This is a genomic window from Anaerobacillus alkaliphilus (genome assembly GCF_004116265.1).
In the GTDB taxonomy this organism is placed as follows: domain Bacteria; phylum Bacillota; class Bacilli; order Bacillales; family Anaerobacillaceae; genus Anaerobacillus; species Anaerobacillus alkaliphilus.
This window is the reverse complement of the sequence record NZ_QOUX01000039.1, coordinates 173015-228724: the sequence shown is the minus strand read 5'-3', so window position 1 is coordinate 228724 and position 55710 is coordinate 173015. Positions and strand designations below refer to the sequence as shown.

At 37.0% G+C, this 55710-nt stretch carries 59 protein-coding genes, 1 rRNA gene, 2 pseudogenes and 1 riboswitch (1 of these 63 running past the window's edge); of the genes and pseudogenes, 28 read left to right on the top strand and 34 right to left on the bottom strand.

Translation table 11 applies throughout. The annotated features are described in order from the left end of the window. Both DS745_RS12845 and DS745_RS12840 read right to left on the bottom strand, forming a co-directional pair. Positions 1-101: ribosomal RNA gene (locus DS745_RS12845) — 16S ribosomal RNA — on the bottom strand; the annotation flags it as partial. 334 nt (positions 102-435) lie between these two features. Then, entirely contained in the window at positions 436-1281 is an 846-nt protein-coding gene (locus DS745_RS12840; protein ID WP_161568257.1) for a nucleotidyltransferase-like protein, read from the bottom strand. Between the two features lie 208 nt (positions 1282-1489). On the opposite strand from DS745_RS12840, the gene DS745_RS12835 reads away from it, so the two are divergent. Continuing rightward, entirely contained in the window at positions 1490-1837 is a 348-nt protein-coding gene (locus tag DS745_RS12835) for a YgzB family protein (protein ID WP_129078643.1), read from the top strand. A 50-nt stretch (positions 1838-1887) separates the two neighbouring features. Here the strand turns inward: DS745_RS12835 and perR are convergent, their stop codons facing one another. The 8 genes and pseudogenes from perR to DS745_RS12800 all read right to left on the bottom strand — a co-directional run. Next, the gene (gene perR / locus DS745_RS12830) at positions 1888-2322 is read right to left on the bottom strand and encodes a peroxide-responsive transcriptional repressor PerR (RefSeq protein ID WP_129078642.1); all 435 of its coding nucleotides are present in this window, start codon (positions 2320-2322) and stop codon (positions 1888-1890) included. 135 nt (positions 2323-2457) lie between these two features. After that, the gene (locus DS745_RS12825) at positions 2458-3408 is read right to left on the bottom strand and encodes a D-2-hydroxyacid dehydrogenase (RefSeq protein ID WP_129078641.1); all 951 of its coding nucleotides are present in this window, start codon (positions 3406-3408) and stop codon (positions 2458-2460) included. 149 nt (positions 3409-3557) lie between these two features. Then, positions 3558-4028: a thioredoxin-dependent thiol peroxidase gene (gene bcp, locus DS745_RS12820; protein ID WP_129078640.1), complete on the bottom strand. Its 471-nt coding sequence runs from the start codon at positions 4026-4028 to the stop codon at positions 3558-3560. A 148-nt stretch (positions 4029-4176) separates the two neighbouring features. Continuing rightward, complete coding sequence (locus DS745_RS12815; protein ID WP_129078639.1) at positions 4177-4608, bottom strand: potassium channel family protein; 432 nt, start codon at positions 4606-4608, stop codon at positions 4177-4179. 61 nt (positions 4609-4669) lie between these two features. Continuing rightward, positions 4670-5455 (bottom strand): ABC transporter permease, encoded by a 786-nt coding sequence (locus DS745_RS12810; RefSeq protein ID WP_129078638.1) that lies wholly within the window; start codon positions 5453-5455, stop codon positions 4670-4672. A gap of 4 nt (positions 5456-5459) precedes the next feature. After that, positions 5460-6251, bottom strand: coding sequence for an ABC transporter permease (locus DS745_RS12805; protein WP_129078637.1), 792 nt, complete (start codon positions 6249-6251; stop codon positions 5460-5462). Continuing rightward, positions 6248-6376: pseudogene (locus tag DS745_RS25520) on the bottom strand (daunorubicin ABC transporter ATP-binding protein); the annotation flags it as partial. The gene DS745_RS12805 and the pseudogene DS745_RS25520, both read right to left, overlap by 4 nt. A 137-nt stretch (positions 6377-6513) precedes the next feature. Then, a pseudogene (locus DS745_RS12800) lies at positions 6514-7249 on the bottom strand (ABC transporter ATP-binding protein); the annotation flags it as partial. A gap of 124 nt (positions 7250-7373) precedes the next feature. Between DS745_RS12800 and DS745_RS12795 the strand changes: the two are divergent. From DS745_RS12795 to DS745_RS12780, 4 genes are all read left to right on the top strand, one after another. Next, positions 7374-8360, top strand: a complete 987-nt coding sequence (locus DS745_RS12795) for an LCP family protein (RefSeq protein ID WP_129078635.1) — start codon at positions 7374-7376, stop codon at positions 8358-8360. A 122-nt stretch (positions 8361-8482) separates the two neighbouring features. Continuing rightward, entirely contained in the window at positions 8483-9778 is a 1296-nt protein-coding gene (locus DS745_RS12790) for a glutamate-1-semialdehyde 2,1-aminomutase (protein WP_129078634.1), read from the top strand. A 358-nt stretch (positions 9779-10136) separates the two neighbouring features. Then, the gene (locus DS745_RS12785; protein WP_129078633.1) at positions 10137-14609 is read left to right on the top strand and encodes a glutamate synthase-related protein; all 4473 of its coding nucleotides are present in this window, start codon (positions 10137-10139) and stop codon (positions 14607-14609) included. A gap of 350 nt (positions 14610-14959) precedes the next feature. Next, entirely contained in the window at positions 14960-16039 is a 1080-nt protein-coding gene (locus DS745_RS12780; protein ID WP_129078632.1) for an FUSC family protein, read from the top strand. Positions 16040-16323: 284 nt separating this feature from the next. Here the strand turns inward: DS745_RS12780 and DS745_RS12775 are convergent, their stop codons facing one another. The 6 genes from DS745_RS12775 to fabL form a co-directional block, all read right to left on the bottom strand. Beyond that, the gene (locus DS745_RS12775; RefSeq protein ID WP_129078631.1) at positions 16324-18066 is read right to left on the bottom strand and encodes an ABC transporter ATP-binding protein; all 1743 of its coding nucleotides are present in this window, start codon (positions 18064-18066) and stop codon (positions 16324-16326) included. A 118-nt stretch (positions 18067-18184) separates the two neighbouring features. After that, positions 18185-18715 carry a nucleoside tri-diphosphate phosphatase gene (gene ntdP / locus DS745_RS12770; RefSeq protein WP_129078630.1) on the bottom strand — a complete coding sequence of 177 codons (531 nt, stop codon included), beginning with the start codon at positions 18713-18715 and terminating at the stop codon, positions 18185-18187. A gap of 18 nt (positions 18716-18733) precedes the next feature. Beyond that, entirely contained in the window at positions 18734-19183 is a 450-nt protein-coding gene (locus DS745_RS12765; RefSeq protein WP_129078629.1) for a DUF3939 domain-containing protein, read from the bottom strand. 163 nt (positions 19184-19346) lie between these two features. After that, positions 19347-19640 carry a hypothetical protein gene (locus tag DS745_RS12760; protein WP_129078628.1) on the bottom strand — a complete coding sequence of 98 codons (294 nt, stop codon included), beginning with the start codon at positions 19638-19640 and terminating at the stop codon, positions 19347-19349. A gap of 173 nt (positions 19641-19813) precedes the next feature. Then, on the bottom strand, positions 19814-19972 hold the full coding sequence (locus DS745_RS12755) for a gamma-type small acid-soluble spore protein (RefSeq protein WP_129078627.1): 159 nt from the start codon (positions 19970-19972) through the stop codon (positions 19814-19816). A 90-nt stretch (positions 19973-20062) separates the two neighbouring features. Then, entirely contained in the window at positions 20063-20812 is a 750-nt protein-coding gene (gene fabL / locus DS745_RS12750) for an enoyl-[acyl-carrier-protein] reductase FabL (RefSeq protein ID WP_129078626.1), read from the bottom strand. A 120-nt stretch (positions 20813-20932) separates the two neighbouring features. Between fabL and DS745_RS12745 the strand changes: the two genes are divergently transcribed. The 3 genes from DS745_RS12745 (at position 20933) to DS745_RS12735 (ending at position 22783) form a co-directional block, all read left to right on the top strand. After that, the gene (locus tag DS745_RS12745) at positions 20933-21157 is read left to right on the top strand and encodes a hypothetical protein (protein WP_129078625.1); all 225 of its coding nucleotides are present in this window, start codon (positions 20933-20935) and stop codon (positions 21155-21157) included. Positions 21158-21276: 119 nt separating this feature from the next. Next, a complete protein-coding gene (locus DS745_RS12740) occupies positions 21277-21798 on the top strand; it encodes a hypothetical protein (protein WP_129078624.1) in 522 nt (173 codons plus the stop codon). Between the two features lie 22 nt (positions 21799-21820). Further along, a complete protein-coding gene (locus tag DS745_RS12735; RefSeq protein ID WP_129078623.1) occupies positions 21821-22783 on the top strand; it encodes an NADPH:quinone reductase in 963 nt (320 codons plus the stop codon). Positions 22784-22818: 35 nt separating this feature from the next. Here the strand turns inward: DS745_RS12735 and DS745_RS12730 are convergent, their stop codons facing one another. Continuing rightward, the gene (locus DS745_RS12730; RefSeq protein WP_129078622.1) at positions 22819-23289 is read right to left on the bottom strand and encodes an RDD family protein; all 471 of its coding nucleotides are present in this window, start codon (positions 23287-23289) and stop codon (positions 22819-22821) included. Positions 23290-23432: 143 nt separating this feature from the next. Here DS745_RS12730 and DS745_RS12725 point away from each other — a divergent pair, with 143 nt between their 5' ends. From DS745_RS12725 to DS745_RS25170, 3 genes are read left to right on the top strand one after another with little or no spacing between them, the layout of a single operon-like run. Next, on the top strand, positions 23433-24389 hold the full coding sequence (locus DS745_RS12725; RefSeq protein WP_129078621.1) for a DoxX family membrane protein: 957 nt from the start codon (positions 23433-23435) through the stop codon (positions 24387-24389). An 11-nt stretch (positions 24390-24400) separates the two neighbouring features. Continuing rightward, on the top strand, positions 24401-24556 hold the full coding sequence (locus DS745_RS25175) for an AAA family ATPase (protein WP_241657808.1): 156 nt from the start codon (positions 24401-24403) through the stop codon (positions 24554-24556). Beyond that, positions 24546-24836: a hypothetical protein gene (locus tag DS745_RS25170; RefSeq protein ID WP_241657807.1), complete on the top strand. Its 291-nt coding sequence runs from the start codon at positions 24546-24548 to the stop codon at positions 24834-24836. The genes DS745_RS25175 and DS745_RS25170 overlap by 11 nt, the downstream gene beginning before the upstream one ends. A 384-nt stretch (positions 24837-25220) precedes the next feature. Here the strand turns inward: DS745_RS25170 and DS745_RS12715 are convergent, their stop codons facing one another. The 6 genes from DS745_RS12715 to DS745_RS12690 all read right to left on the bottom strand — a co-directional run bounded on the left by DS745_RS12715 (position 25221) and on the right by DS745_RS12690 (position 30228). After that, positions 25221-25751, bottom strand: a complete 531-nt coding sequence (locus tag DS745_RS12715; protein WP_129078620.1) for a chromate transporter — start codon at positions 25749-25751, stop codon at positions 25221-25223. Further along, positions 25748-26320: a chromate transporter gene (locus DS745_RS12710; RefSeq protein WP_129078619.1), complete on the bottom strand. Its 573-nt coding sequence runs from the start codon at positions 26318-26320 to the stop codon at positions 25748-25750. Before DS745_RS12710 ends, DS745_RS12715 begins: the two co-directional genes overlap by 4 nt. A 28-nt stretch (positions 26321-26348) precedes the next feature. Next, positions 26349-27962 carry a gamma-glutamyltransferase gene (gene ggt / locus DS745_RS12705; RefSeq protein ID WP_129078618.1) on the bottom strand — a complete coding sequence of 538 codons (1614 nt, stop codon included), beginning with the start codon at positions 27960-27962 and terminating at the stop codon, positions 26349-26351. Positions 27963-28047: 85 nt separating this feature from the next. Beyond that, positions 28048-28806 (bottom strand): SDR family NAD(P)-dependent oxidoreductase, encoded by a 759-nt coding sequence (locus DS745_RS12700; RefSeq protein ID WP_129078617.1) that lies wholly within the window; start codon positions 28804-28806, stop codon positions 28048-28050. A gap of 5 nt (positions 28807-28811) precedes the next feature. Next, complete coding sequence (gene mutY, locus DS745_RS12695; protein ID WP_129078616.1) at positions 28812-29897, bottom strand: A/G-specific adenine glycosylase; 1086 nt, start codon at positions 29895-29897, stop codon at positions 28812-28814. Between the two features lie 10 nt (positions 29898-29907). Next, positions 29908-30228, bottom strand: a complete 321-nt coding sequence (locus DS745_RS12690) for an MFS transporter (RefSeq protein ID WP_129078615.1) — start codon at positions 30226-30228, stop codon at positions 29908-29910. Positions 30229-30338: 110 nt separating this feature from the next. On the opposite strand from DS745_RS12690, the gene DS745_RS12685 reads away from it, so the two are divergent. Beyond that, positions 30339-31319, top strand: a complete 981-nt coding sequence (locus tag DS745_RS12685) for a metal-dependent hydrolase (RefSeq protein ID WP_129078614.1) — start codon at positions 30339-30341, stop codon at positions 31317-31319. 69 nt (positions 31320-31388) lie between these two features. Here the strand turns inward: DS745_RS12685 and DS745_RS12680 are convergent, their stop codons facing one another. After that, positions 31389-31637, bottom strand: coding sequence for a YfhJ family protein (locus DS745_RS12680; RefSeq protein ID WP_129078613.1), 249 nt, complete (start codon positions 31635-31637; stop codon positions 31389-31391). 93 nt (positions 31638-31730) lie between these two features. Between DS745_RS12680 and DS745_RS12675 the strand changes: the two genes are divergently transcribed. Together DS745_RS12675 and DS745_RS12670 are read left to right on the top strand one after the other, a co-directional pair. Further along, positions 31731-31880 carry a small, acid-soluble spore protein K gene (locus DS745_RS12675; RefSeq protein WP_129078612.1) on the top strand — a complete coding sequence of 50 codons (150 nt, stop codon included), beginning with the start codon at positions 31731-31733 and terminating at the stop codon, positions 31878-31880. 56 nt (positions 31881-31936) lie between these two features. Beyond that, entirely contained in the window at positions 31937-32104 is a 168-nt protein-coding gene (locus tag DS745_RS12670; protein ID WP_129078611.1) for a YpzG family protein, read from the top strand. Between the two features lie 203 nt (positions 32105-32307). On the opposite strand, the gene DS745_RS12665 is transcribed toward DS745_RS12670, so the two are convergent. The 3 genes from DS745_RS12665 to recX form a co-directional block, all read right to left on the bottom strand. Then, the gene (locus DS745_RS12665; protein WP_196121247.1) at positions 32308-32625 is read right to left on the bottom strand and encodes a YfhH family protein; all 318 of its coding nucleotides are present in this window, start codon (positions 32623-32625) and stop codon (positions 32308-32310) included. A gap of 144 nt (positions 32626-32769) precedes the next feature. After that, positions 32770-34452: an L-lactate permease gene (locus DS745_RS12660; RefSeq protein ID WP_129078610.1), complete on the bottom strand. Its 1683-nt coding sequence runs from the start codon at positions 34450-34452 to the stop codon at positions 32770-32772. A 68-nt stretch (positions 34453-34520) separates the two neighbouring features. After that, the gene (gene recX / locus DS745_RS12655; protein WP_129078609.1) at positions 34521-35327 is read right to left on the bottom strand and encodes a recombination regulator RecX; all 807 of its coding nucleotides are present in this window, start codon (positions 35325-35327) and stop codon (positions 34521-34523) included. Between the two features lie 85 nt (positions 35328-35412). Here recX and DS745_RS12650 point away from each other — a divergent pair, with 85 nt between their 5' ends. The 9 genes from DS745_RS12650 (at position 35413) to DS745_RS12610 (ending at position 41834) form a co-directional block, all read left to right on the top strand. Beyond that, positions 35413-36315, top strand: a complete 903-nt coding sequence (locus tag DS745_RS12650; protein ID WP_129078608.1) for a TIGR01777 family oxidoreductase — start codon at positions 35413-35415, stop codon at positions 36313-36315. A 56-nt stretch (positions 36316-36371) separates the two neighbouring features. Then, positions 36372-37493, top strand: coding sequence for an amidohydrolase (locus DS745_RS12645; RefSeq protein ID WP_129078607.1), 1122 nt, complete (start codon positions 36372-36374; stop codon positions 37491-37493). A 362-nt stretch (positions 37494-37855) separates the two neighbouring features. Continuing rightward, the gene (locus DS745_RS12640; protein WP_129078606.1) at positions 37856-38410 is read left to right on the top strand and encodes a GNAT family N-acetyltransferase; all 555 of its coding nucleotides are present in this window, start codon (positions 37856-37858) and stop codon (positions 38408-38410) included. A gap of 128 nt (positions 38411-38538) precedes the next feature. Then, on the top strand, positions 38539-38664 hold the full coding sequence (locus DS745_RS12635) for a YfhE family protein (protein ID WP_129078605.1): 126 nt from the start codon (positions 38539-38541) through the stop codon (positions 38662-38664). A gap of 17 nt (positions 38665-38681) precedes the next feature. Continuing rightward, complete coding sequence (locus DS745_RS12630; RefSeq protein WP_129078604.1) at positions 38682-38837, top strand: YfhD family protein; 156 nt, start codon at positions 38682-38684, stop codon at positions 38835-38837. 203 nt (positions 38838-39040) lie between these two features. Beyond that, positions 39041-39259: a DUF5654 family protein gene (locus DS745_RS12625; RefSeq protein WP_129078603.1), complete on the top strand. Its 219-nt coding sequence runs from the start codon at positions 39041-39043 to the stop codon at positions 39257-39259. A gap of 283 nt (positions 39260-39542) precedes the next feature. After that, a complete protein-coding gene (gene ectA, locus DS745_RS12620) occupies positions 39543-40049 on the top strand; it encodes a diaminobutyrate acetyltransferase (RefSeq protein ID WP_129078602.1) in 507 nt (168 codons plus the stop codon). 60 nt (positions 40050-40109) lie between these two features. Continuing rightward, the gene (gene ectB / locus DS745_RS12615; RefSeq protein WP_129078601.1) at positions 40110-41393 is read left to right on the top strand and encodes a diaminobutyrate--2-oxoglutarate transaminase; all 1284 of its coding nucleotides are present in this window, start codon (positions 40110-40112) and stop codon (positions 41391-41393) included. A 45-nt stretch (positions 41394-41438) separates the two neighbouring features. Then, positions 41439-41834 (top strand): ectoine synthase, encoded by a 396-nt coding sequence (locus tag DS745_RS12610; protein ID WP_129078600.1) that lies wholly within the window; start codon positions 41439-41441, stop codon positions 41832-41834. A gap of 61 nt (positions 41835-41895) precedes the next feature. Here the strand turns inward: DS745_RS12610 and DS745_RS12605 are convergent, their stop codons facing one another. Further along, on the bottom strand, positions 41896-43359 hold the full coding sequence (locus tag DS745_RS12605) for a hypothetical protein (RefSeq protein ID WP_129078599.1): 1464 nt from the start codon (positions 43357-43359) through the stop codon (positions 41896-41898). A gap of 12 nt (positions 43360-43371) precedes the next feature. Then, positions 43372-44460, bottom strand: a complete 1089-nt coding sequence (locus DS745_RS12600; RefSeq protein WP_129078598.1) for a nitric oxide synthase oxygenase — start codon at positions 44458-44460, stop codon at positions 43372-43374. Between the two features lie 107 nt (positions 44461-44567). Here DS745_RS12600 and DS745_RS12595 point away from each other — a divergent pair, with 107 nt between their 5' ends. The 4 genes from DS745_RS12595 (at position 44568) to DS745_RS12580 (ending at position 48523) form a co-directional block, all read left to right on the top strand. Then, the gene (locus tag DS745_RS12595; protein ID WP_129078652.1) at positions 44568-45308 is read left to right on the top strand and encodes a TspO/MBR family protein; all 741 of its coding nucleotides are present in this window, start codon (positions 44568-44570) and stop codon (positions 45306-45308) included. A gap of 30 nt (positions 45309-45338) precedes the next feature. Then, a complete protein-coding gene (locus tag DS745_RS12590; RefSeq protein ID WP_129078597.1) occupies positions 45339-46061 on the top strand; it encodes an endonuclease/exonuclease/phosphatase family protein in 723 nt (240 codons plus the stop codon). Between the two features lie 342 nt (positions 46062-46403). Then, positions 46404-47966 carry a catalase gene (locus DS745_RS12585; RefSeq protein WP_129078596.1) on the top strand — a complete coding sequence of 521 codons (1563 nt, stop codon included), beginning with the start codon at positions 46404-46406 and terminating at the stop codon, positions 47964-47966. 95 nt (positions 47967-48061) lie between these two features. After that, on the top strand, positions 48062-48523 hold the full coding sequence (locus DS745_RS12580) for a BsuPI-related putative proteinase inhibitor (RefSeq protein WP_129078595.1): 462 nt from the start codon (positions 48062-48064) through the stop codon (positions 48521-48523). Positions 48524-48574: 51 nt separating this feature from the next. Here DS745_RS12580 and DS745_RS12575 read toward each other — a convergent pair whose 3' ends face one another. After that, positions 48575-49114 carry an NADPH-dependent FMN reductase gene (locus DS745_RS12575; protein WP_129078594.1) on the bottom strand — a complete coding sequence of 180 codons (540 nt, stop codon included), beginning with the start codon at positions 49112-49114 and terminating at the stop codon, positions 48575-48577. A gap of 100 nt (positions 49115-49214) precedes the next feature. Beyond that, positions 49215-50927, bottom strand: coding sequence for a WG repeat-containing protein (locus tag DS745_RS12570; protein WP_129078593.1), 1713 nt, complete (start codon positions 50925-50927; stop codon positions 49215-49217). A 353-nt stretch (positions 50928-51280) separates the two neighbouring features. On the opposite strand from DS745_RS12570, the gene DS745_RS12565 reads away from it, so the two are divergent. Then, on the top strand, positions 51281-52057 hold the full coding sequence (locus tag DS745_RS12565) for a DUF4397 domain-containing protein (RefSeq protein WP_129078592.1): 777 nt from the start codon (positions 51281-51283) through the stop codon (positions 52055-52057). 45 nt (positions 52058-52102) lie between these two features. Here DS745_RS12565 and DS745_RS12560 read toward each other — a convergent pair whose 3' ends face one another. From DS745_RS12560 to DS745_RS12550, 3 genes are all read right to left on the bottom strand, one after another. Then, positions 52103-52972 (bottom strand): amidase, encoded by an 870-nt coding sequence (locus tag DS745_RS12560; protein WP_129078591.1) that lies wholly within the window; start codon positions 52970-52972, stop codon positions 52103-52105. A 42-nt stretch (positions 52973-53014) separates the two neighbouring features. After that, a riboswitch (cyclic di-GMP riboswitch) is annotated at positions 53015-53102 on the bottom strand. Positions 53103-53157: 55 nt separating this feature from the next. Beyond that, complete coding sequence (locus tag DS745_RS12555) at positions 53158-53919, bottom strand: response regulator transcription factor (RefSeq protein WP_129078590.1); 762 nt, start codon at positions 53917-53919, stop codon at positions 53158-53160. Next, positions 53900-55710, bottom strand: the 3' portion of a protein-coding gene (locus tag DS745_RS12550; protein ID WP_161568256.1) for a sensor histidine kinase. Its footprint extends 10 nt past the window's final position; 1811 of the gene's 1821 nt are visible here — the last part of the coding sequence; its start codon lies beyond the right edge, outside the window — the gene reads right to left on this strand; its stop codon occupies positions 53900-53902. Before DS745_RS12550 ends, DS745_RS12555 begins: the two co-directional genes overlap by 20 nt.

Sequence of the window (55710 nt, the reverse complement as noted above, 5' to 3'; positions counted from 1 at the left end):
CCGCTAAGATTGAAAAGCAAGCTTTTCATTCTCCGCTCGACTTGCATGTATTAGGCACGCCGCCAGCGTTCGTCCTGAGCCAGGATCAAACTCTCCATAAAAGTGTTTGATATAGCTCAAAAATAATAATTCATTGACGAGATATTTACTATCTCTTTAATTCGCTTGGCTGTGTGTTCAGTTTTCAAAGAACGATTTTTTTCACTTGCCGTTTTTCGACGACAGGAATTTTATTATACCACGATAACATTACCGTGTCAACAACTTAAGAAAGTTTGTTGAGCGCTTCTCAAATCAGCGACTTTATTACTATAACATTTCTTCTGATTCGAGTCAATACCTTTTTAAAAGGTATTTGACGGCAAAGCTCATATCGTTTTTAGCGACAAAATTTATTATATCACCTCAAACAATAAAGTCAACCACATTTTTGTTTTACTTTATATAATAATGTCGAAAGTACACACCCTCTAGCTCTGTTTCATACTTTACAAAGTCAATGATCCCTTTTTGAACTAAGTATTCAAGCAATACAACAAGGTCATCACCATACTCCTTCAAAGAATGATGACCAGACAAAGCTTCTATACTCCAAGGGCGATCACTTTCCTTCATAACTTCAATTAGATGGCTCGATCCAGTTTTTGTTTTGGAAGTAATAGCGAAATGGAGCGCAATTAATAAGAGATCAATTCTTTTCTCAATACTTTCTTCTCCTGTGACCATTTCATCATAAAGTTTATATATCTCCGGCTCTAACTTTTTTACTTGTTGCCAAACTGTTACTTCTGGGTAAATCCCATGTTCAATTACAGAAATTCTGGCTAAATGGTGCAAAGAGTACAAGATTGAATTAAAAGCATCTAAAAAATGACCTTTGTCAAACAGACGTTTCGCTTCTGTATATTTTCGAACTAACCGAGAAAACTCAACTGCTATCTTATATCTTTTATTTTTATCAAGGATTTCTTTTCTAAGAGTAGAGATAGATTCTTCTTTCTCAGAAACAATTTTCCCATTAATCAACCACTCAACTAAACGGCGGTCCTGTCCATTGACCAAGATACGTGAGATACGCTCCAATTCAACGATTCTATATTCAACAGATTTTGTTGCATTGTTGTAATGCAAAAGAGTATCATGCTCTGGTGTCTTTACAATTCTAATTAAAACAGCATCCAATTCAGTATCATCACTTGTTTCTTTATCAACATATAGCAAACCTACCGTATTATCGTCATTTATCGTTTGGCGTATTGTGACTTCTAATAAATGCTCCAAGTATTTTCCTCCTAATCGAACCATTCTACAAATACATGTTCGACAATCGTTTCCTTATACCTTCAAGAGCACGAGATTTACTTCATGTAAAATTATGAGCTTTTTACTATAGAAAAATATCAACGTTATTAGTTATTGTAATTTAAATCTTTATGCTATACTTTATAATTGTATATAACTATAGAAACTTACTACGGAGGTCAGTACATTGGCATTTAAATATAGTAGCAAAATCAATAAGTTCCGTACGATCGCACTAGCACTTGTTTTTATCGGAATTATTATTATGTATGGTGGTATATTCTTTCAAGCCTCACCATTTTTAATGACCTTGTTTATGGTTCTTGGCTTTCTTTGTATTATCTTAAGTACAATTGTTTATTTTTGGGTTGGGATGATTTCAACAAAAACTGTCCAAGTCATTTGCCCAAGTTGTGGGAAGCCAACGAAGATGTTAGGGAGAGTTGATGCTTGTATGTACTGTAACGAACCACTAACTCTAGATAAAGAACTTGAAGGTAAAGATTTTGATCTAAAATATAATCGAAAACAGTAATTAAAAAGAAAAGAAAAAGAAGTGCCTTCTATATTAAAGGCGCTTCTTTTTTAATGTTGTTCTTTTCTTTGGCATTCTGGACAGACACCATAAATCTCCATACGGTGGCTTTTAACTTTAAAACCGGTAACATGTTCTGCCAATGTTTCTACTTCATCTAAGCCTGGATAGTGAAAGTCTACGATTTTTCCACAGTTCTCACAAATCACATGATAATGATCAGACGTAATGCAGTCAAACCTACTTGAAGAGTCACCATATGTTAATTCTTTTACTAGGCCAACATCTTTAAAAACACGTAAGTTATTGTAAACAGTAGCTACACTCATATTAGGAAACTTACCTTCTAAAGCTTTATATATTTCATCCGCTGTAGGGTGAGTATGTGCATTATACAAATACTCTAATATGGCATGACGTTGAGGTGTCATACGAACTTTCGTACTTTTTAAAGAGTCAAGTGCTTCTTGTAGACGATGTGCCATATAACAACACCTCTCCTTAAATATGAATTCTTACATTGTAATATTTATAATTAGTATATTATACACCTACAAAATCTGTCAACGTAAACAACAAACACATGATGAAAAACTATTATACCAAGGTTTCATTCAATTCTAGTATCCCTTAGTTACATCAATTACATTACAAAAATCTTCACTTCCTTTTAGATAAGCTTGGAGGTTTTTCTCAAATATCTCAATTGCCCTAAACTGATATTGTGGCGATATACCTGAGATATGCGGGGTGACCGTCACATTATCCATTTTCCAAAAAGGATGATCACTAGGTAGTGGTTCGCGCTCAAATACATCCAATACCGCATGAGCAATTTTTTGTTCACGTAACGCTTCAAGCAAATCTTTTTCAACAACTGTTTTTCCTCGACCAATGTTCATAAATACAGCGTGGGGTAACATTCTATCAAAGAACCCCTTATCAATTAGTCCATCTGTTCGAGGCGTACTAGGTAATACCGAGACAACAAAATCACTCTTGGAAAGAAGCTCATCAATGTTCTTCATCGTTACCATCTGATCGAAGCTTTCCACGGGCTTACCACTACTATTAAGACCCACCGTTTTCATCTGAAAAACTTTTGCAAAAGTTGCTATTTCCTTTCCAATAGCCCCCGCCCCTAAAATCCCTAACGTTTTTCCATGTAATTCAGTCATCTGTATTCTACGATCCCAATTCCGTTTCTGTTCACTTTCTAATAACCGTCTTGTTTGCTTCACGACCTGGAGAATCATCGCCATCGTATATTCAGCCATTGGTATTTTATGAATGCCTCTTGCATTAGTCACTAGAATTTTTTTCTCCTTGATTGCTTCAAAAGGCAACCTGTCCACCCCTGCCGAAATAACCATGATCCATTGTAAGTTCTTCATTTTTTCTATTATCTCTCCAGTAAGATCCTCACCGTAGGTTATTAGGATATCACTATCTACCAAATCATCGATCGCATCGTTTATGTTTTTAAAAAAACAAAACTTTATATGCTCAAATGTAGTAATCAACCTTTCTTTAATCTCTGTTTTTAGTTTTGCAGTAGAAACTACCTTCATTATAACTACCTCCATAAAATCATAAAAAAAGAGCGAGAATAACGTATATTCTCGCAAAGATTGTTTGAGTAGGGAAAAACATTTACGTAATGTATCTTTATTCCAAAGAAAAATTGCTGTATAGACAAACGTCATGTTTTTATTAAATTTTACTGAAGATTATCTTTAATAAACTGCAAGGCTTCTGTCACGTGATCTTTCACTTTCACTTTCCGCCATTCCTTTACAATTTTTCCTTCACCATCAATAATAAAGGTAGAGCGTTCAATTCCCATGTACTCTTTCCCAAAATTCTTCTTTAATTTCCAAACATCATAAGCTTCGGCTAGCTGGTGATCCACGTCAGCTAGTAATAGAAATGGTAAGCCGTGCTTTTCAATGAACTTGTCATGACGATCTAAGGGATCAGGACTAACTCCAAGGATTACCGCATTCACCTCCTCGAAATTTTGATGGTAGTCTCGAAAATCACACGCTTGCGTCGTACATCCTGGTGTCATATCTTTCGGATAAAAATATAGAACCACATTCTTACCTCGAAAATCTGATAATTTCACCTTCTCACCATTACTAGCATCACACGAAAACTCAGGTGCCAACTGGCCAATTTCCAATGTCATTTAATTACCCCTCCATTTAAATAGTAAATTATGAATGTTTTCACGAAATCTTCGAAGCATTCCTAGCAGTTCTTTCTCAATTCATAATTCATAATTCATAATTCACAATTCTCCCTCTAAGGGTAACCAATCTTATCCATTTATACAACTAGTTAGCTTTGACTCTATCTTTTAATTGAATAACAGTTGAAACAACAAATGCTGTCGGCAGCAAATAGCCAAAAAACGCTTCAAGCATCGCCACCCATCTACCAATTCCTAAAGGTGTTATATCTCCATAACCGACCGAAAGAATTGTGACCACACTAAAATACATTGCGTCCTCCAGTAAATGAAAAAATGATCCACCAACCTCATAATTTCCTTCAGTCAATACAGAAATTCCCATTAACTGTAAGGATATATAAATACAGCCAAATCCCATTGCAACCGTCATATAAACAATTAATAATACAAAGAAATTACGAATTGATATTTGCTTCCCTCGAAGAATTGGCTTATTTTTCAGTAATAACAAGACACTCATCATGATTCCAGCAATCGCTACGAGGATAACCAAAGATAGAATGAAATTCTCCATAATTAAAACCACCTCTCCAAATTGTATGAAGAGGTGGTTAAAAATAGGACAGGCAAAGTAGTTAGTTCCCTGCTCCACGATACTTTTTTACCCCAGCGTTCCATAGGAACACAGCAATACTTAAAAATATTAAACCCATAACAGGCGTTAAAAATGCGTAATGATACCACTCTTCTCTATTTAAAAAGTAGGCTGCAGGATAGACCCCCACAAATGCGAAAGGTAATATCCATGTTAAAATATAACGAATTACCCGATGATAAATATCCACTGGATACCTTCCATAGTTACCGATATTGTACATCATCGGCATAATGTCCGTACGACTGTCTGACCAAAAGCCAATACTCGCCAACGAAATAAAAATACCAGCATATATGAAAGCTCCACCAATAACCATAGCAATAAAGATAAACAGATCATACCATGCAGGTGTAAGTCCTAAATTCATACCTGCGTAATACATAATCGCTAGACCTGTAATAACACCGAAAAGCGATTCCAATTCCATGCGCTCCATGATGATTTGAAAAAGGCTATGGATCGGTCGAGTGAGCACTCGGTCCATTTCCCCTTTTACAATATAACGATCGTTAAAATCCCATATATTAAAAAAGGCCGAAAATAACGCATATGGTACTAAGAAGAACCCATAAATGAAAATTATTTCATCTCGACTCCAGCCACTTAAAAAAGCCGTATGTCCAAATACAACTAAAATAAAAATCAAGTTTACCGCTTGAAACAACAAATCTGAAAAGATTTCAACTACTGTGTCAACCCGATATGTGAGTCTTGTCTTTAAATATTGCGAGGCATATTGAAAGAATATATCGATATAAAACATAACATTAGCCTCCCTGCACAATCAGTTGTTTTCTTGCAACGATCCACAATAATTGGATTGGCACGATGAGAATAAGTGCCCAAAATGCTTGCAACATAACAGCCGTATAGATTTCATTACCAACAAAGCCCTCTGTAAAAATCATACTAGGAATATAACTAATTGCTTGAAAGGGTAAATACATCATTACTGACTGTGCCCAGAGCGGATAAAAAGAGATTGGTAACAATAGACCTGAAAACAAATCAATAACCACTCTTTTGGCTCTAATTAAGCCAGAATTATTAAATAGGAAGAATGTCATAATTCCTGTGAGCAAATTTATCTGGGTATTAACAATAAAACTAAAGATTAACGAAACGAAAAACATCATCCATGTAGAGAAATTGGCCGAGAAACTGATCGGAAAAAGCAATGCCACAATAAACATTCCTGGAACTGAGAAGAACAATAAGCGAAACAGCCCTTCCCCGAGACCTTGCATCGTTTTCATTCCGAGGTAATTATACGGTCGAATCATTTCAATCGCTACTTTACCATCTTTTATTTCATTGGCAATTTCACGGTCAATATTATTAAAATAAAATGCACGAGCCATCCAGGCTACAGCTACATAGGTTGTCATTTGTATTACCGACAATCCTTGAATTTCTTCTTTTCCACCATAAATTGCTGTCCAAAGAAAATAATAAGCACCAATGTTAATACTATAAATTAAAATTCCACTATAATAGTTTGTACGATAAGCCAGCATCATTAGGAAGCGGACCCGAATCATTTCCATGTACTTACTCATGAAGTTGCCATTCCTTCTTCGTAAATTTTCCTAATAATCTCTTCGGTCGAAATTTCATTAATCCGAACATTTTTTATTGGATTTTTCTGAACCACAACACTAATTAATTCAGAGATGACTCGTTCATCACCATCAACATTAGCTTTCCATGTAGTCGCATCCTTTTGCTCCCAATGAACTTTTGCATTTCCCGGAAGATCATCGCCACTCACTTCTAATAAAAACTCAAATTCGACCTGTTTCCCTTCGACCGCACTAGCCTGTAGTTTATCAAGTCTACCATCATACACAATTTTCCCTTCATCTAATAAGACGACTCTTTCACAAAGAGCTTCAATGTCTGTAATGTCATGAGTTGTAAGAATAATCGTTGTTTTATAATTTTCATTAATTTCTTTTAAGAACTTACGAATTTTTAATTTCACTAATACATCTAACCCAATAGTAGGTTCATCTAAAAACAACAGTGGTGGATTGTGAATGAGAGCTGCTGCAAGCTCACAACGCATTCGTTGTCCCAACGAAAGCTTCCTTACCGGCTTATCTAATAAAGGGCCGATTTCTAACGTTTCAATAACATGACCCATATGGTTTTCATAGTCTTCATCTGAAACACGGTAAACCTTCTTTAATAGACGAAACGACTCTTGGACAGCTATATCCCACCAAAGCTGGGAGCGTTGACCAAATACAACACCAATTGTTTGCACAAATTCTTCACGCTGTTTATGAGGGTCCATGCCATTAACCCTAATCGTCCCTGAGGTTGGAGTTAAAATTCCCGTTAGCATTTTAATTGTTGTAGACTTACCTGCACCGTTTTCACCAATGTACCCAACCATTTCTCCTTGTTTTACGGTTAAGGTGATATTATCGACCGCTGCCAAGACCTTATAATTTCTCGTAAACAAATCTCGAAACGCCCCCGACAACCCCGAACGACTTGAATACGACTTGAATTCTTTCCGTAACTGTTGAACTTCAATAACATTCATTATTTAATCATTCCCTCTGATTTTTTCAGCTAATCTAGTTTAACTCGTTGTCGCTATTCCATCAAGTAGTTCGCCGTGTAACCCAACTAAATTTGGGAATGCTAAGTAAAAATCTTGTTTCAGTGGGGTGATACCAATTAAAAAGGTTATTATTTGTTGCGTAGTTCTCTTTGGTTTTCTTGCAGCCTACTCAGCTTTTCAGCCGATTGATTTATCCCAACAAAATCAATCACATATGGTGGAGCTTGAGCCTCTAGAAGCAGATGACGTTCAAGCATTCGAAGAACGAGTACCAAGAATTTCCAAAACCGAAAACAAACGACCTCAAAGTCCTTTTTCCATAAAAAAAACACCAAAACCTCTAACAATGCTACTGTTTGGTGTTGATAAAACAACTGACGAAAAGTATGGTCGTTCAGATTCAATTATGCTTGCCCTCGCGCAGCCAAAAACAAAAGAAATCATGCTAATGTCCATTCCCCGAGATACTTATATCGAGATCCCAGGTCATGGGTATCATAAGCTAAATCGCTCTTTCCAACTAGGTGGACCAGAGTTAACAAGAAAGACAGTTTCAAATTGGCTAAATATAGACATCCAAGAAACTGCTTCTATTGATTACACTAACTTCGAAAAAATGATTGATTTAATCGGTGGAATTGAAATGAATGTGGATCGACGGATGGCTCACGATGAGTTTGTTATTGAAGAGGGCCTACAAAGATTAACCGGTAGACAAGCCCTATATTTTGTTCGTTTTCGAAAAAGCTTGGATGGCAACCACGACAGCGATTATAAACGAACAGAACGTCAGCGGCAATTATTAACGAAGTTATCACATGAATTGTTAAAGAAACGAACATTCAGAGAATCCTTTGCTTTATTAAGATCCATGTTTAAAACCGTTGATACGACATTGTCATTACAACAGATCATTACCTACGGCCACCATTACTCTGATTTTTCATCAGAAAACATCACAACCCTATCAATAACAGGTGAAGGTGATCGCCGAAACGGACTATGGTTTGAAATTATTCCGGAAGAGGAACTCCAAGATAAAAAAACACTTATTAAGGATTTTTTAAAATCAGACGAAGATACTACTCTATAACTGTATATTCAGAATTTTGAATGTAAAAATATACAAGCAACTTCATTCATTCTCCATTTACATCTTGTGATTATTTTCGATACAATACAGGTATCTTTGTAAGTAGTAGGGAGAGAGTTTTTATGGAACGCAAACAATCAGATATATTATATGAAGAAGCTCAACAACATATCGTCGGTGGAGTAAATAGTCCATCCAGATCATATAAAGGCATCGGTGGCGGAACTCCGATCTTTATGGAAAAAGCAAAAGGTGCTTACTTTTGGGATGTAGATGGTAATAAGTACATTGATTATCTAGCAGCTTATGGGCCAATTATTACTGGACACGCCCACCCTCATATAACAGAGGCTATTACGACCGCTGCTGAAAATGGGGTTCTATACGGAACGCCAACAGCCCTAGAAGTAAGATTTGCTAAAATGCTAAAAGAAGCAATTCCTTCTATGGAAAAAATTCGTTTTGTCAATTCAGGGACAGAAGCTGTAATGACAACAATCCGGGTTGCAAGAGCCTACACAGGAAGAGACAAGATTATCAAGTTTGCCGGTTGCTATCACGGCCATTCTGATCTAGTATTAGTCGCGGCCGGATCAGGACCTTCAACCCTCGGCACGCCTGACTCAGCAGGTGTTCCTCAAAGTATTGCAAAAGAAGTAATTACCGTTCCATTTAATGACATTGAAGCTTATGAACAAGCGCTCGACAAATGGGGCACAGAAATTGCTGCTGTACTTGTAGAGCCAATCGTCGGGAATTTCGGTATTGTTGAACCTTTTCCTGGCTTTTTAGAAAAAGTCAATGAGCTGACGCACAAGGCTGGGGCACTAGTGATCTATGATGAAGTTATTACCGCTTTCCGTTTTATGTACGGTGGCGCTCAGAACTTATTAGGAGTTGAACCTGACATCACCGCACTCGGAAAAATCATTGGTGGAGGCTTACCAATTGGTGCTTACGGTGGAAGAAAAGAAATCATGGAGCAAGTAGCACCTTTAGGCCCAGCCTATCAAGCAGGAACAATGGCAGGAAATCCAGCATCCATAAGTGCCGGCATTGCGTGCTTAGAAGTACTCAGTCAACCGGGTGTATACGAACAATTAGACAAGCTAGGCGAAAAACTAGAGCAAGGCATTTCCGCACTAGCAAAAACATATGATATACCAATTACGATCAATCGCCTAAAAGGTGCATTAACTGTCTATTTTACAACCGAGACAGTAACCAATTACGATTTAGCCGAACAAACTGATGGAGAAATGTTTGCGAAATTTTTTAAACTAATCATTAATGAGGGAATAAATTTAGCTCCTTCAAAGTACGAAGCATGGTTTTTAACTACCCAGCACACTGAAGAAGATATTACCTATACATTAAACGCTGTTGAAAATACATTTAAATCTTTAAAAAATGCATAAATATACAATGACAACCTCTGGTGATCAATCGATTTCCAGAGGTTGTCTTATTTAACCGTTGGAAACGTTTACATTTGTTGTAGCCAGTGGACAAAACCTTCCTTTTTCCACAAATAATTCTTGAATACTCTATCCAAAAAAATGAATATATTGATTGATTTATTTTTGAACTCATTGTATACTTGTTTTATAATTCTGACAATTTTTGCGATTGATTTGGACTAAATCAATGCCAAAAAGAGATTGATTATGAAATTGTTGTATCAAAATGGACCTTAGCTTCTTTGAGTAACGATTATGAGCGAGGCTGTTTACTTTTACTTAGGAGGTGAAGGTCAGCATATTCTGACCAAGACGAATGAAAAAGAAATGGACCCCTGAAAATTTTACTGGCTTTAAAAATCAGGAACACGATGCCTGTGGAATTGTTTCTGCAATTGAAAAAAAACGTATTCCTACAAAAAAAAATATTGATGACGTTATTGATGCCCTAGTAAAAATGAACCATCGCGCTGGATTTATCAACGAAGAAGGCGATGGTGTTGGGATCCATATCGATATCCCACGGACACTCTGGAAAGAAAAGTTACAACAAACTAATCAAAACCCTGAACTTGCAACAAACCCTAATTTTGTTGTCGGCCATTTATTTATTAGAAAACAAGCAAATGTAGAAAATGTGAAGGAAACTATTCGCTCCCATTTTTCTGATGCCAATTTTGAAATTGTTTTTGAGTCTGACCAAGTCACAAATACTTTAGCCCTTGGTCCAATGGGTCGCCGAGAAGAACCTTGTTTTTGGCAGGTTGCCTTACTTTCAAAGAATAATGTCGAAAAACTTTCTAGTAAATTATTTGACCTAACTGTTGAAATCGAGAAAGATTTAACGGTTCATGTGGTATCACTAAGCCAATACCATGCTGTCTATAAAGTGCTAGGTGCAGGTGATATCCTACCTAAATTTTACTCTGATTTAGCTAATCCGCTTGTCGCTTCAACAATGACGCTTGGACACAATCGTTATTCAACAAATACCCTTTCAAATTTCTTCCGCGTTCAGCCATTTAGTGTGATTGGTCATAACGGGGAGATTAATACAATTGCAAAACTCCGGGACGAAGCTACTATGCTTGGTGTTCCACTTGTAGATGGAGCTAGTGATTCCCAAGATTTAAGCCGTACTCTTGAGACGTTTATTTGCAAACATAATTATTCGTTATTTGAAGCATTAGAGATCATGTTCCCGCCAATTATTAATGAAATGAAAGCTTTCCCAGAACATTTACAAGATTTATATACTTACATTCGGGAAGCATGGGGACATTTTGCTCAAGGCCCAGCAGGAATTATCTCTCGTTTCGGTGACGAAGCTGCATTTTCTCTAGACTCTTTAGGCTTACGTCCACTCTGGATGCTCGAAAACGATAGCTCTTATTACTTCTCATCAGAACAAGGGATCCTGCCTTCAAGTGAGTTTGTTGCTGAACCAAAGCCACTTGCTCCTGGTGAAAAAGTAGGCATGAAATGGAACGAAGACGACACAATCCATGTCTTTTTCCATGAAGAAGTTCAAGAAGAAGTTTATAATCGTATGAAAAAACGTCTGAATGTTACAGATAGTCGTTCGAGATTAGTTGCAACAATTGAAAAAGTGGATACTCCACTTAAAATGAAATTAAAAGTCACAAATAACTATTACTCTGCATTTGGGTGGGAGCGTGAACACATTCAGATGGTAGAACAAATGGCTGAAAAAGGTGTAGAACCAATACGCTCTTTAGGTCACGATGCTCCTTTAGCTGCCATTGATCCAGGCCGTAAGAATTTGGCTGATTTTATCAAAGAAAGTGTTGCCGTTGTTACAAATCCAGCGATTGACCGCGACCGTGAAATGGAGCATTTCTCTACTCGTGTAATCGTCGGTAAACGACCGTCACCATTTCAGGAAGCACCTTTCAACGTCATTGAGGTTGTATCACCTTTAGTAGTTGAAGGATCTCCTGGTGAATACTTGGCTAGTAAGGAAAATCATCCGTCTTATGAACAAGTGATTGAGCACTTCAAAAAGACAGATGAAGTGTACTATTTAGCACTTTCATTTTCCAAAGAAGAGTCTATTGCTGATGCTCTAACAAGACTTGTTAGCGAAGCTACAACGGCGATTGAAGGTGGCGCAGCGGTTTTAGTACTTGATGACGAAAAAGCCCATAAAAAAGATCAATTATGGTTAGATCCGAGTTTGGCTGTTTCTGCACTCGATCAAGGTCTAACTGAGAAACAACTACGCCGTCATTGTTCTATTATCGCTCGCTCTGGTAGCATCCGTTCTCTTCATGATATTGCTGTGTTATTTGGTTTAGGGGCAGATGTCATTAACCCTTACTTAATGTTTGCCACAGTTGTAGAACAAAGTGATGCACCAGCAGTTCAGTTATATACTGCCTTAAATAAAGGATTAGAAAAAGTTATCTCAACTCTTGGTATTCATGAGCTACGTGGATACGGTCGTTTATTCTCTGCCATGGGCTTAAACAAAGAAGTATCTGATGTATTAAACATTGTTAACTTCTTAGGCTCTACAGAAGTAGCCTTTAACTTTGAAACAATGAAACAAGATAGTTTGGCACGTGCAGAAGATTTTAATAATGAAGGCGCAAGACCAGGAAAGTTATTTCACTTCTTCCCTCGTATTTGGAAGTCCATTGGTGACTTAGCGTCCGGAAACGCTCCTTATCAGGACTATAAAAACAAATTAGAAGAACAAGAGTTGAAAAATCCAATCTCCATTCGACATCTAACGGATTTAGTGAAATCATCTAAACCTTTAAATCCTGAGGATGTTGATGTAAGTGTGAAAAAGCATAGTTTACCATTTATGATTTCTTCCATGTCCTTCGGGTCTCAAAATGAAATTGCTTTCCGTGCATATGCTGAAGCAGCAGATCGTCTGAACATGATCTCATTTAACGGCGAAGGTGGAGAAATTAAAGATATGCTCGGTAAATACCCGAATACACGTGGGCAACAAGTTGCCTCTGGTCGATTTGGGGTTAACGTCGAGTTACTGAATTCTACAAATCTAATTGAATTAAAAATTGGTCAGGGTGCTAAACCAGGTGAAGGTGGACATTTACCAGGCTCAAAGGTTACAGCGAAAGTAGCAGCTGCTCGTAATGCGACAACTGGTTCTGACCTGATCTCGCCTTCAAATAACCATGACATCTACTCTATTGAAGATTTAGCACAAATTATTACTGAATTTAAAACAGCTAACGACCAAGCGAAAGTTGCTGTTAAGGTACCAATCGTTCCTAACATCGGTACAATCGCTGTTGGTATAGCGAAAGCTGGTGCAGATTATATTACCTTAAGTGGATTTGATGGTGGTACAGGTGCAGCGCGTGTTCATGCCCTACAACACGTTGGCTTGCCGATTGAAATCGGGGTCAAGGCAGCTCACAATGCCTTACTTGAAGCTGGTCTTAGAAATTCTGTCGAGCTTTGGGCTGACGGCGGAATGCGTAGTGCTTTAGACGTTATGAAAGTTATTCTTTTAGGAGCAAACCGCGTTGGTTTCGGTACGCTTGCGATGATTGCAGTTGGTTGTACAACATGTCGTGGTTGTCACCTTGATACGTGTCACGTAGGGATTGCTACACAAATTGAAACAGAAGCACAAGCTAAAGAACATGGCTTGCGCCGATTTGTTCCTCGCCAATTTGACATGGCTGTCGAAGGATTAATGAACCTTTTTACAGCATTCGGTAAAGAGCTTCAAGTATTAACTGCTGCACTAGGTGCGAAACGTACACAAGACTTAGTCGGTCGTTCAGACTTACTAGCGCAAACACGTGGTTTAGACCAAATGGATTTAACGAGTATGCTAGAGACACTTTCAATTACTGATATCTCTCAATTTGAAGCAAAATCACAAATTGAAGAAGGCCGCTTAGCTGTTGCTGTTGGAGCTGAGTACTTAGACAATAATGTGGAAGAACTAGCTCAATCTCGTGAATTTACGCAAGTAACTGCAGAACAACGTGTGCTTGGTAGTCGTGTTTCATGTCACCGTGTACGCGGAAAGCTAGACGGCTCATACCGTAGTTTACCAGAGGTTACGTTAAACTTTAAAAACGGTTCAATTCCTGGTAACGGTCTAGGAGCCTATAATAGTGCTGGTGTTGCGATCAATGTTCATGGTGGTGCCCAAGACGGTGTAGGTAAAACTGCATTCGGTGGTTCATTTGCCATCCTTAAAGCGGAAGGTCGTGACGGAAGATACTACAATGGTTCTGTCGGAAAAGGGGCAGGATACGGAGCGCAAAAAGGTCTCTTTATGATCCAAGGAAATGCTGACGCGAGAGCGGGAATTAGACTTTCCGGTGCAGACATTATTATTGGTGGCCGAGTAAAGAAACCGTTACGCGCTGATTATTATGCAAATCTCGGCGTTCATGCTAATATCAAAGGCTTTGCCTTTGAATATATGACAAATGGACGTGGGGTTGTACTAGGCGATCCAGGTCCATGGATTTGTGCGGGCATGACTGGTGGGGTTGTTTACCTTCGCCATCAACCAGAGGTAGGTTTAACAAAAGAAGCTCTGCACAAGCGGATTGCAAAAGGTGCCAAAGTTTCTATTCAACCTTTATCTAATAAAGGCATTGATGATTTAACAGAACTATTAACAAAGTATAAAAATGTTCTTGCAGACAATGGACAATCAGAAGAAGCTGAAGTTATTGCTATGCTGCTAGCTGACCCTGAGGAACACTTCCTACAAGTCATTCCTACAAAAGAACAAGCAGATCCATCAGTATCTACTGAATAATTAAGATAGAGATCAGGCCTCGTTAGTTGAGGTCTGGTCTTTTTTATATGTGAAGGAATACAATGAGGGGTTGTTTCATTGGATTATGTGCTCTAGTTTCCGCCCTTTCTACTAAAGCACAATCATCCCCCACCTCTTTTTTTCATGTAAGCGGAAACATCAGCAAGTTCAGGATTTTGTACCTTGAATGTTACTGGAATTCGGTGTATATTACGTTTCAATGGACTATTTTTTAGGTAAACTTAAAGTATAAATAAAACAAGCTTATCATATTCCTTGTATATGACTGAATTTCATAATTACCTTAAGGGACAATAGCAAATTTATTAACGAAAGGAATTATCTATCTTATGAAACTTGGAGCCCGGATTTTTAAAACCGGTTTATCCATTACCCTGTCTTTATATGTGGCAATGTTACTAGGTTTAAATCCACCAATGTTTGCGGCGTTAGCAGCCACTTTTGCGATCCAGCCGTCTATTAAAAAAAGTTTTCAAACGATCTTAGAACAAGTTCAAGCAAATATCCTTAGTGCTATTTTAGCGATTGTCTTTGTCTTAACCTTTGGACATCATCCCTTTGTTGTCGGGGTTGTCGTTATCATAGTTATTGCCATTAATATTAAACTGAAAATGGAGTCAATCATCCCATTAGCCATTGTAACAGTAATCATCATTATGGAAACTCCTACAGATGATTTTATTGCTTTCGCTTCTTCACGTTTTTTCTTAATTATGGTTGGTGTATTCTCTGCCTTTATTGTCAACTTGTTATTTATACCACCGAAACACGAAACTCAGTTGTATCACAAAATTTCAGATACTACTGAGAATATTATCAAGTGGATTAGGCTATTAACAAGATACGATGCCAAACAAAAGATGCTAAAAAAAGATTTATCGAGACTCAAAGAGTCAATGGTGAAAATTACTAGTTTGTTCCTTCTCTATAAAGAAGAACGAAACTATTTAAGGAAACGTCAATATTCAAAAGCACGGAAAGTCGTTCTCTTTCGTCAAATGATCGCAACCTCTAACAAGGCTTTATCAATCTTGAAATCACTCAATAGACGCGAAAATGAACTTCATCACATGCCTGATGAATTACAATCACTAATTAGAGAGCGCCTTGATTATCTAACTAATTATCATGAACGGATCTTATTAAAGTATGTAGGAAAAGTGAAAACACATACTACTGAAGAATCTATTCAAGAGGTCTGCTTGGGAAAACAAGAGTTAACAGAGTTATTCATCGATTTTTACAAGAAGAAAGAAATTGATTCGCAAGAGTGGCTTCATCTCTTCCCTGTTATCGCCAAGATCGTTGAATATAGTGATCAACTAGAATACCTAGATAAATTAGTTGATAGCTTCTTCAAATACCATAAACAAGAAAACAAAGTGAATATTAAGGATCGAGAAGATTAAAAACCAATGCGAGAATACTCTTGCATTGGTTTTTTTATAGGCTCTTTTCGTAAACATTGTCGCTTTTTTATCCTAAAATTATTGGAAAAATACCCTAGATGAAGAAGTCAGCCAATAAATTATGTAAGAAAAGAGCAGTACTTACTAATTTAGTGGTGAATTATTAATAATTTGTGTAAAAATCCGGCTTTTGAGATTTTTACGAAAGCAACAAACTTTGCGAAAACAGCCTTTTTATAAGAAAAAAAAGATGCAAGAACACACTCGCATCTTCCTCGTTCTTCTTAACTTTGTTGTACTTCAAACAACTTCCAATAGGTGCCCATTTTTCTGATTAATTCCTCATGTGTCCCCATCTCAACAATCTGACCATTCTCAATAACTACGATCCGATCAGCTTGAGTCACGGTTGAGAGTCGATGTGCAACAATAAAAGTTGTACGGTTTTTAGCAAGACGTTCTAAAGCTACTTGAATAAAGTGTTCACTCTCAGTATCTAGCGAAGATGTAGCTTCATCAAAAATCAGTAACCGTGGACTCTTTAAGAATACCCTAGCAATCGCAAGACGTTGTTTTTGACCACCGGAAAGCTTAACCCCTCGCTCTCCAATTTCGGTGTCGTATCCTTCAGGTAACCCCATGATAAATTCGTGGGCATCTGCTGCTTTTGCTGCAGCAATTACTTCTTCATCCGTCGCATTTGGTTTTCCCATCAAAATATTAAATTTTACAGAATCACTAAAAATAATGTTATCTTGAAGAACCATTCCAATCTGATCTCTTAATGAACGAACTTTGAAATTACGAATATCTTCACCGTCAATCAAGATTTTTCCTTTCGTAACGTCGTAAAACCTTGGCAACAAGCTAACTAAGGTGCTTTTTCCCCCACCGCTCATTCCTACAAAAGCGATTGTTTCGCCACTTCTAACGGAAAGGTTAATATCCTTCAATACAGGCTCCTTGCCTTCATCATAGGCAAAGCTTATATGATCAAAGGTAATATCACCTTTGACATTTTTGAGATCTTTGGCCTTTGGACTATCAACAATATCGTATTTTTCATCAATAAACTCAAAGACACGGTCCATTGAAGCAACTGACTGGGTTAATGTTGTTGAAGAATTCACTAATCGTCTTAACGGATTGTATAACCTGTCCATATAAGCCACAAAAGCTACCATCGCACCAATCGTTAAATTTTCATTAATGACCAAAATCCCAGCAAAAACAATCACTAGTAAAGGAGCGATGTCAGTAATTGTGTTAACAACGGCATAAGTCTTTGCATTCCACTTGGTATGGTCTAGAGCTCTTGTTAAAAAATTAGAGTTTCGCTTATCAAATTGATTTTGCTCATAATCCTCTAACGCAAAGCTACGAATAACCGTCATTCCTTGAAGTCTTTCATGAAGATGACTCTGAACCTCAGCTAACGATTGTGATCTAACTTTGGTAAGTGAACGTAATCGACCATAAAAGAACTTGATTGAGATGGCATATAGAGGCAATAATATAATTGCTACAATCGTTAATTTCACATTCATTGTAAACATAATGATTATCACAATTAGGATTGTAAACATATCTAACCAGACATTCATTAAACCAGTAATGATAAAGTTCTTTGTTTGCTCTACATCATGAATAACTCTTGAGATAATTTCCCCAGACTTTCGATTAGAATAGAATTTTAGACTTAATTTTTGTATATGAGTGAATAATTGATCGCGTATATCGTACAGAATTTTACTACTTGTCCATTGAGCAAAATATTGGCGATAATATTCTACCGGCGGGCGGAACACAAGGAAAACGAGGAAAACAATTCCCATGAGCCATGTTAGATTTGATATTTTTTCGGCATTTGTTAAATGCTCTGCCCCAACTATATCGTCAATGACATACTTAAGAATTAAGGGCATAAATAACGGGATTCCGAATTTCAACATCCCAATCATAACGGTCCCGATAATTTCCTTTTTATATGGTTTAACAAATTGCAAATAACGCTTTATACTGTCCAAGTAGAAACCACCTTCTTCGTTGCATTCTGAGTACTAAATTGAACTTCTTCAATTAACTACTCAAAATTCAAAATGTTTAACCTCGACGAAAGTTTTGCCGAGGTTAAAGGTATTTATTCTAATCACGGTGCTGTAAAAATCTTTCATACCACATTTCCACGAAATGCGGATCAAACGGCCCTTTTCTTTGAGTTATCCAGCTAATTAACTCGGTCATACTCGCTTTAATGATATTATCTAACTCAGGTGGATACTTCATTTGTTTCCGGTGTTGTTCGTACTCATCTTCATCTAAGATCACATACGTCATATCAGGAAACACCTTAATATCCAGATCGTAATCAATATATTTTAATGCTTCTTTGTCCCACGTGAACGGTGTTCCAAGGTTGCAATAATAATAAATTCCGTCTGATCGAATCATCCCAATTGTATTAAACCATTTCTCTGAATCAAAATAACAAATTGCTGGCTCACGCGTTCGCCAATGTCTTCCATCTGATTCCTTGACTAAAATGCGATCGTTTCCACCAATTACTACGTTTGACGTCCCTTTTAACACAATGGTTTCTTCCCAAATTCGATGTATTGTGCCATTATGCTTATAGCTCTGGACTTGAATGCTGCTTCCTGTCTTTGGGAAACTCATACCTTGCTCCTTTCTAAATTATTCTGGACGTCGGTGAGTCACCATTCTATCGTGTTTATCAAGGTACAATTCTACTATAGGTTCATCATGCAAATAATGCCTGATTAAGTGATAACTAATTTTCCTATCCGCGTTACCCGGTATCACTGGTTCTTCACCGTTCTCCTGTATAAACTGATCTACTGCTTTTTGAACATTGTCAATCTGCTCAGGAAGTTCAGCTAATTCAAATATTTCAAACGTTTCTTTTGACATATAAAAAGGACGATTAGGGATCCCCTTTAAAATTCCTTTCAATACATCAACATCGATGGAGTGATCATCTCGTACAATTGAGCGAAGTGAGATGCCTTTTGCTAATCCGTCCGCATATTCATTAACAGCTTGTCTCACTTGTTCAATAGATACATTAATAGCTTGATACTGTACTACTCCTTTCTGTTTTTGGTTTCTTTTTTTAAAAAACAATGACCTCCAACCTCCTTTGACCTTGAAATACTTGAAAACTTTTTTCCTAATAATGTGACTAATTTTGCTATCTATATCATTATACAGTTTTACAAAGGATTTTGAAATGAAACAACCACCCTTTTTTTAGGGTGGTTAAATAAATATTTTCAATTTTCGATGTTTAGCCATATATCGTTTCAATATATTCCTCGGATCGATGTTGAAAGGCTTTAGTCAAATGGTGAAATAACTCTCTTTTTTGTTGTAATTTCACTTGAATGTAATGAATCGCAAATTCAGTTTCGACTTTCTCATCCTTACATCCCAATATTTGTTTATGTAACTCCCGATCTCGCTTAATTACCAGATCCTGTTCAAGTCGTTCATAGTACTTAATTTCATTTTCTATAGAGAGAATTTGATCAGCAATTTCAACTTGTATCTGAATTAGTTTATCAAAATCATTGGCTTCCATTATGTTCTCTCCTTCACCTGTTCGTTCTCAACTAATTAAATTCACTCTAAAAAGAAAAGTTCCTTTGACTAGTTTTGTTGACGGTTAGGAGGTTTTGTAGAATAGTGTATGACGTGGTTGTGGTAAACAATGAAAAAGCACTCCTTCGTTTAAAAGGAGTGCTTTTTGTGTGATTATTGTTGGTTTTTTCTAGAAGCTGATTGTTGGTTTTGTTGTCTTACTTCTTGAGCGTCTGTTTCGCTAGCAAACTCTTGGCTTAAGCCTTGAGCAGAAGCTTGGTTTTGTTGTCTTACTTTTTGTGCATTTGTTTTAGATGCTTGATTTTGTTTCATGAGTATCACCTCCACATAAATTAATATCTCCACGGGAGGTGTTTTTATCCGAAAAAATAAAGTAAAGTTTTAGTAAAATAAAGTATTAAATTACACTAATAATGAAATACCACCATCAACAATTATCGTTTGTCCACAGATCATTGAAGCGTCTTCAGAAAGCAAAAACATAACAGCATTCGTTAAATCAGTTGGGGTAACAATTCTTCCTGCTGGATTTCGTTTTGCAGCACTTTCAAGTATTTCTTCACGATTAGGAAAATGCGTTAGGGCATCGGTATCAACCGCCCCTCCTGAAACAGCATTGACTACGATGTTTTTAGGAGCAAGATCAACCGCTAAATATCTTGTCAAGGCTTCTAATGCTGCTTTGGAAACACCAACTAGGGTGTAGTTCTCAATGTAACGAATTGAACCTAAAGAGCTTAGCGAAACAATTTTACCTCCACCTGTCTTTTCCATACGCTTTGCTGCTTCTTGAGCACAGAACAATAATGCCTTACTATTTATATCAATTGTCCAATCCCAATGAGACTCTTCTAGCTCCATTAACGGCTTAAGTACTCCAGAAGCAGCGTTATTTACAAAAACATCTAGACGACCGAAATGCTCATCGATTTGCTCGAACATTTCCACAATCTTATCTTTCTTTCCTACATTAGCTTTTACAACTAATACCTTACTCCCAAGTTCTTCTAGCTCTTTCGCAGTTTCTAGTGCCGCAGTTTTGTTCCTTGCATAGTTAATAACAAGATCGTACCCATTTTTAGCCAATCTTAGGGCAATCTCTTTCCCAATTCCTCTACTACTACCTGTAACTAAAGCAACTTTTCGTTCCATTTTTCTCCTCCTAGATAACTATGTATACCATCTATTATATCGAATAGTTTCAATTGAGACTACAAAGACTAAGCATGATGATAAAACTCATCAATTGTCTTACCATAGGAGGGCACTCTCATGTATGTTGGCCGAGATATGACTGAGTTATCTATGATGTCAAAGACAGATTGGACCAATCAAGAGTTAGCATATTTCCATCACAATCTACAGCAGGTTGTTCCTTATTTAAATTCTGAAGGTGTGACGATACACCGAGAGATCGTGAGAGAAATAATGTCTAGAGGCGGCATGAATCATGACGATGCTAGCTATGAACATGGCACGAGAGTTCATTTTGACTAAGACAGTAAACTGACCGGACGCTAAAACGCGTTCGGTTTTTTTTGTCTAAATGTTTTGTTTGGGTTTCCAGTTAAGCTTATCTATAATAAAGAAAGAATTACATAAAAGGGGTAATGTCAATGTTTGATCCAACAATTTATGAAAATCTAAAGGTTGTTGTGGAAGGGGAAATTTACGAACGTGATTTAAACGGTGAAATAGTCATTATTGATAGGCAGGATTGTGTGAACTTAGCAACAATGTCTAGGTATTATGCTATCACGTTTCAATTACTTGGCACGTCACCTCTTTATAAAGCAACAATTAGATTAGAGGCTGAATCTGCTGATTTATATGGGGAAATTCTTGAAAACGAAAAACACCCTGGCTGTAATTTGCTCTTGTCAGTTAGAGGCCCAATAAAAGAAGTCGAGGTATTACCTGCCTCTTTCCAAGATAGGTTAGCATCTTTATGGGATAATCGTCCAAAGATTTCACAACAAATCTCTTTCGATTGGAATAAAAACAAACAACCTCAGTATTATTTAAGTACAACACTTCAGTTTGATCGGAAAATTAACGAGTCACATATCTCAGATTTTCCAGAAATTATTAGCCTACTACAAGGATCATTAGAACTATTTGAAGAAATAAATGAATAGAAAAATAAAAGGAGTCGATGTTATGAGAGCTGTTGTTTACCAAAAGCAAGGAAAACCAGAAGTTCTAGAAGTAGTAGAACTAGATAAACCATCGGTTAAAGAAAATGAAGTTTTAATTGAGATTGGAGCTAGTGGGATTAATCCTGTTGATACATATTTTCGTTCAGGAATTCGGCCAGTGGACTCGTTTCCACAAATTCCTCACTTTGATCTAGCCGGTACAATTGTAGCGGTAGGTTCAGTTGTGACTAAATGGCAGCCAGGTGATCGTGTTTGGGGATCAAACATTAAGGGAACTGCGGCCGAGTTTATTGCTGTAGAAGAAGAACAAATTTTTCCGCTTCCTTCACATCTATCTTTCGTTGACGGCGCAGCACTGGCAATGGCATTTATGACGGCACACTTAGCCCTTTTTTACAGAGCAAATTTAAAGAAAGATGAAAAAATTTTAATATACGGTGGAGCAGGAGCTGTCGGACATGCAGCCATTCAATTAGCTCGTCAAACTGGCGCTTATATTATTGCTACCGCTTCCAACCAAGTAAAAGCGGACATAGCTAAAGCAGCTGGAGCAGATGAAGTTATTATCTATACAGAAGAAAGTGTAACTGAAAAAGTAAGTATTTTTACAGAAAATTCTGGCCTAGATGTTATTCTTGACGTTTCTTTAAGTGAAAACATTGATCAAGATCTGCAAATGCTATCTATTGGAGGTCGAATTATTACTGTAGGTTCTCCAAAGAATAATACACCGGAGCTTCCGTGGCGACTACTAAATTTTAAAAACGCCTCTCTCTTAGGAATACTCTTATTTACAGTTCCTAAATCACATCAGATTGCTGCCGGAAATGAAATTAGCCGTCTGTTGTCCGAGCATCAACTCACTGCCTTAGTTGGAAAAACGTTTCGTTTTGAAGAAGCGGACAAAGCTCATGAAGCTGTTGAAGCCCATTTATATAATGGAAGTGTCGTAATTACGCCCTAAAATGTGAAAAATCACCTTGGACACCAAGGTGATTTTTAATATGAAGTTATAAATGTTTTACTTAGCTTATCAGCCAAGGATTGTTTTTCACTTGTTAAGGTTAAGAAAAAGCCTGGAAACAACACCCATTTCAAACACTCTCTTTTAAGAAAGCCTACCCTCGTAAGTTTCTCTGCGTTCTCATCAACTATTTTTAATCCAATCAGCATCATTCCCATTGTCTGTCTCTCAGCATTAATTAGTGGGAAAATGAAGATATAGAAGAAAGTAACCCATCCGAGAGCTAGATATAACAAGTGCGGTTTATGCTCTCGTAGATATGAATAATCAAAGGGGGAAACTTCAGCAGAAATGACAAGCCAACCCGTAATTACTGAATAAATAAGAAGCCATAGTAAAAATAAACCCAACATGTCATAACAGAAACTCAAGAACCTCATGCTGAAACTCGCACGATAACGATCTGCTAATAGTCTTTTTATCCATAACTCACTTCTTACTGCCATCCTTTCACCTCACCAGATGTATTAACAGTAATTCCCTTTTTTCTAGTGTAAATTGTCCTGCTGAATTTTTCAAACTATTTATCGATCTTATAAAAAATAATAATTTCCTATTTAGGAAATACTCTTTCCTAGAGGTGATTGTCATGATGAGCGATTTAAGCATTCGCGCCCAGCACGTAAAATGGTTTACAGAAGCAGCACAGGTCAGAGAACCAATAGAAAATATCTTAACATGGGAGTTTTTTTTACTTACGATTGGCATTGCGGCAATCCTTGCTATTCTGCCGCAAATTGTGCCTATGTTAATGGAGTTAAAGGTTGCTAAATCCTTTGATCGTAAACTATCTAGGCTTGAACCTTACACAGGTTTAATTTTAAAATATGGAACCGCAATCGCAATTATCTTGCAGTTATTATGGGATTCAATTTTAGCTCCTGAAATCCACTTAACAACTTTTTCATTGATTTTAGGAATTACTGTAGTCATCTTGTTATTAATTCCTCACCATATAGCTACGAAAATTGGGGCAATTGGGCTTTTTGCTTTGTTTTTTGATGCGTTATTACATATTGGGCTTTTTCATATGCTTGATTATGCCTTTTATTTGGCACTCGCATTTGCCCTCCTGACGCAAAGAACACGCTTCGAGAGATTAGGGATGCCTGCACTTTATTTAGGTACTGGTCTTTCACTTTGTTGGGTTGCTGTTGAAAAGTGGGTTTATCAAGAGATGAGTGTCGATATTGTAATAAACCATGCCGTACCCACTTTTGGCTTTGATCCGGCTTCATTTGTTCTACTGAGTGCATTCATAGAATTTGTTGTAGGGTACCTTCTTGTCGTAGGTGTACTCAACAGACTTCTTGCATTGGTACTGACACTTATTTTTGTGTCTACGACAATGTTATTTGGACTCCTTGAGGTTATTGGTCACTTTATTGTTCATATCATTTTAATAACGTTTATTATTGAAAACACAAGCTTTTATAACCCACCTGTACAAATGCATTCGAGGAAGATTGATCAGATTATCTTCATCTTTTTAAATTTCATTTTTGTGTTGGCAACAATCTTACTCATCTATTATCGTTTTGCATAGATTTGACTAAAATGAATATGTTCCTACAAATCATGGAAGATGGTCGCTTAACTGATAGTCAGGGGCGTGTTGTAAGCTTCAAAGAAGCAGTAATTATTATGACATCAAATGCTGGAGTGAGTCATAAGAAAAAGAATTCACTAGGTTTTAATTCAATTGAGCACTAAGATCAAGCTACTGTCTAAAGAGAAACTAGCTGACTACTTCAGACCCGAGTTTTTAAATCGATTTGACGCTATCATCGAGTTTAATCACCTAGACAAAGATGAATTAGTAAAAATTGTTGATATTATGCTAGGAGATTTAGTGGAGAAGTTAGGAGAACAAGGCATTACAATGACCGTTACAGAAGAAGTAAATGTCAAATTGACCGAGCTTGGAGTTAATCCAGCGTTTGGAGCACGGCCTCTCCGCCGCGTGATCCAAGATCAAATTGAGGATCATTAAGGATCTAATCATTGATCAGGACCATGTTGATACAGTTCATGTCTTCTTAGAACAAGATGAAATTAGAGTGAAGTAACGATTTTGATAGATGGATGGCTTAAGTATTGTCGCTGGCTAATTTAGAGGACACACAGGCCCTTATTTCTTCTAAAAAGGCCATTTTTTAAATTTCGCGGACACAGATGCACCTATTTGCTTTATTATAGGTCAAAATCAATGACTTTCAGTAAAATAAGGTCTTCTGAGTCCGCGAAAAGTTCAAATCAACGTTCTTTGGCAAAATAGCGGCTTCACTGTCCGCTTAAAAAAACAAAAGCTCGGCACTGAGCAAAAATAAAAAAAATCGAGCATAAACCCTCCAAAGGTTTGCTCGATTTTCTTTATTTATCCTAAGAATATCCCACCATAAATTAGTGCTCCTGCTATTATATAAGCAGGGTGCACTTTCACCTTTTCTAGCAATAGATATGAAATAATAACTAACGCCGCAGTTTGAATAAAGCCGATTTGAAAATATGAGCTATCAAAGAATCGGTATGCCATCAAACCTAATAAGATTGCAATTGTTGGACGCACAAGGTTTGTCATTGCTTTCACTTTAGGTGAGTCTTTAAATTTCATAAGCAAGCTTAGAAGAGCAATCATTAGGATCAACGATGGTGCAACTGTAGCAAACACACCGATTGAAGCTCCTAGTATACCTCCTACTTCAAAACCAATATAACCTGCCATTTTTGTTGCAATTGGCCCTGGTAAAGCATTACCTAATGCCAAAACCTCACCAAACTCTTCGACTGATAACCAACCATAGCGATGAACAACCTCATATTCAATTAACGGAATTGAAGCAGGGCCTCCACCATACCCAATTATTCCAGGGATAAAAAACGCTAAAAATATCTCCCAAAAAATCATTTGCTCTTTTCCCCTTCTTTCTTAGGTTTTGATGCTTTGTTGGATCTAGTTAAGGCAAACAAAAGTAATGCCACAATAATAATTCCAGGATGAAGATTTAAAAGTCCAATAAAGATAAAACTAGCAATAATTAATACAATACTTTTGTTCAAACCTAGACCTTTTATTGAGTTCTCAAAGAACTGCCAGGTTAAAACAGCCATCATTACACCTACAACAGGTACAACTGCTCTTGTTGCTCCATGTACCCAAGGCTGATCCCTAAATGTAGAAAGAGATGTTAAGATAAATATCATTAAAATGATGGTAGGTACTATACTTGCGGATAAAGCGACAATCATCCCCATAAATCCTGCTACCCTGTATCCAATATAACCTGCCATTTTGGTTGCTATTGGTCCAGGGAGAGCATTTCCAATTGCTAGAACATCCCCAAACTCATCATTATCCATCCATTTAAATATATCTACAACTTCTTTTTGTACTAATGGGATGGAAGCAGGGCCTCCACCATATCCGAGTATCCCAGACCTGAAAAAAGCTACAAAAAGCTGGTAATACGTCTTCATTTGTTACTCCTCTTTTCTATCTGCGTGCTTACCAAGCGGCAATAGCACCATCAGTTCTTGATTCTGTTCCTCCAGCTAGTACTCCCGTTTTCGGGTCACGCCAGATAATTTGTCCTCTTCCAAAGCCACCAGGATTATGAGCAACCTCGACCTTATGACCCATTCTTGCTAAGCTTTGAGCAATATGGTTCGGTACAGTATGTTCAAGCTGAACCGTTTTCCCTTCCATCCACTGCCAGCGTGGTGCATCTAAAGCTGCTTGAGGATTAAGTTTAAAGTCAATGGCGTTCATGACTACCTGCATGTGCCCCTGTGGTTGCATAAAGCCACCCATTACACCAAATGGCCCTACTGGCTGATCACCTTTCGTTAAAAATCCAGGAATAATCGTATGGAACGTTCGTTTTCCAGGCTCAAGGCGGTTATCATGGTTTTCATCTAATGAAAAGTTATGTCCGCGGTTTTGTAATGCGATACCAGTGCCAGGAACAACTAATCCAGAACCGAAGCCCATATAATTACTTTGAATGAACGAAACCATATTACCTTCATTGTCAGCTGTTGCAAGGTATACCGTTCCTCCTCGGGGTGGTTCACCAGCGGTAGGAGTTAATGCTTCATCGGTAATTAGTTGGCGTCTAGCCTCTGCATATTCTACTGATAACAGCTCCTCCGTTTGAACTGACATTTTGTCAGCTTCTGTAATATACTTTAATCCATCACCAAAAGCTAATTTCATCGCTTCAATTTGCTTATGGAATGTCTCAACTGTATCACGCTCAGAGAACTCGAAGCCTTTCGCAATATTCAATGCCATAAGGGCAACTAAGCCTTGACCATTCGGCGGGATTTCCCACACATCATAGCCGCGATAAGATACGCTAATTGGATCGACCCACTCAGGTTTAAATGCCGCTAAGTCTTCTTTCGTTAAAAATCCATCATATTTCTTTGAGAATTCATCGATTTTATCTGCTAGCTCACCTTGATAGAATGCTTCTCCTTTTGTTTCAGCAATCAGACGTAGTGTATTTGCATGACCTTCAGACTTCCAAAGCTCGCCAGCCTTTGGGGCTCTCCCGTCAGGTGCAAACGTCTCAAACCAGTGCTTAAATTCATCACCTTTTAGGTTATTAGAATAGCCTTTAAATGCCTGTTCCCAATAAAAACTTAATATTGGTGACAACGGATAGCCATTTTGTGCGTAATCAATCGCCGGCTGCAGAACCTCTGTTAAAGGGAGTTTACCAAACTTTTCCGACAACTCTACCCATGCAGCTGGAGCTCCTGGAACTGTCACAGGTACCCAACCAAACTTTGGTATTTCTTCTAGACCTCTCTCTTTCACTTTGTCAATCGAAATAGATGTAGGAGAAGGACCACTTGAATTTAAACCATGAAGCTTTCCTTTTGTCCAAACAAGAGCAAAGGCATCTCCACCAATTCCGTTAGAAGTTGGCTCAACTACAGTTAAGCAGGCAGCAGTAGCAATTGCTGCATCGATAGCGTTGCCACCCTTTTTCAGAATATCTAATCCAGCTTGTGCTGCTAATGGTTGTGAAGTAGCTACCATCCCATTTTGAGCATATGTAGTCATACGTTGTGAAGCATATGGATAACTTAGTGCATCATTTTGTAACATTTCATAACCTCCTTTTTGATTGTATCTATTATTATAATTGAAGATATGTTGTTTTTCACGGTTTTTATTTCGGAGGACGAAATATTTAAAAATTTGCTCGCGACTGCCCTCCATCGACGTTAATGCTTGCACCCACAATCCAAGAGGCTTTTTTAGAAGCCAAAAAGACAACAACGTTTGCTACTTCCTCTACTGTTCCAAAACGACCTGCGGGAATTTCCTGTTCGATAAAAGCCTGAATTTTTTCAGGATTTTCTTCAAGTCGCTTCTGCCAGTTTCCAGTTGGATGAAGAATTGATCCTGGTGCCACTCCATTCACTCGAATTCCGTCTTTGATAACCTCATCTGCTAAAGACTTTGTAAATGAAATCATCGCGGCTTTGGCACTGTTATATGTCGGTTTCCCACCTGACTCACGTCCAAAAACGGAGGAAATATTGATAATTACTCCATCAGCTTTTTCCCTCATGACAGGTATAGCTAATTGACTAAACTGGACTGCTGAAAAGAAGTTTAGCTGCATCGCTGCTTCAAATAAAGTTAAGTCTGTTTCCATTGTGGTTGATCCATTACTACCACCGACATTATTAATTAAAATATCAATTGTACCAAAGTCGTTAATAAGCTTTTGAAAGACAGCCTCTCGCCCTTCGTTTGTTGATAAGTCACCTTGGTAAATACCATCTAATTGATATTCTGTTTGAACCTTCTCTAGCTCTTCCTTTGTTCTTGCTGCAATTGTTACAACAGCACCTTCATCTTTAAAAGCTTTCGCAATCGCTTTTCCAATTCCCTTACTTCCACCTGTAACGAGGACTACTTTGCCTTTAAGTTGTAAATCCATTGTTATCATTCCCCTTTCAAAAGACAATGCTTCATGATTTTTTGATGTGATACAGGGAAAGCATAGGCCTTTATATCTCCTTCAGTTACCCAACGAGCCCGTTCGTTCTGACTTTCTCCAACACTTAATAACTCAACTTCAAAAATAGTCACATCCCATTTTAAGTGAGAAAAGACGTGCTCAACGTGGAAAATCTCATCTCCTATACTTGTCTCGATAAAATATTCCATTTTTAAAAATAAATGTAATTGGTCTGAAAGTGACGCTTCACCTGAGAGTTCAATGTTAGGAAACTCCCATAAATTTGCAAGTAAGCCAGTCTCCATACGTTGATGAATGAGGACTTGACCTAATTCATTTCTAATAAATGCACAAACCAGCTTCTTCTCTTTCGGCTGCTTCTTTTTGGCTTTTACTGGGAGCTCTAATTGCACATTTTGTTCAAACGCAGCACAATGTGCTTGAACTGGACAAACATTACATGACGGTGAAGTAGGTGTACAAATTAATGCGCCTAACTCCATGAGTCCTTGATTAAAAGCTGAAGGATCCTCTACACTAATTAGTTCGGAAATGATCTTTTCAATGTTCACTCTCGTTTTTTGTTTGCTAATGTCATCATAGCTAGCAGTAATTCGAGAGATTACACGCATCACGTTTCCATCAACAGCAGGCTCAGGCTTTCCGTACGCAATACTTAATATCGCACCTGATGTATATGGACCAACACCCTTTAGTTTGGATATCTCTTCCTTTGTGTCTGGTACGATACCTTGATACTGTTCTTGGACCTCCCTTACGGCAGCTTGCAAATTCCTGGCCCGAGAATAGTACCCTAAGCCTTCCCAAGCTTTTAATACATCTCCTTCATCGGCATAGGCTAGTGCTTCAATTGTTGGAAATTTGTCTAGGAAGCGATGAAAAAAAGGAATTACGGTTTCAACTCTAGTTTGCTGGAGCATAATTTCAGAAACCCAAATCTTATATGGATCTTGGTCTTTACGCCAAGGTAAGTCTCGTTTATTTCCATAAAACCAAGTGAGTAAATCTAGTTGAAATTGTTTCGCTGATATTTGTTTTTCTAGTTGCATGATGTCTCCTCTAGTCCTGGACTTTTTGTGTTTGAAACGCCCAACAATTTAGTTTCTCTAAACCACCTTCAATAAACTGATCTAATTGACCAAAAACAGTGTGATCCGTTGATTTTCTCAACTTTTTTAACGCCTGGTAATGAGCAAGTGTTGGTACTTGAAACATTTCTACATACAAAAACGGTTGATCGGTTGCTACAAACCACTCTATTTTTTCAGCACTAAATTCAGTAAGCTTTTTTAACACTTCTTTCATAAGCCCTTCGTACTTCTCTATTTCTGCTTCTTTCACCTTATATTCAATAAATATTTGCAACGAAGATTGACTCATATTGAAAAACCCCTTTTTAATCTATATAATTTCGGGTAAAACTAATATAAATAATAACAGTTACATGGCGTACATATTATACTTTAATAAAATAGGAGGTGCTTATACTTTTGGATACTGCCACGCACGTTGTCATGGGAATAGCGATAGGATCAATTGCAACGTTAGATCCAGTCGTCGCAAATGATCCAGTTTTAGCGAAAACTGTTATGTTAGGGGCCATCATTGGCTCACAGGCACCTGACTTTGATACGATCTTAAAGCTAAGAAACAACGCAAAATACATTCGAAATCATCGAGGAATTACTCATTCAATTCCTGCTGTACTTTTATGGCCAATTATAATTACAACAGCTTTATCGTTATTCGTTCCAGGTATAAATATCGTGCATTTGTGGGCTTGGACGTTTTTAGCGGTATTTTTACATGTTTTTGTCGACATTTTCAATGCATACGGAACTCAAGCCCTTTATCCCATTAAAAAGAAATGGATTGCATTAGGTGTCATCTATATTTTTGACCCATTTATTTTCTTCGGGCATGTCGCTGCAATCATTCTTTGGCAAATGGGGCTTCATCAAGGGTTTACGTTTTTAGGGTTATATTTTCTGTTAGTATTTTATTATATCTGGCGCTTTTATGCTCGTAACGAAGTATATAATAAGGCCTTACAAGAACATCCAGATGCAACACATGTCTTTATTTCACCATCGTTTAAATGGCAAAAGTGGCATGTTGTTATTCGTACTAAGAAAATGATGTATGTGGCACAAGCACTAGGAGATCAAATTAATTATTTTGAAAGTTATCCGTTTGAGCCGATACCAAATGATCCAACGATAAATGCTGCTTTACAAGATGAAAATTTAGCTGCGTTCCTTTCGTTTTCACCGTCCTACCGATGGGAAGTTGTTGATGAAAGTGACCACCTAGAAGTAAGATTTGTCGATCTACGCTATAGAAGTAAAGGACACTATCCATTTGTTGCTATTGTTAAGTTAGATTACCATCTAAACATCCTTAGTTCCTATACTGGGTGGATTTATAGTGAGGAAAGCCTTAAAAAGAAATTAGAATTTGCAACTGAATGAATTTCATAATTACCTTTATGGACCCATATCAAACTAAATGTAGAATGCTAAGGCATTCTACATTTTGTATTATTTAAGCAGGTGTTTGAATTTTTCATTTTTCGAAGCAAATTCATGGAGTCTAGAGCCATAGTTATCGATAAACTGTGTGACAATTCTTTCTGTTACAGCTTGTCCCTCGTACTCTCTGCCAGCTTTTGCTCTTGTTGATTCAAAATCCTCCCAGAGTGCTTCCACCCAACTTCGAGCTAAATCATAAGTCAGTTCACTATTTTTACTCATTAAGTTTTCTGTTAATCGCTCAAATATGTCTTCCATATTAAAACCTCCCTATTCATAACATTAATTTCAACTTATAATCCTGCCTTTTGTACCAATACTATTACTGTACCAAAAAGGAGGTTTTCACCGATGCGTAACAAAGAAAAAGGGTTTCCAGTTCGAATGTCACTAGATGGTGAACCAAGAGCAAAAGCCGAATTCGCTTCAAAACGAGCCGATGGTTCAATTAATACCCATCCTCAAGAGCGAATGAGAAATTCTAACCAACAGCGACAATAAGTAATTGAAGCCTAATTTGTTTTGTATTGTTTGGATACTATTAGGAGGTGCTTATCTTGAAGAAGAACACTAAAGACCATAGTAGTTTCGGTGGACATTATCAAGATCCGTTCCAATCTCCACGTGCAAATCCAAAACACTCTTACGCACAAGTTAATGGTGAGACTGAAGTCAGCCTTCACAACTACGTTCTTCGCGTTCAAGCGAAAAAACGAGCATTTTAGGGTACATGTAAGCTGTCCTTTTTAAGGGCAGCTTTATTATTGGCTGTTTTCGCAAAGTTTGTTGCTTAAAAATACTTAGAATTCACAACTAATTTAGTAAGTATTGCTCTTTTCTTACATATTTTATTAGCTGATATCTTCATCTAGGTTATTATTCCGATTATTTTAGGATAAAAGCCACAATGTTTACGAAAAGAGCCTTATTATTTTATTAGTAGCGCAATAGGGAAAGCCTCTTCCTCTTTTTGCCTATCACTGCCTTCGCGATAACCCCAAGCAAAAATTCCATTCATGTAAGAAATGGTGAAGCTTGTTCCTTCGCCATCATTTAATTCATATGTCTCTCCTGCTTTAAAATCATCTGGATCTAATAAATAAGATTTTGCCATGACAATCTTGCGCTCGTATACCGCAAGCTCATTTACCATTCCCATTTGTTCAGCTTTCTTTGCTTTATCATTTAGCGTTGTTATTTCTTGACGCAGTTCATGTTCCGTCATTTCACTATAGCGTTTTTCCACGAAAATACCTCCGTTTTGTTAACAAGTTTCTTACATTATTATATCTGATTTTGCACAATCACAAAACTTATTGCAACTAAGTCGTTGGCTAGTAGCAAAGTAATAAACCAAAACGCACAGGCTTTTCCCTGTGCGCAGCATTCTCTAAAAAACATAAGCAAGCAACAACCCAATGACTCCTGAAAACAATGAATAGTATAGCATTGGTCCTAATGTCATCCGAATAATTGCCCCTTCTTTTCCTAATAATCCAACGACAGATGCAGCGGCAACGACATTTAACACACAAATCATATTACCAGCATTTGCTCCGAGTACCTGCATACTTACAACAATAGCTGGATCAACACCAATTTGATCTGCTACACTAAACTGAAATAAGGAAAACATCATATTACTAAAGGTTGCGCTACCTGAAACAAATGATCCCAGGGCACCAATTAATGGTGCAACCAATGGCCATGAGCCACCCATTAAGGATGATGCTGTGTTTGCTAGTTCAATTGGCATACTTTGGAAACCTGCCTCATTTAATCCAGAGTTAATGAAAATTCTTACCATTGGAACTGCTGTAAATAACGCAATTGCACTTCCAACAATGGCTTTCCCGGACATTGAAAATGATCTCCTTAACTGAGAAGCCTCCATTTTATGTACAAAAAACGTTAGTAATACAACCAGAACAAACACTGTCCCAGGTAAATATAAAGGTTGAAGTGATGTACCAATCTCAGTTCCCAAAATGTTGTTCCATGAAATCCTAAAACTTAGTAACCACTGTTTAAAAGGTAAGATTTCTAGACGTGTTAAGACGAGTAATAGGCCAACGAACAAATAAGGTAACCATGCAACTAACAATGGCAACTCTTTTTTCATCCCTTTTTCTTTTACATACTTTGCTTCACTAGCAAATTCTTGACCATTCCATGATTGAGCCCAGTCGGCTTTATCTGGAAAGTTCCAGGTCTCCTTAGGTACTAGAAACCCTTTTTTTGCAGAAGTTATGACAATTACTAATCCAAATAATCCACCAAAAATCGATGGGAACTCCGGACCTAAAAATGTAGCTACTATTAAGGCCGGAACTGTAAACGAAAGACCTGCAAAAAGAGCAAATTTCCATATCTTTATGCCATCTTCAAACGAGCGTTTCTCACCAAAAAACTTAGTCAATAAAAGGACCAATATTAATGGCATCAACGTCCCTACAAATACATCAATGGTCATTACTCGTGTACCAATTACATGCATGTAATCAAGCATAGACATGTCACCTAAGTACGGTTGAACAATCGCAGCAATTTCCGATCCTTCTTGCAACCCTTGATTTACTCCGACAATGATAGGCGTACCTACTGCTCCAAAGGATACTGGGCTACTGTCAGCAATTAAAGCCAAGACAACCGCTGCCAACGCCGGAAATCCCAATGCAACTAATAGTGGTGCTGCTATTGCAGCTGGCGTCCCAAACCCTGCTGCCCCTTCAATAAAGGCACCGAATAACCAAGCAATTATTATTAATTGAACACGCCTGTCTGCGGAAATTCCTAAAAAACTGTTTCTGATTGTATCAATAGCTCCACTTAGCTTTAACGTGTTTAAAAGTAGAATAGCTCCAAAAACAATATAAAGAATTGAAACACCTATGATAATTCCTTCAAGCGATGCAGCCAAAACCTGGATCACTGGTACTTGCCAATAAAAAATGGCTAGTAACGCTGTTGCTAATAGACTAATTGGCATCGCCTTTATCGCTGGCATCCTTAGGACTACTAAAAAGAGTAAAACGGCAATTATAGGTGTAAAAGCAACAAGAGTTGTTAACATATAAGATCCTTTCTTTGTAGAAATATACTTTGAAAAAGTCACCAGTAACTGATGACATCTTATCCTAATTATTCCCCTTCGTTTTCTATATACTCAAGTACTTTATCAATCATCTCAAATGAAAACCCCTTCCGATATAAGAACTGTTTCATCTTCTGTTTTCTTTCCCAATCACTAAAAGCTTGATACTTTTTTAACGCTTTCGCGCCTTGTGCTTTGATGGCTTCCCACTCACTATTATCTTCTTCTTGCTCTTTATAAAACTCAGTAAAGGCCTGTTGAACAACTTCATGGGAAAACCCTTTCGAAAAAAGTAACAAATATATCTTTTTGTCTTGTTCAGCTCGAGAAGTCTTAAGTGTTCTTGGATATTTTTTCATCAAAAAGGAGAGGGCCTTTTCCAACTGCTGCTCGTGACTAAAGTGCCTAAGACTATTATTGATATCTACTTCCCCTACTCCTTTTTCAAGTAATTCCCTCTTAATAATTTCAGGACCCTTTAGGGAAAGATTTACCCTTGATTGAACGAACGCTTGAGCAAATTCCTGGTCATTTAAATAATTTTCATCGATTAATTTCTTTAAGATTATTTGTACGGTTTCTAATTCTAAGTCTTTTTTTATTAGGTAATCAGATACTTCTTTTATGGAACGCATCCGATACGACAAAAAGTTAATCGCCAGTCCATACCCTTTTCGGATACTATCTTCTTCCATAACTTGTTCTAACAGTTCCTTAGTAACCTCTGTTCCCTTTCGTAACTGAAAATTTATTAAAACAGCTTCATCAACACTAAAACTATAAACATCTTCAATATAGATATTATATCGTTCTTTGTTTTTCTTTTGGACTGTAATCTTTGAAATTACTGGCATAGGTCCACTTCCTCGTTAGTAGCTTTTTCCATAATTTTCTTGCATAATTGTATGTAAAGTAGTTCATTCATTGGAGGTGTCTTAATTGAACATTGTAGTTTGTGGTGGAACTGGTCTGATTGGTTCGAAATTAGTCGAATGCCTCGTAAATGATAACCATCATGTATTCATTTTAACAAGAAACTCTGAAAATAAGACAAAAACAAATAATATTTCTTATATTAACTGGTTAAATCCTGGGGATACCCCTGAAAAATCACTTGAGAATATCGATGTAGTGATAAATTTAGCAGGAGAAACCATTAATAGTCGTTGGACCGCTAACCAAAAAGAGAAGATTTTATCTAGTAGATTAGAGGCTACGAGGAATTGCCTCGCCTTAATGAAAAAACTAAGTAAAAAGCCCGATGTCTTTCTTAATGCTTCAGCCGTGGGTTTCTACGGTACTTCTTTGGTTACTAAATATACAGAAGAAGATACTCATCCTGGAGAAGACTTTTTGGCCACAGTTGTCCAGCAATGGGAGCAGGAAGCAAAGAAAGCTGAAGAACTTGGAATTAGAACGGTTTTTCTTCGTTTTGGAGTTGTATTAGCTAGTGAGGGTGGAGCTCTAGTAAAGATGTTACTACCATATAAATTATTCGTAGGGGGCACTGTTGGAACAGGCAAGCAATGGCTGTCATGGATTCACATTGATGATGCCGTGGACTTAATAACCTTTGCGATAAAAACTAATGCTATTAGCGGCCCAATAAACATCACAGCCCCGAATCCCATGAAAATGAAACAATTCGGGAAAGAAATAGGCGAACGTCTAAGGAAACCGCATTGGCTACCTGCGCCAAGTTTTGCACTGAAATTACTTTTAGGAGAAATGAGCATGCTTGTTCTAGAGGGACAAAATGTCTTTCCTAAAAAAGCAATTGACCACGGCTTTCAATTTTCGTATTCTAATCTAAAAGAAGCATTAGAAAATTTGAAATTATAAGTTTTTTTACTTGGGGTCCTACTCCAAGTTTTACTGACATTAAAGGAGAAACAGCCATGGAAATTCTTATTCAAAATGCAACAATTTATCCAATTACCTCTGAAAAGCTTGAAAAAGGATCATTATTAATTAAGGATGGGAAGATTGCTCGTATTGAAAAGCATATTGAACCAACACCCGAGATGCAGGTTATTAATGGAGAGAACAAGCATCTTCTCCCAGGATTTATCGATGCACATACACACTTAGGTCTATATGATGAAGGAACTGGTTGGGCTGGTAATGATGCAAACGAAACAATCGAAGCACTAACACCTCATATTAGAGCGATTGATGGCGTCTATCCTTTAGATATTGGTTTTAACGATGCAGTAAAGTTTGGTGTGACGACCGTTCATGTCATGCCTGGTAGTGCCAATGTAATTGGTGGAACAACATCAGTCATTAAAACAGTTGGAAAAAACGTTCAGAAGATGCTTCTTAAAGACATTGCTGGATTAAAATTAGCATTAGGTGAAAATCCTAAACGCGTTCATAGTCAATCTAACAAAAACGATATCACGCGAATGGGAATTATGGGTATGCTACGTGAGGCATTTTACCAAGCCAAGTCTAACCCAAACCGTGATGATCTTCGTGTAGCTCCTATTATATTAGCATTAGATCGTAAAATACCGGTCAGAATTCATGCTCATCGTGCTGACGATATACTAGCTGCAGTTCGATTTGCTGAAGAATTCCAATTAGATTTACGTATTGAGCATTGTACAGAAGGTCATTTAATCGCAGATGAACTAACTCAGTATCCACTTCAGGTTACGGTGGGACCAACGTTAACTAGACGTTCGAAAATAGAATTAAAAAACAAGACATGGAGAACATACAGTATCCTAGCAGATCATGGTATCAGCGTTTCAATTACTACTGATCATCCTTATACACCAATTCAATACTTAAACATATGTGCAGCTATTGCTGTTAGAGAAGGTCTAAGCGAGAAACATGCACTAGAAGGAATTACAATAAATCCTGCGAAAAACCTAGGAGTAGATCATCGTGTTGGGAGTTTAGAAGTAGGAAAAGATGCCGATGTAGTCCTTTGGAATCAGCATCCTTTTCACTATATGGCTAGTCCCGAAGTCACGATTATTAATGGGGAAATTATTTACAAAAAATAAATATAAAAAAGGGTTCCATTTTCCCCTCAAATCGATTATGATGATATAGGATTTTCAAGTAAACCATCAATTCCATGAGATATAATTAGGTTTTCTAGCGTTAAAGCATCAAAAGCATTGAAAACGAACATATATCGCGGAATATTGAAGTAAACGAGAATTTTTTATAGTTGCAAATAATATATTATGGGTAACACATCCAATATCATACGTAAGAGAAATGGGAAGGCAATTGGTTGCGCCACCAGCTTATCTGGTCCTAGTGGGTTCGATTCCCACCCCGAATTTGATACGCAATTTCATTAAATTCGAGGGGTGGAGCGAGCAGGCTTATTTTTCTGCCCCTATGTGGAGGGGTAAAAATGTATATTAAAAAGCGCGATTTGACAGATTGTCACAAATTATATGAGTTAATGATTGACCCAGCTGTTTTCCCATTTGTTCGTCAAAAAGCAAATTCTTATGATGAATTTCTATTCTTAACAAAGCAAACTATTGAAGCTGAAGAACGTGGCGAGATCATTTCTCGTACGATCTGTGATGAGTGGGGTAACCCAATTGGTACAATCAACTTATTTGATGTAAACGAGCAGGCTGGCTTTCTTGGTACATGGTTAGGAAAACCATTTCATGGTAAAGGTTATAATCAAGTAGCTAAAGATGCCTTCTTTAACGAATTGTTCTACGAACTTTCAATTGATTCCGTTTTTATGAGAATTCGTACTGTAAATATTCGCTCTCGAATGGCTGCGGAAAAATTACCCTATGTATCACTAGCTAACCAAACTCGTAAAGACATCTTTTATCAAATAAATACTGATGAAATCATATATGATCTATATCAAATTGAAAAAGATCAGTTTACGCTATATCAATACAGACAACAATCTTCGGAACCAGAGCTTAAAGAAGCATAGAATATAGTAAAAAAAGTAGGTGCTGACTATTTAGTCGCCCTACTTTTTTACTTTATTTACCCCTGAATAAATGTCTTGGTAACTAAGCAAACTACTTGTGAACAAAGCTAAAAAAGGTGGTTTTAAATATGGAAAGTAAAAAGCAACGTGCGAGAGATGAGCGAAAAACACTTACGAAAACACAAGAAGTTCTTTATACTTCAGAGTTTAAAGCAGCTGACAGAGCTATGGAACGGGCAAGAGGAACTAGATAATTAAGGAGGGATTTCTTATGGCTAAAAACAATAAAAACCAAGATTTCCAAAGAGAAGATGTTGTTAGCGATGGTAGAGACATTGAATTTTCTCAAGAATTAGCTGATCAAGACGATGTTGAGGCACAAGAAAGATCAAGAGCAGCAGATGCTAGAGCAAAAGGAAAAAAATAAAGCTAAAAGGAATAACTTCGCTGAAGTTATTCCTTTTTTTGTGATATCTACTATCCAACGTGCATACCTTTAATTAACCTCTTTCAAAAGTTGTTTGTATTGAGTCAACTCTTTATAGGCAACTTTTTTTGATTCTAGTACTTAATTAATTTAACTCTTCTAAACTTGTCTTCCATTCATAAAGATGAATAGAGGTGATCTTTATGGGTAAAAAGATGTTAGAACAAATTATTACATTGTTTACAGCGGCTATTGGTGTGATGGCAGCCCTTGCTTGGAATGATGCTGTACAAGCACTGTTTAATTCTCTCTTTCCCCATGGTGAGGGCGTAAAAGAACGATTTATGTTTGCTATTTTAATTACATCTATTGCCGTATTACTGACTACTATTTTCGCCAGTTTCATAGAGGATGATAAATAATAGATTGTCCTTTATTAATATACATTTAAGCTCCCTACGCAAAAAATGACAATTTTCTACTATATTTGAAAACGGTTGAAAATGGAACAATTAGGTAGCAATAAAAGATAATCTTACAGCTTATTTTCCTTAACCATGTTTAAAGGGAGATAATCCTCATTTATCAGGAAATAACACGGTTGCTTATATTTTCCGAACTTACTATGATTAATTATGTTAATAATTATTACATCCAAAGGAGAGTGACTTCCATTTTCATTCAAAGACATTTCGGTGATCTTCAATGAAAAGTAAACAAACAATGGAACAAACAATACGTATAGAAAAACCAAAAGTAACTGATGGAGCTTTAATGTGGAATTTAGTTAAACAATCAACATTAGATAATAATTCACCTTATAAATACATTATGATGTGTGATTACTTCAAGGAAACCTGTGTGGTTGTTAAACAAGATGAAAAATTACTAGGTTTTATAACTGCTTTTATACCCCCAGAACAACAAGATGTCATTTTTGTATGGCAAGTTGGAGTTGACCCTTCCCAACGTGGAAAAGGGATTGCCTCAAAGATGCTCGCCGAACTCATAAGGCGACCTGCATGTAAAAATGTACGCTATCTAGAAGCAACAGTCACCCCATCTAATCAAGCATCACAATCTTTATTCCGAGGGTTAGCACGCAAAAAACACACAGAATGTGCTGTTAAAACATGCTATTCAGCTAAATTGTTCCCTACTAATGATCACGAGGAAGAATTATTGTTTCGAGTTGGCCCTTTATCTGATTAAACAAATAAGTAAACTGCGTTTTTAAAAGTTTCCTATAAAACCGAGGAGGGATTTATAAGTATGGTAAATCATGATCTGAAAATTTTTGAGGAATTGGAATCGAATGTACGAAGTTACGTTAGAAGTTTTCCAACAGTATTTAAAAAAGCAAAAGGTTATAAGATGTGGGATATTAATGGGAAAGAGTACCTTGATTTCTTTGCCGGTGCTGGAGCTCTAAATTACGGTCATAATGATGAAAAAATGAAACAAAAGCTTGTCGAATATATCATGTCTGATAGCATCACCCACTCTCTAGATATGGCTACGGAGGCAAAAGGCAATTTCTTGAAGAAGTTTAATGAAGTAATCTTAAAGCCACGTAACCTAAACTATAAAGTGATGTTCCCAGGTCCGACTGGCACAAACACTGTTGAAAGTGCGTTAAAACTTGCTCGTAAAGTAACTGGACGCACGAATGTTATTTCCTTTACAAATGGCTTCCACGGAATGACGATCGGAGCATTATCTGTGACAGGGAATGCTATGAAACGTAAAGGTGCTGGAATTCCATTACAACATGTAGTAACAATGCCTTATGATAATTTTGTAAGCGAAAGTCTCGACACCGTGGAGTATCTCGAACGCTTCTTAGAAGACAACGGTAGTGGGGTAGAAATTCCTGCTGCTATGATTCTCGAGACAGTCCAAGGTGAAGGTGGCGTAAATGCTGCTAATTTCGAGTGGCTTCAACGAATTGAAGCTGTTTGTAAGCGTTGGGGAATTTTACTAATTGTTGATGATGTGCAAGCAGGTGTAGGTAGAACTGGAACATTCTTCTCTTTTGAAAAAGCTGGCATTACTCCTGATATTGTTTGTCTATCAAAATCAATTAGTGGTTACGGCTTACCTCTTGCTCTTACACTCATCAAGCCTGAACTAGATATCTGGAGCCCTGGTGAACATAATGGAACATTCAGAGGGAATAATGTGGCATTTGTTACGGCAACTGAAGCTTTAACATATTGGGAAGATGATACGTTTGAAAAGAGCATTGCAAAGAAATCTGAGATGATTACAGAGTTTCTAACAAACATTGTCAAAAAGTACCCTGAGTTAAAAGGTGAAGTGAAAGGCCGTGGCTTTATGCAAGGGGTTAGCACACCTATTGAGGGGCTTGCAAGTAGCATTGCCGCAAAAGCGTTTGAGCAAGGTCTAATCATGGAAACTGCAGGACCGGAAGACGAAGTATTTAAACTCTTCCCACCTCTTACGATAAGTGAAGAAGGATTAGAAAAAGGCTTTAAAATTATTGAGGAAAGCGTACAAAGCCTAGTTTCCACTAAACACCCTGTAGCAAACTAATGGAAAAGCCTAAATGACAAAACTAACTATTAGGAGGTACACTCAATGAAAGTAGTAAAATTAGAAGATATTATCGGAACAAATCAAGAAGTAAAAGGTGAAAACTGGACTAGTCGCAGACTATTATTAGCAAAAGACGGAATGGGCTACTCAGTACATGATACAATAATTAAAGCAGGAACTGAAACCCATATTTGGTACCAAAACCACCTTGAGGCAGTTTACTGTATTGAAGGCGAAGGTGAAGTTGTTACTCTAAAAGACAACAAAGTTCATCCAATTACAGCAAACTCAATCTATGCACTAGATGAAAATGATGAACATTTACTTCGTGCCAAAACAAACATGCGCATGGTATGTGTGTTCAACCCGCCAATTACTGGTCAAGAAATCCATGATGAAAATGGCGTTTATCCTTTAGTTGAAGAAGCGAATAAATAAGGGTGACAAAAGCCCAGCTTGTAGTTCCAAGCTGGGCTTTTCTAAATTTTAACCAGACAGATTATTCCGCAGTCACCGCTACTTGATCAAGAATAATTTGTACGTTTGTATGTCTAGAATAAACTACTGGCAAGTGATTCTGATTAGCAAACTCTTTAATCGACCACATACAACTATGGGAAATATGCTGAGTTAAAACTACTAGAATATCACTTTCTCGCAAAACACTAACAGCATCCGGATTTTTTAAAGATTCACAAGATAATATTCTACACGGAAATTGGTCTTCCTCAGTTTGATACCCTTGAATGTTTCCAAAGATACCAATCGTTTTCCCTGAAAGTAATGAGTAATCGTAGCACTGTTCTTTCTGTTCACTTACAACTTCTTCTTCCTCTAGTACTTCCTCATCCTCTACATTTCTTTTCTGTAATCGCAACTCTTTAATTTCTTCTTGTAGTTCATTTACTAAACCCTTTAACTCTCTAATCTTTTGTGCCTGTCTACCAATTAATAGAATGTCACCTGTTTCATTGAGTTGGTTTTCTAGGCGACTATTTTGAAGCCGTAGCTTTTCATTTTTCCCTTCTAAATCAGCAATCTTCTTTTGTTGATCTTCAATGGTTTGTTGGAGCTTTTGATTATTATTTGTAACAAAATTGAGCTCTTTTTGTGTTCTTTCAAGTAATTGTCGAAGTTCTCTTTGAAACTGCCCTTTGTTTGTAAGTTGTAGGATTGCTTCGTCTTTCAAAAAAGAGAAATAACTTGTCAACGGAAAGGATACCAATAAATAAGTCAACAAGCTTTCACCAATCATTTTTTCAAACCTTTGTGGATCCCATTTCAAATAGTGAATTTGCGGTATGAGCTTTAGCTGTATAAAATAATCAACGATTAGGAAATACAAATATTTTTGGACCTCTTCCGACTCTGCTTGCGCCAAAGATTTAATCTCTTTTTTGATCCACTTTGTAATTAGTTTCCGTTCATTTTTTCCTTTATAAACAAAGCGTCTAGGCGACTGTGGTGGCAAAAGTACATAGTCATCCTCAAACGTCCGTAAAATATCTAGCACCTCTAAATGGTCCATTTCATCAATGATCTGCTCAAAATGGACCTTAAAATATGTATAGGTTTTGTGAAAGAAGTCGTCCTTTTGTTTCTCCCATAACTTTTTTTGCTTCGCAAGTTGTTGTTCAATCTCCATTTGTTTTGCAAAAGTTCTGGCTACGGCATAATTGTTTACGTCATCAATAATTACCGGCACCTCTTCACTACCAACCTTAAATTTTGTTTTACCTGAAAAAAGACTATTATCGATAGCTCCATCAGTCTTTACAGCAATATGAGTTGGTAGAGAAGATACCTCACAACAGGTTAAAGATGGTAATTCATATAGGTTTGCATAAAACATAATCCACGGTGTTGTATCCTTAGAAATTGTGATGACTTTTCTTAATCTAGCTTCTATTGTGCTCTTACAATGAACACAGGCTCGGGAAGCAAGTAGTTCGATATCAACCATTAATAGGCACCCCTATGTATTTTTATTAGGGAAAAAATTAGGACTAACAATTTCGTTGTTATATTCTTTATGAAAAATATGAGTCGTTGCCGGAGATACAGGTGGTATTAACCAAGTCCAGTCACCAGTTAATTCTCTGCCGACCTGGGCTTCTTTCTCCTCAAATTTTTTAAATTGAGCAGCTGCAGTATGATGATCAACAATACTAACTCCTGCTTCTTTAAATGAATGAAGAACAGCTACATTTAGTTCAACAAGTGCTTTATCTTTCCAGAGGCTACTCGCTCTACGCGTATCTAATCCTATAATAGATGCTACTTTTGGTAACATATTATAACGTCCTTCATCAGCAAAGTTTCTTGCACCAATTTCAGTTCCCATATACCAACCATTAAATGGTGCAGCGGTATAATGAATCCCACCTATCTCTAACATCATTTCTGAGATAATTGGTGTACTGTACCACTTAAGATCTAAGTCAGCAAAAGCTTCAATTGTAGGGTGAGTAATAGGTACTTCTAATACAATACCTTTGGGGATTTCAAACCAGATCGGTTTATTATTATTTTCCTGAAATACAATCGGTAAAATGTCAAAATGGGTACCTTCTCCCTGCCATCCCAACTCCGTGCAAAGCTTCGTAAAAGAAATGGAAGCCGGGTCACCTAATAGACCATATTCTGTTTCATAGCCTGCATACCGCAGCAAAGAATAATTGAGGATTTTTAGAAAGTCCTCCTCAGTTTTTTTCGCTTTAAAGACTGTAATAAGTGGTACTATTTTTCCGTTGTTTGTACTCACTTCTATATGACGGAATAAGGCTTTCGCAATCTCCTCTGGTTTCTCAAGCTTTCTTTCATCATAAACCTTTAACGATTCCCAAAAAAGCCGACCAATGCAACGATTACTATTTCTCCAAGCCATCTTTGCACCATGTTCTAACTCTTCAAATGTATGTTCATAATAACCCGTCTGTTCTATTTCTTCTTGAACAGACTGTATTCGCTTTGTAGTTTCTAGTTCATTTTTTAATAACTCTTGATAGCAAACAGTGATGAACTCTGCTGCTTTTCTCTTCAGGGTCTCTTTAATGTATGTCATTTTTTCACCTTCTGAATTTATTATATAATAAATCATGATAATATAGTTATCTTGTCCGATTTTCTTGAATATGCTCTATTACTTAGATTATAAGGGGGGATTTCTTGATGTTGCGATTTACGATTATTTTTTTTGCTTTCACCTTTGTCATCATAATTAATTATTTATCAAACGCCTTACCATTTAATAATCAAACAACCTCTGAAATTGCTAATCGTATAACCGTATTGTTCACTCCAGCTGGCTATGTATTTAGCATTTGGGGACTTATCTATTTGTTATTAATTGTATGGGTACTACGAAGCCTTATTAAACAACGGCGAGATTTACCACTTTATAAAAAGACTACTTCACTGTTTGTGTTATCCTGCTTTTTAAATAGCTTTTGGCTATTTCTATGGCATTATGAATACTTTTTGTTATCAGTAGTTGTAATGGTATCCCTTCTTTTGTCACTAATATTTTTATATAAGGTTACCAAGCAACATAGTGAGAGTGTTATGGATTGGCTACCTTTTTCGATTTATGTAGGATGGATTAGTGTTGCAACTATTGCAAATATCAGTTATGCACTTGTTAACTATAACTGGGATGGTTTCGGTTTATCTGATGTCTTTTGGACAATTACAATGCTAATAATTGCTTCGGCATTGGCACTATTTGTACGCATCTATGAAAAAGATTTCTTTTTTCCACTAGTATTTGTTTGGGCCTTTATAGGTATTGGTGTAAATACAATCGATAAAGCACCGATTGTCTCCTTTGTGGCTTTTATTTTAGCAACAGTGATTTTCATAGGAACTTTATTTGGCAACAAGAAACAACTAATTATCTCCTACATTCGTTAAATTGTATGAAAATACCTAGATGTTCAAAGAATGATAGTAGATCATTTTTTAGGGGTGTTTATCTTCAATTTAAAAGTTATGACATTTAATATGCGTCACGGACGGGGTTTGGATGCGAAAGTTAATTTACAAAAAGTTGCTGATCTTATTAAGCAGGAAGATGTTGATATTATTGCGTTAAACGAAGTCGATCAGATGTTTTCAAGAAGGAGTCACTATGTAGACCAAGCCTATTGGCTAGCGAATGAACTCCAGATGAATTACGAATTCGGCCCCTCTCTATCCTTCAAAGGTAGAAGTTATGGTAACGCAATTATTTCACGTCTCCCTATCCTTTCACACAAAAATCATCAATTCCAACTAAAACCTCTGCTTGCAGAACCTAGGGCCATCCTAGAGGCAACCATCCAAGTTGAAAGCGACCTAGTTACCGTCCTCACTAGCCACTTTAGTATTCATCCAATTCTAAATCAAAAGCAAGTGAATTTTTGTTTAAACTTTGGAACAACGAACCCCATTATTTTAATGGGCGATTTTAATAGACAGTCTTCCTCTCAAAGCTATCAAAAACTTTCAAAGAAATTTTATGACTGTAGCATCAATCGACCACTCCCTACCTTCTCTTCAAAACGACCAAGATCAAGAATTGATTATATTTTTGTTTCAAGTCACTTCAATGTCACTCGGACAAAGGTAATTGAAACAGACGCTTCTGACCACCTACCTGTTTTAGCTGAATTATATAAGCAGTAGTTCTTCTTCATGGGCACGTTCAAATAAGCAACGTGTCCAAGTTTTATTATCCATAGAAAACTCTTTTTATTTAAAGGCTGTTATCACAAAGTTTGTTTCTTTCGTAAAAATCCCAAATGCCGGATTTTTACACAAATCACTAAGAATTTTCGAATAATTTAGTAAGTACTGCTCTTTTCTTACATCATTTATTTGCTGATATCATCATCTAGGTTATTTATCTGATTATTTTAGGATAAAAAAGCCACAATGTTTACGAAAAGAGCCTATTTAAAAAAATCTACATAATTACACCTCCACTGGAAATAATTACATTGTAATGAAAAGGAGGTAGGTTTTTCCATGTCAAATGAACACAATGAACAAAACAATTCTGACGGCAAGACGTTAACAAATCGACAAGGTCATCCTGTTACCAATAATCAGAACGTTAGAACAGTAGGTAGCCGCGGCCCTACTACTTTAGAAAATTATGACTTCCTTGAAAAAATAAGTCACTTTGACCGCGAACGAATTCCGGAGCGTGTAGTACATGCCCGTGGAGCTGGTGCACATGGTTATTTTGAAGCTTATGGTACTGTTGGTGATGAGCCAATTTCAAAATATACTCGTGCAAAATTGTTTCAAGAAAGAGGTAAGCAAACACCAGTCTTTGTTCGTTTTTCAACGGTTGTTCACGGTGGCAATTCTCCTGAAACGCTACGTGACCCTAGAGGCTTTGCGGTTAAATTTTATACAGAAGACGGAAACTGGGATTTAGTAGGTAACAACTTAAAGATTTTCTTTATTCGTGACCCATTAAAATTTCCTGACATGGTACACGCATTTAAGCCAGATCCTGTCACAAATATACAGGATCCCGAGCGTATGTTTGATTTTCTTTGTCATCAACCAGAATCAGCGCACATGATTACCTTCTTATTTTCTCCATGGGGCATTCCTGCCAATTATCGAGAAATGCAAGGCTCAGGAGTACACGCCTATAAATGGGTAAATGAAGAAGGAAAAGGTGTTCTTGTAAAATATCATTGGGAGCCAAAGCAAGGAATTAAAAATCTAGCACAAAAAGATGCTGATGCAATCCAAGCAAAGAATTTTAATCATGCTACACAAGATTTATACGAGGCAATTGAAAAAGGTGATTATCCTGAATGGGAACTTTACGTTCAAATTATGGAGGATGGTGAACATCCTGAATTAGACTTTGATCCACTTGATCCAACGAAGCTTTGGTATAAAGAGGATTACCCTTGGCTACCAGTAGGGAAAATGGTGTTGAACAAAAACCCTGAAAATTACTTTGCTGAAGTAGAACAAGTTGCCTTCGGTACAGGTGTATTAGTTGATGGATTAGATTTTTCTGATGATAAGCTACTTCAAGGAAGAACATTTTCATACTCAGACACGCAACGTTATCGTGTCGGCTCCAACTATCTACAATTACCAATTAATAAGCCGAAGAAGCATGTGGCTTCTAACCAAGAAGGCGGCCAAATGGATTACCGAACCGAGTTTGGGAAAGACCAAAACCCTCACGTAAACTATGAACCTTCCCTAATCGGCGGATTAAAAGAAGCAAAGAACCCTGGCAAAGAACATGAACCATACATTGCAGGGAACCTCGTAAGAGAAACAATCTCTCGTGAAAATAACTTTGGACAAGCTGGCGAAACTTACAGAAGATTTAACGACTGGGAACGCAATGAGTTAATATCAAATTTAGTCGGTGCTCTCTCCAACTGCCGTAAGGAAATCCAAGATCGTATGGTTGAAATTTTTACACAGTGCGATGAGGATTACGGAAAACGAGTAAGAGAAGGACTAGAAAAAGGTATGAAAGACAATAAGATGGAGGAAGCAGTCCAAGAAGCAGAAAAAATGGGACATCCTTCTGATCCATATTAAGGAAAAAGAGCTGAACATATACGTTCAGCTTTTTTGTAACCTTTTGTTTCATTCACCGACTACTATATCGTAAACAATTCGAGAGGAAGTCATCTATGAAACTAGTAAAAATTTGTTCCCTTATTACATTGGTATCCTTACTCCTCGTAGGTTGTGGGTCTACTCCTCAACTAAAGAGTGATGAACCTGCTGAGCGCATTGATTTTGCAGAAGAGGAAGGCTATATCGTTGGGCTTGATCAGAAAAGTAGCGGGATTTATGTATTTTCTATCAGAAATGTAGGTCCAAACCCTATGAAGCTAACTTTTCCTACAACTAAGCTCTTTGATTATGCTATTAAAAATCAAGCCGGAGAAACTGTTTATCAATATAGTTATGCCCATAGTTTTAATCAAGTTATTACAGAGAAAACTATTGAGACAAATGCCGCCATTGAAATGGAGATCTATATTTTAGAAATACTAGAAACCCTTGAGCCTGGATCTTACAACCTTGAGGTATGGCTTTCAGCAAACAATTTATACGCAACATCTGAGATGGAAATTGTTGTTGAATAGTCATTTACTTAATAAAGTATAAATTGGAGTGCAATTGCACTCCAATAATATTTATTTACGCGACTTGATTTCTCTAACTAAAGTTCTCCCTAAGCTCTCTAATCTTTCCTGCAATTTTTTATCTTTAAGTGAGCCGTTTTCATCGAACGCTTCATAAGCTGCAGGGACACTAGGGCTTTGCGGTAGCGCCCAAGCATGAAGATTGCGACAAATCTGGTGCAGGGTATTCACTGTATTAGCAGCACCTAACTTACTTCCTGCTGTTGTAAGAATGCCAGCGATTTTTCCACTCATCTCCCTTGCACCAAGGTAGTCTAGGGCATTTTTTAATACTCCGGATAAACTTCCGTGATATTCAGGAGAAGCTAGAATAACTCCATCGGCACTTGCCACTTTATTAATAAAGCTCATAATCTCTTTCGGGTAATTTTCCTTCTTAAGGTCTCCATCATACATAGGGAGCTTCACGTCTTTAAAGTGAATAATCTCCACGCAACCCCCATGTCTTTCAATCTCTTTCACAACAATTTCCGTTGCTTTTCGCGTTGTCGAATTTCTCCTCGTACTTCCTACTAAAGCAACAACCTTCATTGAAACACCTCATTTTTCTCTTTACAACTATTATATCTGCACTATACAAAAGATGTGCACAAAAAACTCATACCATAATAGAGGTATGAGTTTTTATCAGCTAATGAAATGAGAGCCAAAATTCACCTTTAGTGTCCAAAATATCAAAAATACTTGTATATGGTATTTTAAACGTTGGAAAACCTGCGGCGTAAGGACCAATTTGATAAGGTGCAAAGAATATATAAAGGTGGTCTTGATCTACATAAAAAGGTTGATCGTTGGTTATCCCTTGAAATGCTCCTGGAAACACATAGTCATACTGTGGATCAGTACTGATCATTTCCTCAATTATGCTACTTACTCTAGCAAGATAATTACTACCTTTCTTAAATAAATCCTCTAGTGCATATATTCGCCCGCTAATTAGATTGATAGTAACATATATTTTTGTAGGCATTCCATGAGCTGCTCCAAAGTAATACTCATAACCAAACAATTCTATGACAAGTAAATTATTTTGAAAAAAGCTTACGTTAAAGTCACCTACGTAGCTGTAATCCAATTGTTCAGTAGGTTCTATTTTCTTTAATTTAGAAAGCTCTTTCAACCGATTATTAACTGTTACTTGGGCCTTTTCGTTTTTTATTCCATCAACCTGCGGATAGTAAACAAGATAATCTTTGTTCGGTTCATATTGTTTCTCTATAACACGATAACGGCTTGTTAATGGAATGATTGTATTTTGTTTCCATACTAAATTACCTCTACGATCAAAATAAGCCACTCGTGTTCCTTTCATAGCTCTAACTAACTTCCCCACTAATGTAACATTATCTGCTCCTCGTACGACTGGAAGTCCCCTTGCTCGATTACCTGTTCGGTCAATAAAAAATGCTTGTTTTCCATCACCTACCGAAGCAATCCCTTGTTCAAATCTAGAAATATGGTCATAGATAAAATCTGTTAAGCATTCACCCTTCCAGTTAGCAAGAGCATAGCGTGAGCCTAAATATGGTTTATCCTCATCTAGTGCTTTTCCTACGGCAAACCGGTGTTCACCTAATGGCATGATGTCATTATACCTTGGTTTTATAATATAGTTCCCTGTCCGGTCTATTAATCCGTATCTATTCTGTAAGTCTTCAGTTTCAGTAACAACGGCTCGACTATCTTCAAATGCTTGAGCAACTCTGTACCTTGGAGAAATGACAAGATTTCCTCTCAGATCTATATACCCATACAAGTCACTAGGGTCTTTACGATACGCCAACAGATTTTCTCCATAGTACCCGACAAAGAAATACGGATACACATTTACAATATTTCCACGCCGATCAATCAGGGCAAACTGAAGGTCACTAAGCTTAACTATTGCAATGCCATTAGTGAAATCACTAGCCGTTTCAAATTGAATTGGAATAGCTATATCTCCATGTGTATTTAAGTATCCATAACGAAAACTACTTTCTTTATCTTGATCCGAAACAAGCGCTCTACCATCGTAAAACATTCCTATATAATTGTAAGGCTTTTTGGTAAGGATAGTTCCTTGCTCATCGATGACATGAAAACCGCCAGCATAGACTACAGCAGCTCTTCCCTCAGAAAATTCAATTGTTGACTCAAAAAGGAAAGGGATTCTTATAATACCATACTTATCAATACAACCATATTTTCCATCTTTTTCAACTGTAGCTAATCCATTTTTCTGAAAATCAAGAGCAAAATTAAACTCAGGCTGAATTTCAAATTCACCTTTTTCGTTAATATATCCCCATTTCGTTCCATTTGCTGTTTTCAAGGAAGCAGCATATAAAAAGTTAGTAGCCATAGTAAAACTCCCACACGTCTTTTTTCTTTATTGTATGGAACTTTTCTTAGGGTGGTACCTATTTGAAAAATAAATATTATTACTAGTTTAATAGTTTGTCATTTTGGTAACAATAATAGTAATAACAAACTTAAGGGGATGAAGTTTATGAGTTTACATGAATATATTAGTTCGATTAACAGTATGCTGGAAGACGCTAAAGAAGACTCCTATGAATTAACGATGTATTTAGATGAATTGGAGGCTTTGTTTTTAGACGAGGCTTAAAAAAATAAATCTAGACAAAGTCCTAATATTTCCCCTTCCGCATACATTATTGTTGTGTGTGTATGAACGAAGGGAGAGGGAAAAACATGTACCATTTTTACCCACAATATCAAAAGGTAGCTCAAGATGCAGCTATGTATGACTTACTTGCTAATTATTACAAGTATTTAGATCCACAAAGACATATCTATTATTATCAAATGCACTTTATGTGCATGCAACAGCTTTGCCAAATGCAACCTGTTGATGTCCGAAATTCTTATGGGGTACAACCTGAATGGCGAGCACCAGCCAAAGTCCGTGTGCTTCATGTGTCACCTGACGCTCCAAAGGTTGATGTTTATGTTAATGGTGAGAAGACGTTAGAGAATATTACTTATTACCAAATTAGTCCTTATTTAGAAGTGCCCGCAGGCTCTTACAGAATTGATATTTACCCTGCTGGACAAACAACAAATCCAGTCTTGACCGAAACTGTAGAGGTACAATCAGGTCGTAACTATACAGTGGCAGCCGCAGGTAGATTAGCAAACCTTCGTTTAGTTCCGGTTGTTGATACAACAAGAAACCCAAGAAACAAGTCAAAAGTACGTTTTTGGCATTTATCTCCAAATGCTCCAGCTGTAGATATTGCTATAGCAGGCGGCGATGTTTTATTTAGCAATGTATCCTTTGGACAAATCGCAAATTACCTTGAAGTAGATCCAGGTAGTGTTACTCTTGAAGTTCGAGCAGCTGGAACTGATAATGTTGTGTTAACTTTGCGCGATACAAATCTAAAAGCAGGCGAAGCCTATACAATAACAGCAATTGGCATTGTAGATGGGACACCTCGTTTAGAGGCAATGATTTTACAACCGTAATAAATAATAAAACTGCTCAGAGTGTTACTGAGCAGTTTTTATTATTTATTCTATTAGTGTTTTCCAGCTAGCATAGTGATGTATCGCCGTACCAGCATAACTTGTATTCTTTTCGTAATGATTAATTACCTTTTGAAGCTCTTGATCTAACACTGATAGGCTAGAGAAGCTAATATGTGTCCCTTCACTTGAAGGTTCTGTTTCAACAGCGATAATAACTTTCTTTCCCTTTGTCTCAGCGTAAGCAACCTCTGTTTTTACAAGATCTATAATTCCATTTGGTCCTTCAGCAAAGTTGCGGTATGCCATTATTGTTACCGTGTCAGTTTGATTAATTAACCATTCACTTAAGAGGCCTGTTCCAAATTTATTACGATAGTTGATTTCATCAAACCAGAATGGAATATCTAAAGCATACTCAATCTTCAAGTCATTTGCTAATGATCGAAAGTCAATGACAAACTGCTGATAAAATTCAACCGTATTCTTCTGATTTTTTTGCCAATCAGCCAATAAATAAGGTTCTACATCGAGATGTATTCCTGAAAACTTTTGATCTGCAGTCGCCTGGGATTGGTAATTCCTTATCCAATCTATTAAAGGCTTATATTGTTTACTGCCATTACGAGTTGCCCAAGTAGGTGCACCATCTAAAGCATGGACTTTAATATTTAGTTTCGTTGCCTTTTCAATAAAGCTTCGATACGTATTTACATGAATTTGCCTATTTATTTGTAAGTATAGATCTGTCACATTTTTCTCTTGTAGGAAGCGAAGAACTTCTTGTTCATTCGTGACAATTTCATTTGTATCCCAGAGCCATGTAGCTACCACAAAAGGCTTCTGAGCTTGAATGGCATTCATGCCTGATACCACCATTAAAACGACCATAAACATTACCACTATTTTTTTCATATTAGCTCTCCTCTCATTTGGCCATAGACCCTCTAAGAGGAACATGGCAACTTGGCAACCGTAGGAATTCACTTCCCTTAGGCCCATAGTTTTGCGTCCTTATCTTTCAATAAGTTTGCCTTTTTCATTACAACTTTATTATATAACAAGTGCTTAACAATGTATCTAGGAGATGAGTTGGAAGTTTATCTCTCGTTTTGGTTACGGAATTCTGTTGGGGTAATTCCCGTTTGTTTTTTAAATACTTTCCGAAAATATTTATCGTCTTGATACCCAATCATACTTGAAATTTCATACACTTTTATCGTAGGATTTTTCAGCAAAACCTTTGCATTTTCAATTCGAATTTTCAGCACATAATCAGAAATTGTTTCGCCATAAACTTGCTTAAATTTTCTCGAGATATACTCCCTACTTAAAAAGAACCGTTCAGAGATTTCTTGAAGCTTGATTTCCTTTTGATAGTTATCGCGAATAAATGCTTCTATCTCATGGATAGAGCTATGTTCTTCCTCTAGAAAAATAGCTTCCTTAAAAGGATTAACATTAGACAACTTCCGCTTCTTCTCTTCTTCTATTAACTGGGTCACAGCTTTTTCAAGTGTTTCATTAAGGATTTCAGGATCAATTGGTTTTAAAATATAATCGAAACTACCATATGTGATCGCTTTACGCATATATTGATAATCATCATATCCGCTAATCACAATCGTCTTACTCGTAAGTGACTGTTGTTCTTGTATCCACTTTAATAGGCTAATCCCATCTTTGTTTGGCATTTTCATATCGGTAAAAATAATGCTAGGTTTATGCTTTTGAATCAAAGAAATTGCCTCATCACCATCAACCGCTTCATAAATATCTGTAATTCCAAAGATATCCCATAGGGCCAAAAGTCGAATCCCTTCCCTCACATGCACCTCATCATCAACGATTATTGCTTTCATCTTCCTCAACTCCTATACGATATAAGGGTATTGCAAGTGTCACCTTAAAGCCTCCGCCTTCTCGATTCCCTACCTTCATTAATCCTTTTTCCCCATAATAGAGCTCGAGGCGCTCATAGACATTTTGTAATCCAATACTCGTTGTTTCAGCTTTCGCAAGTTTAATTCCTTTTGTTAACATAAGCTCAATTTCTTTTAATCGCTCTTCAGTAACCCCTAATCCATTATCTTCAATGAGTATGGTTAGTCGTTCTTTTTCTTTTAAAATCTGAATATCAATCTTTCCAGTAAGGTTACTCATTTCGAAGCCATGCTTGAAGTAATTCTCAACAACTGGTTGTAAAATCATCTTCGGAACCATGATTTTCTTCAACTCATCATCTACAGTTATTGAGTAGAACAGTCTCTCCTGAAAGCGTTGTTTCTGCAAAGATAAATACGCATTTACATGATTGACTTCTTTTGTTAATGGAACAACATCTTCATCAATGTTCATGCTATACCTCATAATGCTAGATAAAGAGGTTATTAAAGTATAAATTTCCGGGACCTTATTTCGTAAAGCAATTGTTCCGATTGATTGTAACGAGTTATATAAAAAATGAGGGTTTATTTGCGACTGTAATACACGAATTTGGTTAGATTTGTTTTCAATCTCTAAGCGGTATTTCCGAACAATTAACTCATTGATTTGATTAACCATGGATTTAAAATGATAGCCTAATTGCCCAAATTCGTCCTTACCTAACGATTGAAAATCAACTTCTAATCTACCTTTCTCTACCTTTTTCATATTTTCAATAAGAATTTTAATTGGAGAAATAAGCTTGATAGCAACGAGTAATGTGGCAAAAGCACTAAGTAAAAAGAAGAATAATAGAATGTATATATTCATTCTCGCAATTGACTGAGCACCGCTATACATTCTCTCATTAGAAATTCCTTTTACGATCATCCACTTTTCAAAAGGGGCGGGTAATTGATCATAAACAAAAACACCACCAAACGAGTCATCCTTCCATTCAAAACTCATTTCATTTTGCTGTCGTATCTGCTGTAGCCAAGGTCGATCGTCTATGAATGTTCCAATTAAATCACTATCAGACGAATAGACTACCTCATTGTTCCCGCTTATAAGATAAAACTGTTCACCTTCAGAAAAATATAAGCGATCTGATATGGTTTTCACAGCTGCTATATCAATATCAATCGAAATAAAACCGAGAAGTTTTCCCGAAGTTACCTCATTTAATGCATGATGAAAGCTAACTACTGGTTTTACATTAGTTCTCGGAATATCTGATTGATTATTGTAGCTATAAATATCATGGGTAGGCTCAAGTATAAAGTAGCTTCGTTCATTTATCAGCTTTTCGAAATAGTCATTTAGGAGTTTATTTTCAACCTTTCCTCTACTACTAACCTTCGTATTATAAACAGTATAAGCGTCTTGTCCCTTATCAACGTATAAATAGATTTGCTCTATTTCTTTTCTTGTAAAATAAAGATTTAGCAACGAACGCTTAACTTCCTCTTGTGCAATATCTATGTCGTTGGAGATCCCTTGTTCCATAACATTCATAAATTTTCGATTGGCATAAAGGCTTAACGGAATTTCAGTGATGGATAGGAAGTAATCACGAATATCATATTTCCCCTGAGAAATGACCTTAACATTTTCCTCAATGAAGTGATCTTTGACTTTCTCTTTTGTATAAAAATAAGTAGTAACAATTGCTGTTAACCCTGGTATGAGCGTAACAATTAATAAGAATATCGTTAGTTTATATT

Excerpts from the sequence above, each read along its gene's own strand:
- perR (WP_129078642.1), bottom strand. The coding sequence starts at position 2,322 with ATGGCACATCGTCTACAAGAAGCACTTGACTCTTTAAAAAGTACGAAA.
- DS745_RS12825 (WP_129078641.1), bottom strand. The coding sequence starts at position 3,408 with ATGAAGGTAGTTTCTACTGCAAAACTAAAAACAGAGATTAAAGAAAGG.
- bcp (WP_129078640.1), bottom strand. The coding sequence starts at position 4,028 with ATGACATTGGAAATTGGCCAGTTGGCACCTGAGTTTTCGTGTGATGCT.
- DS745_RS12815 (WP_129078639.1), bottom strand. The coding sequence starts at position 4,608 with ATGGAGAATTTCATTCTATCTTTGGTTATCCTCGTAGCGATTGCTGGA.
- DS745_RS12810 (WP_129078638.1), bottom strand. The coding sequence starts at position 5,455 with ATGTTTTATATCGATATATTCTTTCAATATGCCTCGCAATATTTAAAG.
- DS745_RS12805 (WP_129078637.1), bottom strand. The coding sequence starts at position 6,251 with ATGAGTAAGTACATGGAAATGATTCGGGTCCGCTTCCTAATGATGCTG.
- DS745_RS12790 (WP_129078634.1), top strand. The coding sequence starts at position 8,483 with ATGGAACGCAAACAATCAGATATATTATATGAAGAAGCTCAACAACAT.
- DS745_RS12785 (WP_129078633.1), top strand. The coding sequence starts at position 10,137 with ATGAAAAAGAAATGGACCCCTGAAAATTTTACTGGCTTTAAAAATCAG.
- DS745_RS12780 (WP_129078632.1), top strand. The coding sequence starts at position 14,960 with ATGAAACTTGGAGCCCGGATTTTTAAAACCGGTTTATCCATTACCCTG.
- ntdP (WP_129078630.1), bottom strand. The coding sequence starts at position 18,715 with ATGAGTTTCCCAAAGACAGGAAGCAGCATTCAAGTCCAGAGCTATAAG.
- DS745_RS12760 (WP_129078628.1), bottom strand. The coding sequence starts at position 19,640 with ATGGAAGCCAATGATTTTGATAAACTAATTCAGATACAAGTTGAAATT.
- DS745_RS12755 (WP_129078627.1), bottom strand. The coding sequence starts at position 19,972 with ATGAAACAAAATCAAGCATCTAAAACAAATGCACAAAAAGTAAGACAA.
- fabL (WP_129078626.1), bottom strand. The coding sequence starts at position 20,812 with ATGGAACGAAAAGTTGCTTTAGTTACAGGTAGTAGTAGAGGAATTGGG.
- DS745_RS12745 (WP_129078625.1), top strand. The coding sequence starts at position 20,933 with ATGTATGTTGGCCGAGATATGACTGAGTTATCTATGATGTCAAAGACA.
- DS745_RS12740 (WP_129078624.1), top strand. The coding sequence starts at position 21,277 with ATGTTTGATCCAACAATTTATGAAAATCTAAAGGTTGTTGTGGAAGGG.
- DS745_RS12735 (WP_129078623.1), top strand. The coding sequence starts at position 21,821 with ATGAGAGCTGTTGTTTACCAAAAGCAAGGAAAACCAGAAGTTCTAGAA.
- DS745_RS12730 (WP_129078622.1), bottom strand. The coding sequence starts at position 23,289 with ATGGCAGTAAGAAGTGAGTTATGGATAAAAAGACTATTAGCAGATCGT.
- DS745_RS12725 (WP_129078621.1), top strand. The coding sequence starts at position 23,433 with ATGATGAGCGATTTAAGCATTCGCGCCCAGCACGTAAAATGGTTTACA.
- DS745_RS25175 (WP_241657808.1), top strand. The coding sequence starts at position 24,401 with ATGAATATGTTCCTACAAATCATGGAAGATGGTCGCTTAACTGATAGT.
- DS745_RS12715 (WP_129078620.1), bottom strand. The coding sequence starts at position 25,751 with ATGATTTTTTGGGAGATATTTTTAGCGTTTTTTATCCCTGGAATAATT.
- DS745_RS12710 (WP_129078619.1), bottom strand. The coding sequence starts at position 26,320 with ATGAAGACGTATTACCAGCTTTTTGTAGCTTTTTTCAGGTCTGGGATA.
- ggt (WP_129078618.1), bottom strand. The coding sequence starts at position 27,962 with ATGTTACAAAATGATGCACTAAGTTATCCATATGCTTCACAACGTATG.
- DS745_RS12700 (WP_129078617.1), bottom strand. The coding sequence starts at position 28,806 with ATGGATTTACAACTTAAAGGCAAAGTAGTCCTCGTTACAGGTGGAAGT.
- mutY (WP_129078616.1), bottom strand. The coding sequence starts at position 29,897 with ATGCAACTAGAAAAACAAATATCAGCGAAACAATTTCAACTAGATTTA.
- DS745_RS12690 (WP_129078615.1), bottom strand. The coding sequence starts at position 30,228 with ATGAGTCAATCTTCGTTGCAAATATTTATTGAATATAAGGTGAAAGAA.
- DS745_RS12680 (WP_129078613.1), bottom strand. The coding sequence starts at position 31,637 with ATGGAAGACATATTTGAGCGATTAACAGAAAACTTAATGAGTAAAAAT.
- DS745_RS12675 (WP_129078612.1), top strand. The coding sequence starts at position 31,731 with ATGCGTAACAAAGAAAAAGGGTTTCCAGTTCGAATGTCACTAGATGGT.
- DS745_RS12660 (WP_129078610.1), bottom strand. The coding sequence starts at position 34,452 with ATGTTAACAACTCTTGTTGCTTTTACACCTATAATTGCCGTTTTACTC.
- recX (WP_129078609.1), bottom strand. The coding sequence starts at position 35,327 with ATGCCAGTAATTTCAAAGATTACAGTCCAAAAGAAAAACAAAGAACGA.
- DS745_RS12645 (WP_129078607.1), top strand. The coding sequence starts at position 36,372 with ATGGAAATTCTTATTCAAAATGCAACAATTTATCCAATTACCTCTGAA.
- DS745_RS12640 (WP_129078606.1), top strand. The coding sequence starts at position 37,856 with ATGTATATTAAAAAGCGCGATTTGACAGATTGTCACAAATTATATGAG.
- DS745_RS12635 (WP_129078605.1), top strand. The coding sequence starts at position 38,539 with ATGGAAAGTAAAAAGCAACGTGCGAGAGATGAGCGAAAAACACTTACG.
- DS745_RS12630 (WP_129078604.1), top strand. The coding sequence starts at position 38,682 with ATGGCTAAAAACAATAAAAACCAAGATTTCCAAAGAGAAGATGTTGTT.
- DS745_RS12625 (WP_129078603.1), top strand. The coding sequence starts at position 39,041 with ATGGGTAAAAAGATGTTAGAACAAATTATTACATTGTTTACAGCGGCT.
- ectA (WP_129078602.1), top strand. The coding sequence starts at position 39,543 with ATGAAAAGTAAACAAACAATGGAACAAACAATACGTATAGAAAAACCA.
- ectB (WP_129078601.1), top strand. The coding sequence starts at position 40,110 with ATGGTAAATCATGATCTGAAAATTTTTGAGGAATTGGAATCGAATGTA.
- DS745_RS12610 (WP_129078600.1), top strand. The coding sequence starts at position 41,439 with ATGAAAGTAGTAAAATTAGAAGATATTATCGGAACAAATCAAGAAGTA.
- DS745_RS12605 (WP_129078599.1), bottom strand. The coding sequence starts at position 43,359 with ATGGTTGATATCGAACTACTTGCTTCCCGAGCCTGTGTTCATTGTAAG.
- DS745_RS12600 (WP_129078598.1), bottom strand. The coding sequence starts at position 44,460 with ATGACATACATTAAAGAGACCCTGAAGAGAAAAGCAGCAGAGTTCATC.
- DS745_RS12595 (WP_129078652.1), top strand. The coding sequence starts at position 44,568 with ATGTTGCGATTTACGATTATTTTTTTTGCTTTCACCTTTGTCATCATA.
- DS745_RS12590 (WP_129078597.1), top strand. The coding sequence starts at position 45,339 with ATGATAGTAGATCATTTTTTAGGGGTGTTTATCTTCAATTTAAAAGTT.
- DS745_RS12585 (WP_129078596.1), top strand. The coding sequence starts at position 46,404 with ATGTCAAATGAACACAATGAACAAAACAATTCTGACGGCAAGACGTTA.
- DS745_RS12580 (WP_129078595.1), top strand. The coding sequence starts at position 48,062 with ATGAAACTAGTAAAAATTTGTTCCCTTATTACATTGGTATCCTTACTC.
- DS745_RS12575 (WP_129078594.1), bottom strand. The coding sequence starts at position 49,114 with ATGAAGGTTGTTGCTTTAGTAGGAAGTACGAGGAGAAATTCGACAACG.
- DS745_RS12570 (WP_129078593.1), bottom strand. The coding sequence starts at position 50,927 with ATGGCTACTAACTTTTTATATGCTGCTTCCTTGAAAACAGCAAATGGA.
- DS745_RS12565 (WP_129078592.1), top strand. The coding sequence starts at position 51,281 with ATGTACCATTTTTACCCACAATATCAAAAGGTAGCTCAAGATGCAGCT.
- DS745_RS12560 (WP_129078591.1), bottom strand. The coding sequence starts at position 52,972 with ATGAAAAAAATAGTGGTAATGTTTATGGTCGTTTTAATGGTGGTATCA.
- DS745_RS12555 (WP_129078590.1), bottom strand. The coding sequence starts at position 53,919 with ATGAAAGCAATAATCGTTGATGATGAGGTGCATGTGAGGGAAGGGATT.